Here is a 52,847-nt window from a genome sequence, read left to right as displayed (position 1 = left end):
GGACAGTTCCAGCAAAACCGCTCGCTCCTGCATCCGGCCCTACGCTACGCTCCGGGTCCCTTCGCTCCGGCACCTTCACTCAGCCTCCTGAAGTCGCAGTCCGTGTCGCCTGTACTTGCGTGCATGAAGATCAAGATCAAGATCAAGATCAAGTGCGAGTGCGAGGCCCCTCAGCGCGTTAGCCAGCTACGCTGGCCAGCGCAACTCGATCGAGCAAGAGCGAAGCGAATTGTGCTTTTGATCTTGATCCACCTGCCCCGTTAACCAGTAGGGCTGAGTGGAGGTGTCGTGGAGGGGCTAGCGCGTAGCGCCTTCGGCGTTAGCCGAAGTTGCGAAGCGTATAGTTGCTTGCAACTCGTAGCTCGCAATGCCCCGTAGCGGCGCCGGAGCGAAGGGACCCGGAGCGCAGCGTAGGGCCCCTGGTGGGGCGAGAATTTTTTGCTTACTTTTTTTTTCGACTGAAAAAAAGTAAGCCGCCGTAAGGGCGGAAAGGTGATTCAGCGCCACATTGGCAAATGGATATGCCCACAAATCTGAGGGCCTCATCGCAGGGCAAGCCCGCTCCCACCGGTGGTGGTTATTGCCCACCCCCGATGAACCAGCGGAAATAGGGATTGCGCCCGTCCGTCTGCATCAATTGCCGAACCTCCCGCGCCCAGGCCTGGCGGTTACCGTTATAGGCCAGCAAGGTCAACCCATAAAAGCCCCGCAACACCTGCCATTCATCCTCAACAGAGGCCTGTAACCCCGTGCCGGCATTGACCAACGGCGGCGCACTGCGCAGCGCCAACAATTCCGGCAATACCCGGGTGATTTCCCTGGAGCGTACCCAGGGTGCGTACTCGATCCGTGGATGATCGTCGGTCACTGCCTCGGCATCCCCGGCAAAACGCTCAAGACCCTGGCGGTCAGTGATCCAGGTAGCCAGCAAGGCGCTCACCGAGTCGACCCCGACTTCAGCCAGCGCAGCAGCCACTTCAGGTTGCGAAAAGCGCTGGCTGATCCGCGCCGCGTCGAGCTCCAGCGGCGCTGGCGAGCCGATCAGAAGCATTTCATGGAACTCCGTGGTCCACAGCGAGGCATGGGGAAACACGTTCAGAAAGCTGCGCACCAGCGAACGGCTGTCGTCAAGGTTCTGGGTCGGCAAGGGCAGCCATTGGGCGACAATGCCACCCTCCTCCAGGCGCGACGCCGCCAGCTCATAGAAGTCCTGCGAGTAGAGATTCACCACCCCGGCGGCAGAGGGCGGTGGCGGTTCGAGAGTGATCAGGTCGTAGCGCTCGGCACTGCGCAGCAACTCACGACGGCCATCGCGCAGGCGGATGTCCAGGCGCGGATCATTGACGGCATTGTAATTACCCTTGAACAACGGCGCGGCCGCCAGCACCTCGGGCAGCAGCTCGGCCACCACCGGGCGCTGCAGGCCCTGATAGCGCAGCATCGCCCCGGCGGTAATCCCGGTGCCGAAGCCGATCACCATAGCCGAGCGCGGTTCCTGGCGGTGAATCAACAGCGGCAACAGTGCCTGCAAGCGCATATAGCGCAACGACGGCATGGCATCGCCCGTGTTGGATACGCCCTGAATGTACAGGCGGTTGAAGCTGCGGTCCTGACGTTGCTGCGCAACCACGGCAACCGTGCCACCCCGACCCTCTTCATAAAAGGTGATGCGTCCGTTGCGTGCACCGGGCAGCAGCTCCGCCAGGCGTTGCGGCGGCGTCAACACCCCCACGACCACAGTCGCCAGCGTCACGCCGAGGATCGCTGCGCGCATCCCTCTGTGCAGTACTTTGCCGCGCCAGACCACCCAACAACCGACTGCGGCAGCGACCAGGGCCAGCACCACCAAGGTACGCACCAGGCCAATGCCGGGAACCAGCACGAAACCGGTGAGCATGACGCCAATGATGCCGCCCACGGTGTTCAAGGCGACTACCGCGCCGACATCCCGGCCGACCTGCATGCTGTCTACACTTAAGCGCAAGGCCAACGGGAAAGCGGCGCCGAGGACGGTAGTGGGCAGGAACACCACACATAGCGCCGCTGTAGCAAAGCGCGCACACATTCCGGCCAGTTCATTGCCGGTGAGGTGCAGCACCAGCGCTTCGACCTCGGTCTGGGCCATGATCAGCCAACGGCCCAGTCCGGCGATCTGCACCAGTGCCAGCAAACCGGCCAGCGCAATCAACAGGCCGAAAAGGCCCCAGGGGTCTCGAATCCGGTCAGCACGGCGGGCGTAAAGCGCGCTGCCCAGCACCAGCCCCGCCAGATAAGTGGCCAGCACCACGGAGAAAGCAAATGTGCGGGTGCTCATGAACTGTACGATCGACTGGGTCCACACCACCTCGTAACCCAGTGCTACCCCACCGGCCACGCAGTACAAGGTAATCGCCAGACGCGCCGCCGGTGAGCGCGGCGCCACGCTGATCTGCGTTTCGCAAGGGAGCTGTTCATCGCGCCGCCGTGCCAGCCAGGCACCCGCTGCAGCCAGCAGGTTCAGTGACGCGGCCACCAGCGCACTGCCGGTGACGCCGAATTGCGGCAGCAACACAAAGGCGGCCAGCAGCGTGCCGCCAATGGCACCTGCGGTGTTGGCCGCATAAAGTCGCCCGCCGGCTTCGGCCAGCTGGCCTTGGGCGGGGGTCAACGCCCGCACCAGAACCGGAAGCGTGCCGCCCATCAGGAACGCTGGCACGCCTACGAGAATGAAAGGGAGCAGCCAGGCCAGCAGGCCTATGTGACTTTCCAGACGGGCGAACAGACCGGCTGAACTGGCCAGTGCCAGGGTGCTCAACACACCCAGTACCGCCACGGCCAGCTCCAGGCCGGCATACAGCCTGACCGGACGGCGCAGGCGATCGGCCCAGCGGCCGAACACCAGGCCACCCAGTGCCAGCCCGGCAAAAAAAGCGCTGATGCCGGCCGTGATGGCATACACCTCCACTCCGACGACCAGCGACAGTTGCTTGACCCACAACACCTGATACACCAGCGCCGCTGCACCGGACACGCACAGCAGCAGCGCCGGAACCCGCATAGGCAGGGGCAAGCGTTGGCCTGCCTGATCAGGAACAGATGAGCGCACTTGAGGGGAACTGACAGCTGAGGGCATCGATTGACCTTATCGGCGCAAGCATCGCGGCCGAAAATCAAGTAATAAGAAAGCGCCCGTCGTTGACGGGCGCTGGCACTGCCTTACTTCTTCATCTTCTCTGCAATCTTCTTGTCCACTTCCTCGCGGACCTGGTCGATGCTGAAGCTGGCCGGGCGCTGGCTCGGCGGATAATCGACAAAGGTCTGCAGGAACGCTGCGGCTTTACGCGTACCCTGGAAGATCAGGTAGTCGTTCTTGGTCAACCAGTCGTAGTACTGATCCGAGACCACATCGGCCCGTTCATACGGGTCCATGCGCAGGTTGAACATTTTCGGCACCCGCAAGCAGGTAAACGGCTCGCTCCAGACCTGCAGGCCACCCGGTGCGCGCTGCTCACAGAACACCAGTTTCCAGTCGCCAAAGCGCATGGAGACCAGCTCGCCGTCGTCATTGAAGTAGTAGAACTCGTCACGCGCACTCTTGTTGGCCTTGCCGGTCAGGTAATCCAGCTGGTTGTAACCGTCCAGGTGCACTTTGAAGTTCTTGCCTCCAAGATCAGTACCCTTGAGCAAGCGGTCCTTGATATCGGTGTCACCCGCCGCAGCGAGCAAGGTCGGGAACCAGTCCAGGCCCGAGAACATCTGGGTAGAAATCGTGTCAGGCTTGACCTTGCCAGGCCAACGGACGATTGCCGGCACCCGGTAAGCGCCTTCCCAGTTGGAGTTCTTCTCGTTACGGAACGGCGTGGTGGCAGCATCCGGCCAGGACCACTGGTTCGGTCCGTTGTCCGTGGTGTAGACGACAATGGTGTTGTCGGTAACCTTCAGGTCATCGAGGGTCTTGAGCAACTTGCCGACATCGCCATCGTGTTCCAGCATGCCATCGGCGTAGTCGTTACCGACCATGCCGCTTTGCCCCTGCATCGACTCGCGAATGTGGGTGAAAGCATGCATACGCGTGGTGTTCATCCACACGAAGAACGGTTTGTCGGCCTTGACCTGCTTGTCGATGAAGTTGATCGCCGCCTGGGTGGTTTCGTCGTCGATGGTTTCCATGCGTTTTTTGGTCAGCGCGCCGGTGTCTTCGATCTTGCCGTCGGCACTGGACTTGATCACGCCACGCGGCGAAGCCGCTTTGACAAACTCTGCATCATCCTTGGGCCAGTAGGGCCGTTCCGGTTCTTCTTCGGCGTTCAAGTGGTAGAGGTTGCCGAAGAACTCGTCAAAACCGTGGTTGGTCGGCAGGTATTCATCACGGTCGCCAAGGTGGTTCTTGCCGAACTGGCCAGTGGCATAACCCTGGGCCTTGAGGGCCTGGGCAATGGTCACGTCACGTGCCTGCAGGCCGACCGGCACACCGGGCATGCCGACCTTGGACAGGCCGGTACGCAATGCCGATTGCCCGGTAATGAAGGTCGAGCGGCCGGCGGTGCAGCTGTTCTCCGCATAGTAATCGGTGAACATCATGCCTTCTTTGGCAATCCGGTCGATGTTGGGCGTCTGATAGCCCACCACGCCCTTGCCATAGGCACTGATGTTGGTCTGGCCGATGTCATCGCCGAAGATCACCAGAATGTTGGGTTTGTCTGCGGCATGCACGGCGTTCATCCCCATCGCCACGCCGGCGGCAAGGGTCATTGTCGTTATCCACCTTCTACTGAGCTTCATATGGCCTGTTCTCCGTCTCACGTTACTGGCGTTGGCCACGACTACGTGCACGAGAGATACCGTGTATCCACTGGTCCCTGTGCGCCTGCGGTGTTTCATTTACTGGCTATCAATACTGTCGAAGGGATAAACGCGCTGCCACTCGCGGGCCATATCGACCACGGTCCAGCCATTGCTGGTGGCGGATGTCAGCGCCTTGTCCAGACGCCCGACTTTACTGTCGCGGTCATAGGCCCATTCGCGCTTTGCGTCGGTGTGGTGCACCAGCCCGGCGAAACGCTTGCCGGGGCCGGCTTTGGTCCATTGCAGCATTTGCAGGTCGCCATCGGAATTGCCGAAGGCCAGGATCGGACGACGGCCGATGATCGAGTCGATACTCACCGGTTTGCCCGGCCCGTCATCGTTATGTGCCAACTTGGGCAGGCGCTGGATCGACAGGCTGCCGTTGCGGTCGTCAAAGCGGGTGTCCAGGGTGGTGCCGATGACCTGCTCCGGGGGAATGCCATAGACCTCTTCGGCGAAAGCGCGCATGAAAGCAACTTCGCCACCCGAAACTATGTATGTTTTGAAGCCATTGGCCCGCAGGTACTGCAGCAACTCCAGCATTGGCTGGTAGACCATCTCGGTGTAGGGCTTGCGGGTTTTTGGATGCACTGCGGTGGCGAGCCAGCGCCGGGTCTGGGCAATGAAGTCTTCGGTGCTGACTCCCGCATGGGTGGCCACAATGATTTTCATCATTCCGTCCGTACCGCTGGCGGCCAGGGCTTTCTGGTCGCCGTCGAGCACCGCCTTGAACGGTTGCTGGGTTTTCCACTCAGGGTGCTGCGGGGCCAGGCGCTTGACTTCATCCAGGGCAAACAACACCTCGAAGTACATCGGCTGCTCGCTCCACAAGGTGCCGTCATTGTCGAACACGGCGATGCGCTCGGTCGGCGCGACGTAGTCCTTGCTGCCCTCTGTGGTCACGGCAGCGACAAACTGCTCGATCGCCTGGCGCGAGGCGCCGTTGTACCAGGACGGCAGTGGGTCCGCTGCCTGGACCAGCAGCGGTAGCATGACCAGCAGACTGAACAACCAACGCATCGGGTGGACTTGAGGCATAGCGCATCCTTGAACAGTTACCTTGTACCTGACTCAGGCGAGTCAGGGATTCAATGGTTTCAATCCACAACGCGAACGTACAACCTTGCGCCTGGCCAACTGCCGCCGTGATGACTGCAGCGCTTGCAGCAGTTCCGCTGGTGCATCACCACCCTCAGCAGCAGGGGCATAGCGAATTTTCAGCAAGTCTAGTGAACGATTTGCAGCTGCGTCGGACAATTCTTCGGAAAGTGCCGACAGCGTCCGTTTTCCGGTGCTGCGCCGTACCCATAGATAGAGTCCGTCCAAGCGCAGCGGGCGGCTGCTTAACTGTTTACGCAGTAACTGCCAGGCGTAGTCCGCAGAAGCCAGCCAGGTATCACGGCGTTTGCTCTGCCAGCGCCGCAGCCGGGCCAGGCCGGTCTTGGCCCATGGGCGCCCGAAGTAGACCAGGCAAACACCGGCCAGCAACGCCGCCGACAGCAACAACCAATGCCCGGAAAGGCGAACATGGGCCTGCCGCCCGAGCGCGCGCAGGTCGTCATTGATGGAAAACGGCGCGCTGTAATTGCCTTTGCCTGCTTCGAAGCTCACGGCGTCGACCACCGTGCTACGAGCTTCACCGCTGCTGGCATCCCACCATTCGAAAGAAATGGCCGGCAGGCTGAGCGGCCCTTCCTGCTCGATCACATAGGTCACGCTGTCTTCACGCACACCACCGGAAACCCCGCCGCGGCCATCACTCAAAGCGCTGACGTTGGGCGTCTGCAGATACCGTTTCAAACCCTGTACCTGAGCAAAGGATGGTGGCGGAATCAGCATGGCCTGAGTGCCCTGCGCCTGAATCGTCAGATGCCGGGTGATGCTGTCGCCAACCCGTAAAGGGTCATGCGAGCGCTGCAGCGTTTGCGTGAGGGTGACCGACTTGGCGACCAGGCGATGTTGATCGCTTGCACCCGCCAGGGCTTTGGCGACAAAGGTCAATGGCTGGCTGTTGAGCGTAACGGCGCCACTGCCCTGCCCTGGCTGAACCTGGAAGGTCAGCGCCGGGATGGTGAATGGTTGCGCCACTTGCGGGGTGATCTGGTAGGTGTAGCGCAAGCCGAAGAAGGTCTTGCCGTCCTGCTTTTCGTTCAAGTGTTGTGCTTCGCCACCGGGTGGCGTCACCACCGCGCCGGGCAGTTCCAGCGCGGGCAGGACTGGCGCTGCGGTGTACCAGGTGTCCACCAGCAGGTCGACCTCCATGCTCAGTGTGCCGCCCACTACCACGCCGGTTTCCGGTATCAGGCGGCTCTGTATCCGCACTTCTGGCGCTGCGCTGGCAAGCAGTGGCGCACACGCCAGCAGAACCCACAGCAGGCGTTTCATTGCGTACCTCCGGCAGGCTGGCGGGCGGCGTTCTGGAGCATGAACTTGCGTTTGAGAAACTGCGCAGGCGAAGTCGTCAGGTTGTTCAACCACAGCTGGTCAGAAGCTGCTTGTGGTGTGCTCACCTGCTTCTGCTGCCCGCCCTGGCTGGGGGTCTGGTCCTCCACCACCTTGTCGGCTTTTTCATCCGGGGTGCCGGCCTCTTGCTGGTCCTCGTAATCCTTCAGCAAGGCTTGGGCCAAGGCCAGGTTGGCTTTGGCCTGGGGGAAATCCGCCTGCTTTTGCAGCGCTTGCTGGTAGGCGCTGATGGCCTGGGGGAACTTGAACAGGCGCACGTAGATATTGCCCAGGTAAAAGTGCGCCAAGGCACTGTCAAGGCGGGCGAAGCTGGCCAGTGCCGCCGGGTAGTCCGCAGCGTTGTAGGCTGCGACACCTTTCCAGAATGGATCGTGGAAGTGCTCTGCGGCCTGTGGAAAATGGCCATGCTCAAAGGCCCAGCGGCCTTGCTGGTCCGGGGTGAAAAAGGCATCGGCCAATGCACCTGCTCGTGCCGGCTGCGAAGGCGCACTGAGCATGACTATCAGCAGCAACCCCAGCCAGTTCACCCGCCACCCCCGACGCACGCAGAACAGTGCAATCAGTGCCAATGGCCAGCACAGCCAATAGCCGGCGTCCTTCCAGTGCACTTGCTGCTCATCGCCTTGAACCGCCTGAAAGTGCTGCTGAGCGTGCAGTGTGATCCAGTCCAGATCATCGTCGTTGAGCGTCAGGCTACCCAGAGGCGCGTCGGCTGCCTGCGCCAGTTGCTTGAGTGCCTGGCTATCGAATGTCGCTTGCAAGGGCTGGCCATCATCGGTAATCCGCGGGCGCCCTTTGGCATCGAGCAACACACCGCCGTCCTGGCTGCCAACGGCCAGCACCAGAACTTGCAGATCACTACCGGACAAGCGCTTGGGAATTTCCTCGAACTGTTCCGGCGCAGCGCCATCGGTGACCAGCAGCAAGGTTCCGGGCATTTTCTCGGCATCTAGCAGTTTGCGCGCCAGCTCGATCACACCGACAACATCCTTGCCAGCTTGCCCAATCAGGTCGGTCGACAGTGCCTGCAGGAAGGTGTCGAGCAGCTCCGGGTCTTCGGTGGCCGGCAATACCAGGTGCGCGCCGCCGGCATAGGCAATCAACGCCGTGCGCGCGCCGGCACGGCGCTGGATCAGGTCATGCAGTTTGTGCTTGGCCGCAGACAGGCGCGACGGCGGCACGTCATCAGCATCCATCGACGGCGACAGGTCGATGGCCAGTATCAACGGCGCGCGGTTGTCGACGAAATCGGGGGTATCCTGAGTCCAGGTCGGCCCGGCAGCAGCCACCGCACCCAGCCCCAGCAGCAAGGCCAGCAGATGCACCGGGCGCAGGCGTTGCTGATCGTCCGGGGTGATCAGCAGCGGTTCAATCAGGTGCGGGGCAATCAGACCCTTGAGCTGGCGTTTGAGGTCATGGCGGCGCAACCAGGCCCATGGCAACAGGAGCGCCGGCACGATCAGCAGCAACCACAGAGGGCGCAGGAAGTGGAAGGCACTGAAGTCGATATCCATATCAGCGTCCTGACTGCACGGAGGGTTGGCGCTGAGGTGAAAAACGACTGAACAGCGCTGCCAGGGTATGACTCAACACTAACAACAGCAGCGCCGCGCCCAAGGGTAACCAGAACAGGTCCCGCTTGGGCTGGTGGCTCAAGGTTTTCACCTTGTGTGGCGTGATCTGGTCCAGGGTCGCATAGACCGCTTGCAGGGCCTGGCGATCATCGGCCCGGAAGAAGCGCCCGCCGGTGGCCTTGGCGATGCCCTGCAGCGCCGCCAGATCAACCTTGGCCTCGCCACTGGCCTGCGGGTCGCCGATACCGATGGTATGCACCACGACACCCTGCTGCCGGGCCAGTTGCGCGGCATGGGCCGGGGTGATGGCGCTAGCGGTATCATTGCCGTCAGTGAGCAGGATCAGGACTTTTTCCTGCTCCTTGGCCTTTTCGAACAATTTGATACTCAGGCCAATGGCATCACCCAATGCCGTATTCGGGCCGGCCATACCGATGCCGACTTCATCCAGCAGCACCTCAAGACTGGCGTGATCCAGGGTAAAGGGCGCCTGAGGATAGGCGCCCGTGCCGAACACAATCAGGCCAATGCGATCATCCTTGCGCTGTGCGATGAAATCACGCACAACCCCCTTCACCGCGGTCAGACGATCACTCTGAGCGCCGTTGGCGTCGGTGTAATCTTGCGTTTGCATGGACTGTGAGATGTCGATGGCCAGCATCATGTCGCGGATCGGCTGCTCATGTTCTATGGCTTGCTCTACCCAGACCGGCCGCGCGCAGGCGGCCATGACCAGCGCCCAGACCAGCAGATTGAGCAGCAACTGCCAACGCCCGCCGCCGGCACCGGGGCTGCCAGGTTGCTGGCCGATGGCGCGACTCATGGCGGCAAAGAATGGCACCCGCAGCGCACTGTGTGCTTCCCGATAAGCGCCCAGGTAGCGATAAGCCAGCCAGGGCAACGGTAACAGCAATACCACCCAGGGATAGTCAAACTGCCACATGGTGAGCCTCGATCCAGTGCCTGCTGGCGGCAAAAAGCGCCTTGATCTCGGTGTCCGTCATGCCCTGCACGTCGGCGTCCGGCGCATAGGCCAGGGTAAACAGTCGGGCGGCGAAATCATCCGGCAGCGGCGCTCGACCGTGGTCCTGCAAGAAGCGTTGCCACTGCGCACCACTGAGCGCTGCCGCAGTGGCCGCATCACTGAGTGACAGTGCCACCCGTTTGAGCAGTACCGGTAATTCGCGCAATGCCTGCAAGCGCTGAGGCGGATCGCTCAACCCCTGCTCCAGTCGATCAAGCTGCTCCAGCGCTTCACGTCGGTAACGATCGCGCTGCCAGCGCCGCCAGCGCCAGATGGCCCACCAGCAGGCAAGGGCCACGACGACCAGCAACACCGCCAGCCAACCCCAGGTCTGCGGCAAATAGCTGAACGCAGGTGTCGGCAACGGCAGCTCCTGGAGCTGGTCGATGGACGGTGGCGAAGGCCTGCTCATCGCGCCCGGTCCGTCAGGCGCCCCAGCTCACGACGCACTTGCAGCAGCGGATCTTCGCCGGTGCTGAGCATCATCACCGGCACCTGGCTGCGGCGCAGCATCTGCGCGACATCCTGCAGGCGCCCGGAAAGAAACGCCGCCAATGGCCGGTTGACCTGGCGCTGACCGACTTCCAGCTCCACCTGCAATTGACCCTGGGTCACGGTCAAGCGCCCCTGCTGCGGGAGTTCCAGGGCGAGCGGGTCGTACACCTGCATGGCGATCACATCGTTGTGGGCACTGAGTTGCCGCAACAGTTGCAGGGTCTGCGCCGAAACCCCGGAAAAGTCGCTGATGATGCACACCAGGCTGTCGTGACCTGCAGTGGCGATGCAGCTGCGCAGCACGGTATCGAGCTGGTGCTCGCTCTCGCTATCGGGCCCGGTGGCCGATAGTTTCTGATTGCTGCGTATCACCGCGGCGCACAGCGCTTCAACCCGTGCCCGGCTGCGTAGCGGGCGAATGTGCTGTATCCCTTGGTCATCAAACACCAAGCCACCGACGCGGTCACCGGCGTGAAACGCGATCCACGCCGACAGGGCCGCAAGCTCAGCCGCGACGACCGATTTGAAGCTGCGTTGGGAGCCGAAGAACATGCTCATGCGCTGATCGACCAGAATCAGGGTTGGGCGGTCACGCTCTTCGGTGAAGGTGCGCACGAAGGGCTTGCCGTAGCGCAGCGAGGCGCGCCAGTCGAGGTGGCGCAAATCGTCACCGGGAATGTAGCGGCGCAGTTCATCGAAGCTCAAGCCACGGCCACGCAGGCGCGAAGCATGGTTGCCGGAGAGAATGCTCGACAGCGGCTGGCGCGCAAGAAAGCTCAGGCCGCGGACGCGGTGCTCCAGTGCCATCAGCTGGCTGAGCGAGGCATAGACGAAGCCATCCGGCTGCAGGTCAGGCATGAGATCAGGCCGGGATCGCGACGCGATCGAGCAGGCGGTCAAGCACTTGATCGGCGCTGACCCCATCGGCGACAGCATCGTAGGTAAGCTGCAGACGATGGCGCAGCACCGGGTGTACAACAGCGCGCACATCATCCGGCGAGACGAAATCATTGCCCGACAACCAGGCATGGGCCCGCGACACCCGGTCCAGGCTGATCCCTCCGCGCGGGCTGGCGCCAATCTTGATCCAGCGGGCCAGGTCCTCATCGTAGTCAGCCGGCTTGCGGGTGGCGTTGATCAAGTCGATCAGGTACCGGTCAATGGCCTCGGAAACATGGATGCCGGCCACTTCGCTACGCGCTGCGAAGACGATCTCTTGAGGCAGACGCGTCGGCGCCTGGCTGGCATTGTTCGCCTGCTGGTCTTCGCCACGTACCAGGCGCAGCACCAGGGTTTCGTCTTCGACCTTGGGGTAATCCAGGTGCAGCTTCATCAGAAAGCGGTCCATCTGCGCTTCCGGCAACGGGTAGGTGCCTTCCTGCTCGATGGGGTTCTGGGTCGCCAGCACCATGAACAATGCAGACATCGGATAGCTCTGCCCGGCCACCGTGATCTGCCGCTCCTCCATGGCTTCGAGCAGGGCCGCCTGGACCTTGGCCGGTGCGCGGTTGATCTCGTCGGCAAGAATCACGTTGCCGAACAACGGCCCCGGCTGGAATTTGATCTGGTTGCCTTCGGCAGTCTGCTGAAGAATCTCCCCGCCGGTGATATCGGAGGGCAGCAGATCAGGGGTGAACTGAATCCGCTGCATCTTTGCGTCCAGGTGGGTTGCCAGGGCTTTGACCGTGCGGGTCTTGGCCAGCCCCGGCAAGCTTTCGAGCAGTACATGACCATTGGCCAACAGCCCCAACAGCACATGCCGAATGGTTTCGGCCTGCCCCAGCACCTGCTGCGCAACACTCGCCTCCAGCGTGGCTATCTGCTCACGTATGCTCACTGTGTCGTTCCCTGATCTGGCTGTTATGGGTAAATCCTAGCAGTGAGTTATGTATGCGCCAGCGTCCGACCAACGTTGCAGGCAATGGCTGAGCGGCTAGGCTGGATTACGTCAACCCTTCAGGCGTTCACTGACCATAAAGAGTCTGTCATGACCATTACAGCCAGCCAGCGACTGCGTGCCCTGAAAATTTCTACTCTGTGTTCGGCCCTGTGGCTTGTACACGGAACCAGCTGGGCCGGTGGCATCACCATGTATGAAGCAGGCCAGGAAGGCTCCGGTCTGGCTAACGCCGGCGCGGCAGTGCTGGCCACCGACCCCAGCGTGTTGATGAACAACCCGGCGGGGCTGACTCAGCTGCCGGGCACTCAAGTCAATGCCAACGGCCTGTTGATGCTCGGCCATATCCGTTTTTCACGCGATAGCGGCAACCAGTTCGACGGCAACGAAGGTGGCAACGCGCTGGAGTATCTCCCCGGCACCAGTTTCTTCATCAGCCACCAGTTGGATGAGCGTTCGAGTATCGGTTTTGGCATGTATGGCAACTTTGGTCTGGCCCTGGACTATGACGATGACTGGGCCGGCCGCTATTTCACCCAGGAAGCCGCCATCATCGGCGTGTCGCTGCAGCCGACCTACGCCTACAAGCTGACCGACGACCTGTCGGTGGGCATCGGCCCGCGGTTGATGTACGCCTATTACCGCACCGAAGCGGCAATCAACAACAACTTGCTGGGGCTGGCAGACCGGCCTGACGGTCAGCTCGAATACCAGGACACCGATGTCGGCACCGGGGTCAACGTCGGCGTGCTTTATCGGCTCAATCCCAAGGTCATGCTCGGCCTTGCCTACACCAGCAAGATCGACCTGCACTTCAAGGATCGCCCACGCATCGATGATGTCAGCAATCCGTTGCTCAACGTGGCGTTGAACCGCTTGAACATCGATGACCTGAAACTTGACATGCAAGTGCCGCAGACGGTGCTGGCAAGTGCCTCTTATGACCTGGATGCGCAATGGAAGCTGCTCACGAGTCTTGGTTGGCAACAATGGAGCGAGTTCGGCGAGATCGGTGTGGAGGTCGACACCGATAACGCCGGCACCAGCGTCACAGCCGACCGCAAGTACAAGGACACCTGGCATGCGTCACTGGGCGCACAATACCAGGCGTCGCCGAAAGTACGCTGGAGCATGGGCGTGGGTTTTGACAGCTCCATGGTCGACGACCGCGACCGTACCGTGGACAACCCGGCCGGCGACACCTGGCGCTTCGCTACCGGGGTGAACTACCAGGTCGACGCAGGGCTCGACCTGCACCTGGCCTATACCCTGATCTGGGTCGGTGATCTGGATGAACAACAGACCAAGGCGCGTTCAGGCACGACGGTGTCAGGTACCTACAAGAATACTGCCCTGCACGTGATTGGCGGTGGTGCGGTGTGGCGGTTCTGACGGTGCTGGCCTGATCGACCGGCCCCACGCGTATTAGCGCAACTGGGGCCGGTGCTTGATTACTGCTGCTGCCAGTAAGGTTCGATCCCCTGCAAGCGTGGATCATCGGGGGCGGCCTTGCGCATGCGCTGCACATACTCGAAAGCCTCACTGCGTTCGCCCGCCAGGGCGTGCAGATAGATCAGCGAATACAGCAGGTCAGGATCGTTCGGTGCCTGCTCAAGACCGCTGCGCAGCGCATTGATGGCCTCATCGCGACGGTTCAGGCGCGACAGCAGCAAGCCCTGGTTGTAGCGAATCCGGGTGTTCTCCGGCAACGCCACGGCCGCGGTTTGCATCCACTCCAGCGCTTGCTCGGCCTTGCCCTGCTCGACCAGCAGCAAGGCGAGCATGTACGCCAGGTTGCCATGGTCAGCCGCCGGCATTTTTTCCAGCGCGAGCCCTTCGCGCAGCACCTGCTCGGCTTGATCCAGCTGCTGCGAGGCGCTGAGCAAGGTAACCAGGTTGACCCGGGCGGGAACGAAATACGGGTCCAGTTTCAAGGCCTGGCGATACTCGTCCAGCGCTTCGCCATCGCGCCCCTGGCGGCTCAACAGCACGGCCAGATTGAGGCGGCCACCGGGCAGGTCGGCGTTGCCGCGCAAGCGTTGCTCGTAGTCAGCCAGCAGGGTCTTGAACGACTCGCGCGACTCGGCCGGCAACTGCTCTGCCGGTACATCGGCCAACGCCCGGACGGCTTCATCGCGCACCGCCAGGGTCGGGTCCTTGAGTAGCGGCAACAACGGCTGCAGGCGTTGCGCCGGGGGAACGCTGGCAAAGCCCGATACGGCATAGGCACGTACCAGCGCACTGCTGTCTTGCAGCGCCCAGCCCAGGCTGATGACCGAGCGGGCACCGAGATCGGCCATCTGCTCAGCGGCCGAAGCCCGGACAATCGCCGGTTTGCCTTTGTCGGCCAGTACCGCGTTGAGTTCGCTGAAAGCGATCCCCTCGCCGCTGCGCACTGCGTGGAAGTTCTCGCCATAGTGCGGCGGACGCTGCGGCTGCCCGTACCAGCCTTCGATGGCCTTGGCCGCCCATTGCGGTGTTTGCTGCTGATGACAGGCCGTACAGGCGTCCGGGCTGCCATCCTTGCTAGCAAGGTCTGGCCGCGGGATACGCAGGCTGTGGTCACGCCGGGGATCGACCACCATGTAGGTTTTAGTCGGCATGTGGCAATTGACGCATTGGGCGCCGGGCGTGCCTGCCGGATGGTGATGGTGCGCCTCGCTGTCGTAGTCCTTGGCCTGCAGGCTGGGAAAACGGGCGACCGGCGGCTGGCTATTGTGGCACTGCAGGCAGAGGCCATTGCCTTCAACCTTCACTTTGCTGGTGTGCGGGTTATGGCAATCGGTGCAGCCTACCCCCGCTGCGTACATCTTGCTTTGGGTAAACGAGCCATATTCGTAGACTTCGCCATCAATCTGGCCATCGGCGTGGTAGAGATCCCTGCGCAAGGTCGCCGGCAGGCTCTGGTCCAGTTGCGGATGCCCCGGCATCTGACCGACGCCAAGGGTTTGCCGACGGCTGTGGCAAAAAGCACATTGCTCGACTAGCCCCTGGCTGCCGAGCGCTTTGTAATCCACCGCCAGCCCTGTTTCGGTTGCTGAGGCATAGGCCTTTTCAGCGGATTTTGCGGTTTTTGCCCAATCGACATGGGCCTGTCCAGGCCCATGGCAGCTTTGGCAACCGACATTCTTTTCCTGCCAGGTACTGGCAAAGCTGTCTTCGCGGTCGTTGTAGTTTTTCATCAGCCGCGTCGAATGGCAGTCGGCGCACATGCCATTCCAGTTCTGGTAACGACCGGTCCAGTGCAAGGGATCGTTGGGGGCAAAGCGCTGGCCGGGGTACAGGGAAAACCAGCGTTGCCCGCCCTCTTCCTGGCTGCGACTGTCCCAGGCAATGGTCAACGCCTGCAGCCGGCCACGGGGCAAAGCCACCAGGTACTGCTGCAGCGGGTAGTGCCCGAAGGTATAGAGGATCTCGAAATCCGCCGCCTTGCCCTCTTCACCCTCGGTGTTGACGAAAAAGCGCTTGCCCTTGGAAAAGAACCGGGCCTTGACCCCGGCCTCATCGAACTGCGCGTTCTTGAAGTTGCCCAGTACGTTGGCGGCCGTGGCGTCGCGCATGGCCCAGCCATGGTCGGAGTCTTGCCACTGTTTGGCTTGCTCGGCGTGACAGCCAAGGCAGGTGGCAGTGGCAACGTAACCTTGAGCCGAAGCGGCCTGTGCGGGCGATGCGGCGGGCGCCGTGTTGGCCCAGGCCGGGACCAGCGCCGACAACACCATCAGCATCACACCTGAACGCAATCCGTGCCGAAATCCGGACAGCCAACTGTCCCTAGCCTTGTCGTGCCCCATTCACTGCTCCACGGTCGATTCGATCTCGCCCTGTGCCGGGCGCTTTAGCGTCTGCGGGCTTTAGGCTAGTGCATCTTTGCGCCAGTAGCCGAGCGAAATTCCAAAAAGGCCTAAGATTTATTCCAAAAACAGCAGCTGATTGGCGCCGAGGCATCGCGTGCGAGTGGACGAGAAAAGTTCAATAAGTTATGTTCAACAACAACTTTCGGAAGATATACATCTCGATAGTTACGAGAATCTGGAGAGCTGTAAGAGCATTCTTACATTGAACTTTGAATCTCAAACATAAGTTATCAGTGCGTCAACAAGGATGTGTAACGCCTGAGGACGCGCCTGCTATCGAAGCTGGCGTCAAACTCATACCCCACAAGGACCTCGTGCCATGTCCAATCATGACTTTCAGCTAACCTATTCGATTCCCGAGACGATTGACGGAAGTTCTGCTATTGCCCGGGACAAACTGCGCAATCTCCAAGACTGGCAAACAGTCGAAGAAATCGATACGACGCTTATCGGCCAGCTTCCACTTCACGGCATCGTGATCGAAAAGCGCAAACAAGCAGAGCGCGAAGTAAAAAAAATCATTCAGGAACTGCTTAAACAGAGTCGCAGACATAGTCCTCTTACAGTCCATGCCAGCTTGATGGTGTGTGGCTTGGGTGAGCACATCCGCTTCGACATCAAGGCATAATCGATACGCTGCAGGACATCAGGCGTCCCCCCTGTCTCGCCTTATGTCCTGCAGCGAATCAGCTTGCCACATAGACGATGATCGGGCCGCAAACGGCCAGCAGCACGTTGGAAATGGCGTAGCAGACGGTAAAACCGATGACCGGCGTATTGCTCCCGGACTGTTCGATGATCTTGTTCATCGACGCTGCTTCGGTCTGCGCACCAGCCAATGCGCCGAACAGCACCATCGGGTGCAAGCGCAGGACATAACGCCCGAAGTACAGCGAGACCAGCGGCGGCAACAAGGTCACGACGACGCCCGAGACCAGTAAGGCCACTCCCTGGCTTTGCATTGCAGCAATGGCGGCGGGCCCCGCCAACAGCCCTACCACGGCACCGAAAGCGGTCAGCCCGAACTCTGAAAACGCCCACTGGGCCGCTGGCGGCAAGGCACCGAATTCCGGATGCCGGGAGTTGTACCAACCAATCAACAAGGCCACCAGCAACACTCCGCCACCCACACCCAGCTCAACCGGAATCATCCCCACGTGCGTCGACAGCATGCCCAGCAATGCGCCAACCACCATGCCCAGGCTGTGCACGGCAATATCGCTCTTGTAGCTGCGTTCGCGGATCCGCCCCAGTTGCTGCGCCAGCGCGACGACGCCCGATGTGCGCCCGGTCAGGGAGATGACATCCCCTTTGCGCAACACCGTATTGGGCAACAACGGCAGCTCCAGGCCTTGTCGTGTAATGGTATTGATGAAACAGCCCATGCGATCGGAGCCGATCAGCGCTGACTTGATGTCGTGAATCGTCTTGCCGGCCAAAGCGTCACTGGTCAGCACAATGTCGGCCGTACGTGTAGGAAACGACAACGACTCGGGGTGATCGATCTCCGGCCCCAGCCACTGAGTCAGCGAACCGACGTCTTCACGCAAGGCATAGACCCCGACAATATCGCCCTGGCGCAGCAACATGCCGGTGTCGCGCTCATGGATCTGGTCACCGCGTACTACGCGTTCGATACTGAGGTTGGCGTGGCTCTGCTCGAACTCCGCGACCGACACGCCGTGCGTCCGCTCCGTCACACGATGGGCGCGGGCCACGATACGGGTGTAGGGAACACTGATGATGTCTTCGTTGCTGGCAATACCCAGCTCCAGTTCCAGCTCCCGGGCAGCAGTGCGTAGATCTACACCGAGCAGCTTCGGGGCAACGGTGCCAACGAAGACAATCAAACCAATGGTGCCGAACAGATAGGTGATTGCGTAGGCAATCGCCATGTGGCTGTACAGCTGATTCTTCGCGACATCGTCCAGCGGCAGCTGGGCGATGGCACTGCTGGCAGTACCCATGATCGCGGTATCGGTCAGGGCTCCCGCCCCCAGGCCTGCGGTAAACCCTGCGTCGAAATGAAAAATCGCATTCATCATCAGGATCGCCCCCAGCGCGGTGGCACACAGCACCACGGAGAACAGCACCAACTTCAGGCTGTTGCTGTTCAGGCAGCCAAAGAACTCGGGACCACTCTTGAAGCCAACGGCATAGATGAACAGCACAAAAAACACCGATTTCAGCTCATGGGGCACATCCAGTCCGATCTGACCAATGACCAGCCCCATCAGCAGCGCCCCGGCAACCGACCCAAGATGGAAACTGCCGAGCTGGATCCGGCCAATCAGCACCCCCAGGCCGATGGCCAGGAATACCGCTATTTCAGGGTTGGAGCGCAGCGCATGGAGGACAAAATCGATCATTGCCGATCTCCTTTCTCACTGGGCTCCTGCGCGGGGGCGCTGAACCAGCGCTCCTTGGGCACGCGTTTCTCATGCTCCGGATCACCGAGGTAGTGCGGCGACATGATCTGCACCCCGTACTCATTGAAGACATCCTGGACATTGGCATGCAGCATGCTCAACAACTCGGCACGTGGCCGTGGCTCGCTGGGCACGGCCTGGGCGACCAGGCGATATTCTGGATAAAAGTCCGAAAGTGCCGTCTGAAATACCTGAGGGGCAGGACTTGGCACAATCCCCGGGGTACGCTGCGCAGCTTCCAGCAACATGGCTTCAACCTGGCGCCAGGGCGTGTCGTAGCCGATGGTGACAACGGTATCGACCACATACCCGGCGCCTTGCACCACCCGCGAGTAGTTCTTGGTCACCGCCCCGGTGATCATCGAATTGGGAATGGTCAGGACCTCACCCAAGCCGGTACGGATACTGGTGGTAAACATCCCAAGCTCGGTCACTGTGCCTTCATGCTCGCCAATGCGCACAAACTCGCCGGGACGCAGGGTCCGGGTGTAGGTCAGGATCAACCCTGCCGCCGCCTGCCCGACCACGCTCGAGGCGCCGAGGGAAATCATCAGGCCGACCAGCACCGACAAGCCCTTGAAGGCTTCGGTGCCAGCGCCCGGCAGGTAGGGATAGGCCATCGCCAGGGCAAACAGCCAGATGGCCAGCGACGTCAAGCGCGTAGTCGGCTGCAAGGTTTCATGATTGAGCCAGGTGATGGTCCCGGGCCGCGACAGTCGTTCCAGCACGCGCTTGCTGAAGGCGCTGATTCCGCGCGCGATAAAAAAGATCATCAGGGCGATGACCAGCCCCGGAATCGCGCTGACGATCGCGTCAAGCACGTACCGGAGCAGGTTCAGCAAGTAATGATCAAGGCTTTCACCCCAGGCTCGGGTGTAAGGAAAGCGCTGCAAAACAAAGGTCAGCCACTCGTAGGTGAGCAGCAGCACCACGGTCCAGTACACCAATGCCAGCAGGCGCCTGATCAGCGGAAACAGGTTGCTGGTATCCAGTAGCGGGGTTTCACCCACTTTGAGCACATCGTGATGACGGCGTATGCGTTTGGGTAACTGTGAGAGCAGTTTGCGATGAACGAAGCCGGCAAGACGCAGCAGCCCCATAAACAGCAAGGTTGCCACCGCACTCATGCCCCCGGCGGTCAACAGAAAGCGTACGCTGCGGGCCTGTTGCGACTCCTCCACCACTTTTTTCAGGCGTTGCGCGGCTTGTGCGGCGGCGTCGGCAACCGATGTTTCAGGGTCGGTATCCTTGGGCGTGACGATAAACGCACGGCGTTCCCCCAACAGCACCAGGTAGCTGTCCTGAATGGTATCGAGGCGCACGACAGGGTCTTCGGTGCCGTTGAGCACTTCGTTGATCACTGCCTGCGCACGCTGTGCCCGCGCCGCAGGCGCTTCTCCGAGCAGGCTTGCGTGAAAGGTAATAATGCTGCGGTTGGCAACTTTCAGCTCGGCCGCTGGCGCCAGGTTCTCGGCAGTATCTTGCGCGGCATTGACGGGGTAGTGAACAACCGTCCATAGCAGGAACAAAACACCCAAATAGCGCTTTACCCATTTCCACATGTCCCTCGCTCCTGCCTGAATCCCTCAGTCAGGGTAGACGTGGTTCTGCGCTTGTACCTGTTGTTCAGCAAGCCGCTGTAGGACGGCTCTTTCAGCTCCTCCCTACAGTGACAAAAAAAACAACTAGGCTATTTTTATTATCCAGCGATGTCAGCCCACCCAGGGACAGGTTCCAGGGGCTGGTATTTGCATGGCTAACACTATGACGGTCCGCCCTCGCCAAGGGCTCAGAGTGATGATGTGGACATGACGACCCAGACCCGTTCTGCTGTACCTACCGCATTCAAACCCCAGCGTCAGGCACTGGCGCTGGAACCGCGCATCCTGTTTGACGGCGCTGCCGCCGCTGCGGCAGATCAGCAGCATCAGGACAACGGCGACAGCGCCGATGCCAACACCGCGCACGCCACCCCCGCCGATGCCCGCAGCGAACCCGGCCAACAGCCCTCTGCCGCCCGGCACCTGCTGGTGCTCGACAGTCGCATCGAAGGCCGTGAGCAGCTCACCGCGAACCTGCCGGGCAACGTTCAGGTGCTGGTAGTTGAGGCCAGTCAGGATGGTCTGGCGGCGATTTCTGCTGCGTTGGCCCAACTTGGCCAGGTCGATTCGATCCAGATTCTGTCTCACGGTGCCTCCGGCGAGTTCACCCTCGGCAAGACCACCCTCAGCGCCGACAACATCGGCCAGTTTTCCCAACCGCTGAGCCAGTGGAGCCAATCCTTGAGCGAGGGCGCCGACATTCAGCTGTACGGCTGCAAGGTCGGCGCAGGCAGCGACGGTCGCACCCTGGTCGACGAACTGTCACGCTGGACCGGTGCCGATGTCGGCGCCTCCAGCGACGATACCGGCAGTGCCCGCGCCGGCGGCGACTGGACCCTGGAAGTGACCCGCGGCACGATCGACAAAGCCACGGCGTTGTCTGCCACTGCCATGGCCGGTTACGACCGGCTGCTGGCTGCCGGCCCAAGCACCGAGCTGTCCGGCGGTGCCGAGGTGTTGCTGGGCAACACCTTCACATTTACCGTGACCTTCACCAACAGCACCAGCTACACCGGCTATGCGCCTTTTGTCGACCTGTTCTTTCCGGCCACCGGCAAAGACGGAGCCGGGGCCGAGATAGATGACGGCATTACCTTTGTTTCCGCCACGTATCTGGGGCAGACGCTGACCGCCCATGTCTTGACGTTCGACGCCAATGGCCAGGCCAGCCACCCGCTGGCCGTCGGTAGCGATGGCAAGCCGTTGATCATCAATGCGGCCGACTTCGGTATGCGTGCCGGTGATCAGATGGTGGTGGTGGAACTGCCGTTTGCCAGTGTCAGCCAGGGCCAGCCGGCCATCCCGATTCAGGTAACGGCAACGCTGAGCAATCTGGCCGACACCGATTTTTCGTTTACCGGATCGACCCCGGACCTGACCATCCGCGCCCGCAGCGGCTTCCAGTATGGCAATGACTCGCTGAACAACCCGGCCACCGACCCAAGCATCCTGGAACCCTCGGCCAATGCCGACAGCTACGTGGTGCACCCGACAGTCATTATTGTCGATCAAGTGGTCACCACCCCGGAAGGTGAAACGGCAACCGGCCCGAACTTCAAGCGAAACCTGGACGTCACCATTACCCCGGCCGACTCACAGACCCTGACCAATGTGGTGATCGTCCAACCGGTCCCCAATAATGTCATCGTCACCGCCATCACCCCCGGTGGTGGTGGCACCCTGGCCTCGATCACCCTTTACGATGGCCGTGCGGTGAGCGATCCGGCCCTGATCCAGGCCATTCTCGCGCTCAACAACGACAGCGACCTGAGCAACGACCTGTATATCCGCGAGTTCAGCGTCCGTTACCCGACGCTCACCGCCCCGACCAGCACCAATGTGCAGTTCTTCGTGCCCGATGACGACTCCACCGGTACACCAATCCTCAACCCGGTAACCGGCGATGATGTCACCATCACCTTCGACGGTCCCACCGCGACGGGCAACTGGCAACCCCTGGACCCGCGCGATACTGCCAGCGGCCAGATCCAGTTCGATGGCCAGGGGCAGGATGTCAGCTTCGTGGCCAAATCCATCACCCTGCAAAAACAGGTCACCGTCACCGTTGACGGCGGTGCAGCCGGAATAACCCCCGGTGACACGCTCACCTACACCCTGAACATCGCCCTGTCGGACTACTTTGCCTATGGCAAGACATTCCTTGGCAACGGCAGTTTCGTCATCGCCGACAGCTTGACCGACGGTCAGACCCTGGTCGGCCGCACCGCGACCCTGACCATCACTGTTAACGGCTTCACTCAGACCATCCCTCTGACGATCAGCGTTGGGGCCACCGCTCCCGATGGCAGCACCCCGTTGGTCTTCGACATTGCCGAGGCAATGCGCCAAGAATTGTCCGGCCGTGGCTGGCTCAATGGCGACCTGGCCTTCGATGACCTGCTTCAAGGTGCCACCCTGGCGGTCATCAGTTACCAGGCCACGGTCGGCCAGAGCTATAGGCCGCCCGCTGGCGCACCGCACAGTGAAATCAACGAAGGCGACCCGCTGGGCAACAATGCCACCACCACTGCGACCGTGCTGCTCGACCCGCTTAACCTCAGCGGTTTCGACCAGAGCGACAGTTCCAGCACGCTCTCGCGCATTCCCACCAGCCAGGTACAGATCGACCTGGCCGACCTCAACGGCAATGGCGCCCCTGCCCCGGGCACCGAGTTGCGTCCGGGTGACAGCGTTACCTTCCGCCTGAGCTATGACCTGGTAACCGGCGACTACGAGAACTTCAAGCTCACCGCTTACCTGCCACTGCCGTTGTTCGACCTCAGCGGTATAGACCTCAACAGCATCTGGCGCCTGGCCACCGACAACACCAACCCCAACAGCCCGATTTCGGTCACCCTCGGCCCGGGCAACTCGCTGGTGTTCACCTTCGCCGACTACGTCAATCCGGGCGTTGATGGCAGTCGCATCGCCATTGACTTCACCCTGACCGTCAGCGATCAACCGTTCGCCGACCAGCGTGCCTTCAACGTCCTCGGTGAATCGAGCCAGACCCGCACGCTGGACAAAAGCGTGCTGCTGACCACCGATGACGTGACCCTGATCGCCTCGGTCGCCGAGCCGGTGCTGACCATCAGCCATGGCGTGGTTTCTTCCAGCAACGGTACGGTGACCGGCACCACCGGCAGCTGGAACGCGCCCGGTGGCACCGGCGTACCGTTCAACGGCAGCATCACTGACATCAATGCCGTCAACGGCAACGTCAGCGGAATCGATGCCAATGACCGCCTGCGCCTGGCGACCGCCATCGAGAACCACGGTGGCGGCAACGCTTATGACGTCAGCACGCGCATCACCCTGCCCGCTGGTCTGTCCTTTGTCGGCGGCAGCCTGTCTGCGGCCAATCTGCTGATCTACCGTGGCGATGGCACGCAGCTCATCGCCGGCACGCATTACACCGTCGACAATGCCACCAACACCATTACCTTCATCGATGCTCCAGGTGTCGGCGCCCTGCTCGCCGGCCGTCCGGGCACCGCTGCCGACAACAGCGGCGCCAATCTGGTGGTGATCACCTATGACGTCACCGTCGCCTCGGCCATTGCCGCCAGCGCAACCCTGCAGAGCAATGCCGAGCTGACCGCCTACGCCAGTGCCGAGGGCGGACAGAACTTCCTCGGCGCCACGCCATTGAGCGACCTGGCCAACCAGCAGGTCGCCGCCCCCGGCATCACCAAGACCTATGCTGGAGGCAGCCTCGACGACAGCGACTCCAGCGCCAGCCACACCACCGGGGCAAACCTGGTGGTGGGCGAAAGCATGCTCTATGACATCGTCGTCACCTTGCCCGAGGGCACCACGCAGAACCTGCGCATTGATGACCTGATCCCGCCGGGCATGCGCCTGGATACCACCTTCAACAACCAGGGCTACCTGTTGATTACCACCGCAGGCGGCGTACTGGCGCAAAATTTCGGCGGTACGATTACGGTCGGCAGCCTCAGCGCACCCTCCGGCACCCTCGGGGCCGATGGTGTCGATGCGCGGTTTGTTTTCAGCGTGGCCAACACCACCGGTGACAACAACACCGGCAACAACAGCTTCGTGATTCGCCTGCGCCTGGTGGCCAGCAACGTCGACAGCAACCAGACCAGCGCCGTGCGCCTCAATGACGCCACGCTAAGCTACAGCGACCCTGACGGTGACACCCCCAACGGCAGCACGCCGATCAACCGCGACGTAGCCGTGACCGGCAGCAAGCCCAGCGTGACCATCCAGGAACCGACCCTGCAGCTGGATCAGCAGCTAATCACCCCACCGGGACTGGGCTTCGACCTGGGTGACCCGGTCGACTACAGCATCACCATCAGTAACGGCTCGGCCGGCACCGACTACGATGCCTTCGACATTGCCTTCAACAGCGTGCTGCCGAGCGAACTGGACCAGTTGACCCTGGTCAGCGTGATCTACACGGTCAATGGCGTCAGCACCGATATCACCGGCAGCTTCAGCCTTGACCCCAACGGCCGCACCCTGGTCAACACCGGCAACCTCGACATTGCCAAAGGCGGCACCGTGGTCATACGGGTTTCCGGCGTGGTCAATGCCACCGGGGCTTCGGTGGCGCAGTTCGACAACCAGGCCGAAGTCCGCTGGACCAGCCTCAACGGCACCAGCAGCGGCGTCGCCGATCCGGCCGGTGAGCGCACCGGCGAGGACGGCCGGCTCAATAGCGGCGTGCTCAACGATTACCGCCGCGACAGCCTGCTGGTCATCCCGGTGGCGCAAGGCATCAAGTTTTCCCGCGTCGGCGGCTTGTCCGACACCAGCGCCCCCAACCCGACCAATGCCCTGCAAGAGACAGTCGCTATCGGTGAAATCATCCGCTATCGCGCCACAGTGCTGGTGCCCGAGGGCAACAACCCCAGTTACCAACTGGTGATCACCCTCGGCCAAGGCCTGACCCTGGCAGACCTGAGCACCCTGCGTATCGGTTTTATTTCCGATGGCGGTCTGCTGACCAGCCTGACCGACCTGATCACCAGCGGAACCCTGCAGATCATCGGCAATGAAAACAGCCCCGAAGCCCAGTTCATCAGCCCGGACCTTTCCGGTGCGGCCCCCACCGGGGTGCTCAACGAAAAATATGTGCAACTAGGCACCGATGGTAACGGCAACCAGACCGTCACCCTCATCCTGGGCGACATCACCAACGGCTCCCACGGCAGTGGTGACGATGGTAACGATGACGACCTGGAAGGCATTGTGCTGGAGTTCAGTGCCCGGGTCGGCAACATTGCCCAGAACCAGGCGGGCGTTGTTCTTGGCGCCAGCATCCAGGACCGCGTCAACGGCAACGTACGCGCCACCAGCGACATCCTCACCGAGCGCATCGTCGAAGCTGGCTTCAGCGGTCTGAACAAACAGGTCACCGACTTCACCCCCAACCCGGGCGGTGCACTGGGCAACGCCACGGTTACCGTCAGTTTTACCGCCAGCGGCGGCCTGCCGGCGTATGACGTACACCTGACTGATGGCTTCCCCACCGGCAGCAACTACAACCTGATCAGCATCACCATTGGCGGCACCACCTATGGCCCAGGCAACCTGCCAGCCGGTGTGAGCTTCAGTACCAGCGGCGGCCTGAGTGTGGATATCGCCCGCATCGATATCGGCACCCAGGTCAGCGTGGTGTATTCGGTCGATGTGCCCAATGGCACCAGCATCGCCAGCAGTGATGCCAGCCTGACCTGGAGCAGCCTGCCGGAAACCTTCACCAGTTGGGGCGGTAGCCTGGTCGGCGTGGACAGTGACGCCGACGGCGAGCGAACCGGTGCCGATGGCCCAGGTCCGGACGCCAGCACCCTGAACAACTATGTCCTGCGTGAAGGCGCGGGTCTGGGGATCATCAGCGGCACCCTGTGGAATGACACCGGCACGGCCGCAACGGCCCCCAATGACACCAACCCTGACCCGGATCCGCTGCCCGGCACACCGGACTACGAACTGGCGGTGCCGAACCAGACGATCAACCTGATCTGGGCCGGCAATGATGGCGTGCTCGGCAATGCCGACGACAAGACCTTCAGCACCACCACCGACAGCAATGGCCGCTTCACCTTCGGCGTGCTGCCCTCGGGCCTGTACCGCCTGGATGCGCCGACCACGGTCAACAGCATCAGCCAGTTCGGCGAGCTGCGCATGCGCATCGATACCGATGGCGGGACGCTTGGCCAGGTCAGCGTGACCCTGGGCGAAGGCGCCACTCAACAGGCAAACTCGGGCTATGTCGAGGTCAATGACGCGCCGGTCAACACGCTACCCGGCTTTCAGAGCGGCTTTGAGGACACGCCGCTGGCGATCCCCGGGATCAGCATCAGCGATGTCGATGCCGAACGTGACCCGAACGTCAATGACCGCACCATCAAGGTTACCCTCACGGTCACCCACGGCGCCCTGTCACTCACCGGCCCAACCACCGGGGTATCGGTGACTCAGGCAGCCCCCGGAACGCTGGAGCTAGAGGGGCGAATCGCCGACATCAACGCAGCGCTGGCCGGACTGAGCTACCTGGGTAATCAGGACTTCAACGGCAGCGATTTCCTCGAAGTCATCAGCAATGACCAGGGCAACTATGGCGATTTCGATGGCAACGGTGTGCCGGGAGAGCCTAGCGATGCGCGTACCGACCGGGACTTTCTGGTCATCAACCTCGCCCCGGTCAACGACGCTCCACAGGCGCAGCCTGACAGCGCCACCGCGGTCGAGGCCGGTGGTACCGACAACCGCTTGCAGGGTGTTGACCCACGAGGCAACCTGCTGGACAACGATACCGATGTCGACATCGCCAGCAATAACGACATCCTCAACGTCGTGTCGGTCACCTCTCCGCTGGGCGTGGTGATGGGGGTGCCAGCGCTGGGCTCGATCGAAGTGATCGGCAAGTACGGCAAACTGGTGATCCAGGCCAATGGTACCTACCAGTACATTGTCGATAACACCAATGCCGAGGTGCAGGCGCTGCGCCAGAACAGCGACCGGTTGCAAGAGATTTTCAACTACACCATCGCCGACATTGGCCTGGGTGGCGACCCGCTGCAGTCAAACGCCACCCTGACCGTGGTTATCCAGGGCGCCAACGACGCCCCGGACGCCGAGAACGACACCGCCACCGCGAGAGAGAAAGGCGGCGTCAACAACACTGGCAATGGTAACCCCGGCGACACCCCGCCCAACGGTTTCCCGGTACCTGGGGCTGACGCCAGCGGCAATGTGCTGGCCAACGACAATGATGTCGATGGCGGCCCGGGCGACCCGATCAACTATGGCGAGACCATGTCGGTAACCGGCATCCGGCCTTTGCGCGAACTGTCCAGCGGCGCCCTGACCCCTGTACCTGCGGGCGGCAGCGTCAACGTCATTGGTACCTACGGCACACTGACCATATCCTCCGATGGCTCCTACACCTACGTCATTGATGACAGCAATACAGCAGTGCAGCGCCTTGGCCCGAACGACACCCTGACCGAGTTTTTCAGTTATCAGGTCTCGGATGCGCTGGGGCTCAACGATCTGGCCGAGTTGCGCATCACCATTGTCGGCAACTACGACAACCCGGTGGCCAGCGACGACCAGGCTACTGCCCAGGCCGGGGCCAGCAATGCCGACCCTGAGAGCAATCCGGTCGGCAACGTGATTCTGTTTCCCAGCCGCCCGGGCAGTATCAATCAGCCAGGCGGCAACGGCGTCGACCTTGATGTCGACCGTGCCGACCGTCCCAGCAGCGTGCTGCTGGTCAACGGCGTGCGCAACGGCCCCGAAACTGCCGGTGGCGTACTGACCACGGTGAGCGGCGGCGCAGTTGTGCTGGATGCAACCTTTGCCCAGTTCAGCGATGGCACGCCAGTAGGCAGCCCGGTGAGCTACGGCACCCTGACCATCAACCCCGACGGCTCATTCAGCTTTGACGTCAACAGCGACAACCCCGCCATCGTTGCCCTGGCGCGCGGGGCGACGATGAATGTCATCTTCACTTACCAGGTCGTCGACTCGGCCGGGCTGACCGACACCGCCCAGCTGGTGATCATTGTCCGCGGCGCCAACAACCCGCCGCATGCCCAGGACACGGTCGCACTGGCGACCGAAAAAGGCGGCATCGATAACGGCACCCCGGGTGTGGACCCCGGCGTACCGCCGGCCCCGGGGCGGCAAGTGACTTTTGTCGATCCTGACGGCGACCCGGTCAGCGTAACGTCGATACGGACAGGCCCTGAAGGTGGAAGCGGCCAGGCCGGGACGGTCGGCACACCGTTGAATGGCCAATACGGTGCGCTGACCATCAACAGCGATGGCACCTACAGCTATGTAATCGACAACGACAACGCCGAGGTGCAAGCCCTGCGCGGGGTGGACGATTTGCTGGTCGAGGTCTTCACCTACCGGGTCACCGACAGCGATGGCGAGTTCGACGATGCGCAGATCGTGATCGTCATTCGTGGTCAGAATGACAACCCGGTGGCCACCGACAACAGCGCTGAAGCGTTCGAAGCCGGCGGCGTGAACAACAGCAGCGGCGGTGTCGACCCGACCGGCAATGTGCTGGACGATGACAGCGATGTCGATGGCGGTGCCGGCGATCCGGTCGACTACGGCGAAACCAAGGCGGTGGTCTCGGTACGCACCGGTGCCATCGAGAACGCCGGTACCGCAGGTGCCCTGGGCAGCGAATTGCGCGGCACCTATGGCTGGCTGACGCTCAATGCCGACGGCAGCTACAGCTATCGCCTGGACAACAGCATGGACCAGGTTCAGGCGCTACGGCCCGGGAATTCGCTGATTGAAACGTTCAACTACAGCATTATCGATACCGCCGGTGCCATCGACACCGCGCTACTGACCATCACCATCCGCGGCAGCAATGATGCGCCGGTGGCCAACAACGATAATGCCCTCGCGGTTGAGGCCGGAGGCCTGAACAACGGCTCCCCCGGCAGCGATCCGAGCGGCAATGTGCTGAACAACGACATCGATGTCGACCGCTTCGGCGAAACCCTGAGCGTTATCGGTGTGGCTCAGGGCTCGAGTAGCGGCACTGTGGGTAGCAGCTTTGCCGGGCAGTACGGCAGCCTGATCCTCAATGCCGATGGCAGCTACACCTACCTGGTCGATAACGATGACCCGCTGGTGCAAGCCTTGCGCACGGCCAACAACACCCTGCGCGAATCGTTCACCTACACCATTCGCGACCTGGCCGGAGCAACCAGCAGCGCGACACTGACCATCACCATCCAGGGCCGCAACGACAACCCGCTGGCCGTCGACGACAACGCCGTGGCAGTGGAAGCCGGTGGCACCAATAACGGCACTGCCGGCATAGATCCGACCGGTAACCTGCTGGGCAATGATCGCGACGTCGACGCCGGCGACAGCAAGACGCTTAACGGTATCCGCGCTGGTAGCGAAGCGGCTGGCGGCACCTTCACTGCGGTCAACGGCAGCCAGGTTATCCGTGGTACTTACGGCACCTTGACGGTGTTCGCCAATGGCGACTATCAGTACCAGGTCGACAATACCCTGGCCGTGGTCCAGGCCCTCAAGCCCGGTGATACGCTCCAGGAGACCTTCACCTACCGTATGCGCGACGCTGCTGGCGCCGAGGATGCCGCGCAGTTCAACTTGATCATCCAGGGCGCCTGGGACGCACCGGTGGCCCAGGACAACATCAATATCGCCGTGGCCGACAACGGCGACGGTCTGGTGCTCAATCCCAGCGGCAACGTGCTGCCCAACGACAGCGATGTCGACCAGGGCGATCAGCTCACGGTCACCGCTATCCGCACCGGTCCCGAAGTCGGCACAGGGGTTGCCGGTACGGTCGGCGATGTCCTTCAGGGCCTGTACGGCACGCTGGTGCTCAATGCCGATGGCAGTTACACCTACACCATCGACACCAGTAATCCGGCGATACTGGCCCTGGACGTGTTGCAGACCCTGGTCGAGCACTTCACCTATGAAGTCACCGACCTTGGCGGCCTGACCGACCTTGCCCAGTTGTCGATCATTATCATTGGCCGCAACGATGCACCCGATGGCATTGACGATGACGCCACGGCCATCGAGGCCGGCGGCCTGAACAACGCCACGGCGGGCCTGAACCCCAGCGGCAATGTGCTGAGCAACGATGGTGACCTTGAGAGCGACGTGCTGAGGGTGTCGGCCATCCGCACCGGTAGCGAAGCGGGTACCGGCACCACTGGCACCCTGGGCAGCACGTTGCGCGGGTTGTATGGCGACCTGGTAATGAACGCCGACGGCAGCTGGACCTACACCGTCGATAACAGCCTGGCAGCGGTCCAGGCCCTGCGCACCAGTGGCCAGGTGCTGGTGGACATCTTCACCTACACCGTCGTCGACCCCCACCAGGCCGATGACACCGCGCAACTGCGCATCACCATCGACGGGCGCAACGACACGCCGATTGCGGTCGACGATGACACCCTTGCCGTCGAAGCTGGCGGTGTGAATAACAACATCCCGGGCCAGAACTCCAGTGGCAATGTCCTCGACAACGACACCGACGTCGACAGCACAGCCCTGGGCGAAACCCGCCAGGTGCTGTCGGTAACCAGCGAAACCGGCAGCAACGCCTTGGCTGGCCAGGTGCTGATCGGTCGCTACGGCAGCCTGGTGCTGAATGCCGACGGCAGCTACAGCTACCTGCTGGATAACGCCAATCCAACGGTGCAGGCCCTGCGCACGGCTGGGCAAACCCTGCGCGAAGTCTTCACCTACCGTATGCGCGACACTGCCGGCGCTGAGTCCGAAGCGCGGCTGAACGTGCTGATCCAGGGTGCCGACGATGCCCCCGTCGCCCGCGACGACAGCACTGTCGCCAGCGACCAGACCCCTTCACCGCAAGCCGCCGGTAACGTCCTGCCCAATGACAGTGATGTCGATGCGGACGAACAACTGAGCGTGAGCGGCATTCGTACCGGCGCCGAAACGGGCAGCGGCACTGCGGGTACGGTTGGCCAGCCGTTGGCCGGACGTTACGGCACCCTGGTGATCAACGCCGATGGCAGCTACACCTACAGCATTGACCTGAACAACCCTGAAGTGCTGGCGGCTGCCGGGCTCGGTCGGGTCTTGCAGGATGTTTTCACCTACACCCTCAGCGACCGCGCCGGCGCCACTGACCTTGCGCAACTGACCATTACCCTGGACATCGCCGCGCCCTTCATCCCGGCCCCGGCCGGGCCTTTCTTCGGCCGTGACAGCGATGACCCGTTCCAGCGCCTGCCGCTGCCCGACGTCGATCCGGTGGTGTTCATCGGCCCGGTGGTCGAGCGCCAGGAGCGCATCCTCGAACTCTCCGGCTGGCAGGCCGACGGCAGTAACCTGAGCTACGGCCGTACTCCCGAAATCCTCAGCGAAACCTTGAACCAGCGCCTTGGCCTGATTCCCGGCCAGTTTGTCGCCAGGGCAGTGCAAGGCAGCCGCCAGGCCAGTGAAAGCGACATGGCCTGGATCCTCGGGCGTCAATCGCGCATCAACCTCAGTGCCGATGGCCTGCTACCCGACCCATCAGTGTTCGCCACCGATGCCGCGCACCTCACACAGGGAGATACACAGCTACCGCCACCTTCCGAAGCGCGCATCGCGTCCGGCTTCCGCGCTCAGTTGCGTGAAGCCGCCGAACGCCTGCGCGCGCTCGATAACCGTACCCGCGAATGAGCAAAGACCAAGGACTGACTATGCCAAGACTGCCGCAAACGTTGTTCAGTACGGCCATCGCCTCCACCTTCTTGTTGGCCGCATGTTCTGCGACCAAACCGCATGAGTACAGTGAGGATGAAACCCGACAGCGGATCATCCGCGACCAGGCGCAGATGTATGCCAATCAAGAGCCGGTCACCAAACCCATCACCTTCTACGAGGCGGCCGCGCGGGCCCTGAAATACAACCTGGACTACCGCCTCAAACTGATGGAAAGCGCGCTGGCCAGCGACCTGCGTGATGTCTCCAGCCACGAGATGCTGCCGCGGCTGGTGGCCTCAGCGGGTTACGCCGGGCGTAACAATGACTCCGGGGGTACCTCCATCGGTATCGAGGACCGCCAGGAAAGCTTGCGCGCATCCACCTCCGAAGAACGCTATCGCGAACTCTATGGGCTGGGTCTGAGCTGGAGCCTGCTGGATTTTGGCGTGGCTTATTACCGCACCCAGCAGAAAAGCGACCAGATCCTCATGGCCGAGGAGCGTCGGCGCAAAGTCGCGCAGAACGTTCTGCAGGACGTGCGTAACGCCTACTGGCGCGCCCTCAGCGCCCAGCGCCTGATGCCGCAGGTCGATCACCTGCTGGTGCGCACCCACCAGGCCTTGCTCTCGGCGCGTCAGGCTGAGAGCAAAGGGCTGTTGCCACGTCAGGAGATCCTGGCCTACCAGCGCGCCCTGCTCGACTCGATTTACCTGCTGACCGTGCGCCGCCAGGACCTGGAGTTTGCCCGCGCCGAACTGTCGGCGCTGATGTCGCTGCCGCCGGGTTCGCGTCTGGTGCTGGCCGACGAGGTCGAACCGACGCTGCCACAGGTGTCTCAGGACATCGACAAACTTGAGCTGATGTCGCTGAAAAACCGCCCGGAAATCATGGAAGAGTGGTATCGCAAACGGGTCAACGAGAATGACTTGAAGATCGCCAAGGCGCAGTTATGGCCTAACGTCAGCCTGGATTACGGCTACAAGTACGACTCCAACAAGTTCCTCTACAACAGCGGCTGGTCTGAAACCGGCCTGCAAGTGTCGATGAACCTGCTGCGCCTGCTGCAGTTGCCCTCGCTCAACAGCGCCGCCGAATCGCAGACCAAGACCGACGACATGCGCCGGGTGGCACTGTCCATGGCGATTCTTACCCAAGTGCGGGTCGGCACCTTGCGCTACCAGCTGGCACGCCAGGAAGTCGAGTTTGCCGACCAGAGCCTGCAGGTCGACCAGAGTCTGTTGAGCTACGCTCAAGCAGCGCGTACCACCTCCTACGGCTCGGAGCTTGAGGTGATCCGCGCCGAAGGCCGCTACCTGCTTTCGCGCTACCAGCGCGAGGCTGCCTACTCCAGCGCCCAGGCAGCCTGGGGCCGGCTGTACAACTCGGTAGGCCTGGACACGCTGCCACAACAGATCGAGCAACACGATATCCAGACCCTGGCCCGGGAGATCCAGCGGACCCTGGATGAACAGGAACACGCCAACCTACTCGTCAGCACGCAAGGAACGCAGAATGCCATACAGCCCTGAGCGCCGTTTGCTCGCAGTGATCCTGTCCCTGGTCCTTACCCCGGCCCTGGCCGAAGACACCGCGCCAGCCCATGACGCCGATGATCCCGGCACGATCCGTGTGCTGCTGGTCGCCGGGCTGGAAACCACCCTCTCCAGCCAGATGAGCGGCACCCTCGGCGAGTTCAAGGCCAGCCTTGGCCAGACAGTGGCCAAAGATGCCGTGCTGGCCCGCTTCGACTGTGCCGAGGCCCAGGCCCGTTCGCGGGTCGCCGCCGCCGAGCTGACCATGGCCCGACAGAACCTCGACGCCAAGCGTAATTTGCGCAAACTGGACGCCGTCGGTGATCTGGAGGTGGCCATGGCCAACACCGAACTGCAAAAAGCCGACGGCGCCCGCGCGCTGGCCCAGGCACAGAGCGGTTACTGTGTGGTGCAGGCGCCCTTTGCCGGGCGTGTGGCCAAGGTGCATGCCAAGCCGTTCCAGACCGTGGCGGCTGGCACGCCGCTGTTCGACCTGGTCAGTGATGGCGCCCTGAAGGTTCGCTTGAACGTACCTTCAAACCTGTTGCCCAGGCTCAAGGACAACCAGGCGCTGGAGGTCGACATCCTCGAAACCGGCAAGGCCTACCCGGCCCATGTCAGCGCCATCAACGCCCGGGTCGACGCCGTGGCCCAGACCGTGGAGCTGGAGGCCCGGCTGGACGCCGCCCATCCAGAGCTGATCGCCGGCATGAGCGGCACTGCCCGTTTCCCGCGCGCCCATGACTGAGCCGTTACCGCACCCGCAGCTGCTGTTGGCCATCGCAGCCCTGCGCGACCGCGCCCTGGCCGCCGACTCACTGAATGCGCTGGGTTTCTCCATCGCCAATGATCCTTACCCGCTGTTGCAGTACCACCAGGCCCTGGTGTTCCAGCAACAGGGGCAAAGCCTGGAGCTGTTATGCGTCTCGGGGCTGGCCCGCCCCAGCGAAGACTCGCCTTATCTGGTCTGGTTGCAGCGCGCCGTGCGCTGGATTGCAACGCAGCTCGATGACGATCAACCGCGTTGGCTGGGCCGCGATGCGCTCACCCCGCCGGCGGACATCGCCGAAGGCTGGGCCGAATGGTGGCCCAAGGGCTTGTGGTGCATCCCGCTGCATGACCGCGACGGTCAGCGCCTGGGCCTGGTGCTGTTTCTGCTCGACGCGGCACCGGCGCCGGCCCTGCAACCTTTGTTCGAAGGGCTGTGGCGCACCTGGGCGCACTGCTGGGCAAGCTTTGCCAGGCAACGTCGGCTGCTGCGCTGGCGGCCCGGCAAGCGCCAGTTGCTGCTGGCCCTGGCGGTGGCAGTGGCCTTGTTGCTGGTGCCGGTCCGGCAAACCGCTCTGGCGCCGGCCGAGATCGTCTCGCGCGAAGCGATGATCATCAGCTCGCCCATTGATGGGGTGATTCAAAGCATGCAGGTACGGCCCAATCAGCCGGTAGAAAAAGACACACCGCTGTTCAGCCTGGACGAGACCACCCTCAACAGCCGCGCCGAGGTGCTGGGCAAGGAAGTGGCGGTCGCCGACGCCGAACTGATGGCGGCCAGCCAGCGGGCCTTCGACAACCCCCAGAGCAAAAGCGAACTGACCCTGTTGCATGGCCGGGTGCAGCAACGCCGCGCGGAACTGGCAGCGGTCAAAGCGCAATTGCAGCGCACTCAGGTACGTGCGCCGCGGGCAGGTGTGGCGGTGTACAGCGACCCCAACGACTGGCTGGGCAAACCGGTGTCCACCGGCGAACGCATTCTGTTGATTGCCGAGCCGAAACAGCCGGCCATGCTCATCCAGTTGCCGGTGGCCGATGCCATCGCCCTGGAGCCGGGCGCCGAGGTCACCCTGTTCCTCACCGCCTACCCCTTGACCCCGCTCAAGGGCAAAGTGCTGGAAACCAGCTACCAGGCACAGGCCAATGAAGAAGGTGTGGTGGCCTACCGTTTGCTCGCCAGCATTGACGGCCAGCCCGAACACGCGCGGCTGGGCCTGCACGGTACTGCGCGCCTGTACGGTGAACGTGTGGTGTTGGGGTATTACCTGCTGCGCCGGCCCTTCGCCGCGCTGCGGGCATGGAGCGGCTTGTGATCGCCAACGCGGCCGAGCTGCCGCCACCACCGCTGCGCGAAGACCTGCGCCTGCTGGAGAGCGCGCCGGACAGCAACGGCGAACCGGCCTGGGTAATCCAGGACACCGTCGTCAACCGCTTCTACCGCATTGGCTGGCTGGAGTTCGAGTGCCTGCTGCGCTGGGAGCACAGCCCTGAAGACATCTGTCGGGCGATTCACGCAGAAACGCCGCTGCGCCCGGACGTCGAGCAAATCGTCGAATTTCGCCAGTTTCTGGAAAACCACCAACTGCTGCGTCCCGGCCGCGAGGCCCTTGCCCGTCTGGCGGCACGCAGCCAGGACAATGCCTGGTTGAGCTGGCGCTGGTGGTTGCACCACTACCTGTTTTTCCGTGTGCCGCTGCTGCGTCCGCAACAGCATCTACGGTGGCTGGCGCACAAGCTCGACTGGCTGTTCCAGCCCCTGACGGGTGTACTGGTGCTGCTGCTGGGAATCACCGGCGTACTGCTGGTGCTGCAACAGTGGGATACCTTCACCACCGCGGTAGTGGAGTCTTTCTCAGCCTCCGGCCTGGTCAGCTTTGCCATCGCCCTGGCGCTGGCAAAGACCCTGCATGAACTGGGGCATGCGTTGGTGGCGACACGCCTGGGGCTACGCGTAGGCCATATGGGCATCGCCTTCGTGGTGATGTGGCCGATGCTCTATACCGACACCGGCGAGAGCTGGAAGCTGCGCAGTGCCAGGCAGCGCCTGGCAATCGCCTCGGCGGGCATCATCACCGAACTGGCCCTGGCCGGCCTGGCCACACTGGGCTGGGCGCTGTCCGACCCCGGTCCGCTGCGCAACGCCCTGCTCTACCTGGCCACCACCAGCTGGGTACTGTCACTGGCACTCAATGCCAGCCCCTTCATGCGCTTCGACGGTTACTTCATCCTCTCCGACCTGCTCGACTTCCCCAATCTGCACGAACGCTCGTCGGCGCTGGCCCGGGTGACCCTGCGCCGGGTGCTGCTGGGCCTTGACGAGGACTGGCCGGAAGCCTTCAGCCCCGGCAAACGACGGGCACTGGTGGCCTTCGCCATGGTCACCTGGGTCTATCGCCTGGTGCTGTTTCTGGGCATTGCCGTGGCGGTGTACCTGCTGTTCTTCAAGCTGCTGGGGATCCTGCTGTTTGCCGTCGAGGTGGCCTGGTTCATTGTCATGCCAGTCTGGCGCGAGCTGAAGTACTGGTGGAGCCATCGTGAAGGCATCAACACCCGCCATCGACGCACCTGGTGGGCAGTCGCAGCACTGCTGTTGCTGTTACTGGCAGTGCCCTGGCGCACCCAGGTCCAGGCATTGGGCGTGGCCCGCGCCGAACACCAGTTGCGCGTCTTCGCCCCCTACCCGGCACGCTTGCAGGCCCTGCATCCGGCAGGCCCGGTGGCGGCCGGGGCTACCCTGGTCACGCTCGATGAGCCGGATATTGCCTCACGGCTGTCCAGCAGCGAAGCCAGCGCCAGGAGTTACCAGGCCCGGCTCGGTGGCTTGATTGCCGACCCGTCAGGGGCCGACCAGGCCATCGCCACACGCCAGCGCCTCGATGTGCAATTCGAAGAAGCCCGTGCGGCGCGTTCGGAGATCAAGCGCTTGACCTTGCAAGCACCTTTCGCCGGGCAATGGCTGGATCTGGACCGCAACCGCCAAGCCGGCCAGTGGATTCACAGCCGTGAACCGATCGGCATTCTGATTGATCCCAGCCGCTGGCAGGTGGATGCCTACGTTGACCAGGATGAAGTGCAACACCTGGTACAGGGCGGCGCCGTGCGTTTCTACCCCGAAGGGCAGCCTACCCCGATCAACGGCACCGTGCTGGCCATCGGCAGCACCCGCGTGAGCCAGTTGCACCACGCCATGCTCGCTTCACGCTATGGCGGGCCGTTGACGGTTGCCAGCCGTGGCAAGGAGTTACTGCCCACCCCGCCCTTGTTCCATGTGCTGATTCAGCTCGACGGCGCCCCGCCTGCCCTGCGCGAAACCCGCGGCAGGTTGCAGATTGCCGGCGAGCGCCGCAGCTGGCTGGGCGAGGGACTGGTGCATGTAGCGGCGGTGCTGCTGCGCGAGAGCGGATTCTGAAGGAACTGCCCGCAGCACTCAGGCTGGCAGTGCTGCGGGGCATTCAAGTTCGATCAGAAACGCCGTTTCGCCGTTCTCATGGACGTCGCGAAAGCTGCCATCCATCGACTGGGTCAGGTTTCGGCACAGTTGCAAGGCAATGCCTTGGCGGTGGGCAAGGGGCTGAAAGAGCGTTACCGCAAGGTTCAGGGTGACCACGCCAGTGACCTGCATCCGCGTGGCCAGGCTGATGCGCAGGGGGGCTTGCACGGCTTCCTCACTCAGGTGCCGGATCAAGCTGTCGAACAACATGCCAAGACGCTCGCCATCGATCCACAACTGCCTGGTCGTCACTCCTTCCAGGGCCAGCGTCGAGATTGCCCCACCGGCAGGCAGCTGCGCGTTGAAAGCCGTAAGTCGCGCTTCCAGCCACTGAACGATGTCCAGCTGGACCGGCACCAGCGGTGGGCGCAACTGATCCAGAGTGACCAACTGCTCCAGTTGGTGCAGACGCAGGCTCAAGCGCTGCAAGGCGACCTGGCCGGAAAGCGGCAATTGCGCGCCGCCAAGACCGGATTGCAGGCGCTGCAGCGGTTCGTTCAGATCCTCATGGACCACCCGGGCAAAACCGGTGACTTCCCGGTACCTGGCCCGGGCTTGTTCGTGAGCATCGCGTAATTGACCGAGCAGAATCTGCCGGTCCGTCAGGTCTTCAAAGCTGCCCACCATACCCACAACGTTGCCACTGGCATCACGCCAGGGTTCGGCCCAGTACTGCAGAAAATGCGGCTCGCCAAGGAACTCGAAGGTTCTCTGCGAACTGAACGGTTCACCTTTTTCGATGAACGCTTCATACCGGGCCTGGTGGGTACGGCCTTGTTCGGGCGTGAACCAGAAGGCGTCCGTCAGCCGCCCACCCAGCACCCGCTCCCGGGAAGTGTGGTGCTGCGCCAGAAACGGCTGATTGCACATCAACAAGTGACCCTCCCGGTCGCGCACGAACATCGGGTTGGGTGAGGCGTCAAGCATGGCCCGCAACAGCGTTTGTTGCGCCGGCTCATGCAGCATTTCGACTTGCAGCTCAGGTTCGGCCGGCGTCAGCACGCCCGACTGGCCGATACCATTGCGTTGCGCGATGGTCGCCAACGCCAGGCGCGAATCGACCTGGAGCTTTTCCTGCAATCGGGTTTTGTAGGTGCTGACCGTCTTGTAACTGATCGACAGCTGCTCGGCGATGGCCTGATTGGAGCGCCCTTCGCTGATCAGCTCCAGCACCGTCAGTTCCCGCGCCGATAACGTGTCCAGCTCTTTGCCACCCACCGGGGCCGGCGTATTCAGCGCATCCCGGGGGAAATAGCGGCGCCCGTGCACCACGGCGCTCAATGCCCGTTCCAGCTCGAGCGGTTCATCGTGCTTGCTGACAAACCCGTCCGCCCCGGCCTGCACACACAGGCGGGCGAAATGACTACTGCTCTGCCCGGTGTACACCAACAGTTGCAACGCCGGGTCGCGCAGTTTCAGGCGGCGGATCAGATCAAGGCCGCCGAGACCGCTGATCGCCAGTTCAAGCACGATTAGCTGGGGGGCATCAGTACGCGCGTGCAGCAGCGCATCCTGGCCGTTACCGACATCGGCCACCACCTGATGCCCCAGGCGCTGCAGCACCTGGCCGATGGCCAGACGCAACAACGGTAGTGGCTCGACGATCATCACCCGACTCATTGGGCGCCTCCTTGCAGGCCAACGCCGGCCTGATCAACAAGCCTAGACCAGCGTGGCCTTCAGTGAAGCTCCTACAAACGGCTAAGGCCACTCCTACAGAGCAAATAGCTGCCTAGGCAGAAACTTCCTCCATACATTTTTGGAGGTTGCCATGAAACACATCAGCGAAAGTGCACTGCCTCTGGACCACCTGGCACACAACCGTCTGGCCCTGGCCATCAGCCTGATCCTCGGCAGTCTGTGCTACCTGCCCATCGAGGATGCGCAAGCAGAAGACGCGGTGATAGCGACCGAACTTCGCGAAGAACCACAACCATCCAACGCCGGCTTGAGCATCGGCCGCGTCGCCCTGATGGGCTTGCTCGGTGTACCTGCACCTATCACTGTCACCGTGGCCAATGGCATCGGCATCAGCAGCGGTGCCGCAGACAGCTCCATCGTCATACTGAAGGCCGGTAACGCGATCGGGGTGAAAGCCGCTGCTGGCGTGCAGATCAGCTTCGAGCAAGGCAGTGTCGTCAACGGCGCCGTCACCGGTGCTACCGCCAATGGCCAGAAAGGCCTGCTGGCTGAAGACGGCGGCAAGATCAGCGGCAGCGGTGTAAGTATCGAGATGCTCCCACAGACCACCCTGGGGGTGCCCTTCACCGCCAGCAACATGACCGGTGTCACCGCGCAAAACGGCGGTGTGATCAGCCTCGCCAACAGCCAGGTCAGCATGGGTAGCGCCACTGGCAGCAACAACGTCGCCCTGCTGGCCAGCGGCACTGGCAGTGCCATCGATTTCAGCGGTGGCGCCATCAGCACCCTGGCCAAAGGCTCGGTAGGCGTGCTGGCCAAGGACGGCGCAAGCATCGCGCTGAGCAAAGGCACCACGGTCACCACCAGCGGCGCAGGTAGCGGCACCAACATCAGTCATGGTTTGAAAGCCGAAGCAGGCAGCCAGATCAGCGCCAGTGACGTCACCGTCAACACCAGTGGCGCGGCTTCCAGCGGTGCGCGCGCCGAGGGTGGTAGCGAAATCATTCTGAGCGACAGTACCTTCAACTCCACCAGCGCCGCGGGCAGCACCTCGACCACCGCCGTGCTGCACGCCCTGGGTGGCTCGAAGATCACCGGCAGCGGCCTGGAGGTGAACGCCAGCGGTGGCTACATGGGCGGTGCGCGCGCCGAAGCCAGCAGCATCTCGCTCAAGGACAGCCACGTCAGCGTCACTGGCAGCGGCGCTGTCGCCAACCCTAGCGCAGCCGCCAGGGCCATGGCCGGCGGCAGCCTGGTGATCGACAATAGCGTCCTGGCCGCCCAGGGCACCTATGGCCACGGCGTGTCGGTCGAAGGCGCCGGCAGCACGGCCCTGGTGTCCGACAGCGATATCTCGGTACTCGGCGCCCGCTCGATCGGCCTGAACATCACCGGCGGCGCTCAGGCTCAGGTGAGTCAAAGCAAGATTGCCGTCGATAGCCTCAACGCCATTGGCCCTTGGTCACCCGGCGTGCTGGTCGAAGGCGCAGGCTCGACCCTGGTGCTCAGTGACAGCCAGGTCCGCACCTCGCAGAGAACCAGTTATGGCATCAGCGCAGGCGCTGGTGCAGACATCAAGATCAGCAACGGCAGTGTCAGCACCGAAGGCAACTACTCGACCGGGATCAGTGCCGGGAACGCAACGATCACCGCCGACAACGTCAACGTCTATACCTCCGGCAACGACAATGCCATGGGCGTGGTCGCCAACCAGAACGCCACCGTGATCCTCAATGGTGGCACCGTGACCACCTCCGGCGACGGCTCTCCCGTGCAGTCCAACCTGACCTTCCCGCATGCCCTGGCCTCGCGCAATGAAGGCGCCCTGCTGATCGCCAACGGCACTCATCTTCTGACCAAGGGCCAGCAGGCCTACGGTGCCGCCGTGGATGATGGCGGCAGCATGCAACTCAACGGCGTTTCGGTGAAGACTGAAGGCGATCGTTCGATTGGCCTGTACGCCGGCATCGGCGGCCCAAAACCCGGCAACGTCTCGCTTGAAGCCAATAGCGTGACGATCGAAACCCTCGGTGCCAACGCCAGTGGTGCCCGGGTGAGCCGCAACTTCAAGGACGGCCTGAGCGCCACCCTGGAGCTCAAGGACTCCAGCATCCGCACCCACGGCGACAACTCGGCCGCCTTGCAGGCTGAGCGCGGCGGCCAGCTACAAGCCGACAACAGCGTTGCCAGCACCAGCGGCATGGGTGCCCATGGCGTACTGGTCAGCAGCGCCCCAAGCTCGGCAATCCTCAAACAGGCCAGCGTCATCACCCAGGGCGCCGACGCCCATGGCATGCTGGTCAAGGACGGCGGCCAGCTCAGCGCCGAGCAGTCGACGGTAAGCGCCGCTGGCAGCAATGCCGCCGCCCTGTACCTGCAAGGCAGCAGCGCTGGAGCAAGCCAGGCCGACCTGAGCAGCACGGTGCTGCATAACCAGAACGGCGCGACCGTCGCCGTGGACGGCATCGGTGACATCAACTTCGAGGACGTGATCGCAGGCGGCAGCGGCCAATGGCTGCACGTCGATGCCAATGCAAACCAGGCGGGCCTGGCCACCATCAACCTGGCAAGCTCCCAGGTCAACGGTGCCGCCACCACCGCATCGGGCAGCACCTCGAACCTGAGCATGAGTGACACCAGCCTGTGGAAACTCACCGGCGACTCGAACCTCAGCAGCCTGAGCAACGACAACAGCCTGATCGACTTCAGCGCGCCCTCCGGCGGCAGCTACAAGACCCTCACGGCCAATCAATACCAGGGCAACAACGGCACCATCGCCCTCAATACCTACCTGTATGACGATCAATCGCCCTCCGACAAACTGGTCATCGATGGCGGCCAGGCAAGCGGCAGCAGCAACCTGCAGATCAAGAACGCCGGAGGCCCCGGCGCGTTGACTCAAGGCAACGGTATCCAGGTCGTCGATGCGATCAACGGTGGCACCACCCAGGAGCAAGCGTTCAGACTGCTCAGCCGGGTCAAGGCTGGCCCGTACGAGTACACCCTGCACCGCGCCAGCCTGGACGACAGCAATGCCCAGGCCTGGTACCTGCGTTCGACCAAAGATGCCACCCCGGTCGATCCGACACCTGTTGACCCTACCCCGGTTGATCCGACTCCGGTTGACCCGACTCCGGTTGATCCGACTCCAGTTGACCCTGCCCCCGTCGATCCAGCACCGAAGCCCGTCGTCAATCCGACTCAACCTTCACCTCAGGTGCCCAACTACCGCCCGGAAACCTCGCTGTACAGCGCCATCCCCGGCATGACCCTGCGCTACAGCCGCATGCTGGTCGACACCCTGCACGAACGCATGGGCGAAGAAGTCCGTAATTCGGTCGACCCGCTCCCGGCCGAAGCGCAAAGCGACTATGGCCCATCGCTGGGCTGGGGCCGCCTGATCTATGGCCAGGGCGATCAGGACCTGAACAACGGCAGCCGCTATGACTACAGCCAGCAAGCGTTCCAGGTCGGTATCGACCTGTACCACGGTGAAGACACCGATGGCAGTACCGATCAGGCCGGGATCTCGCTGTCCGCCGGCAAGATCGCCGGTGACATCGACCACACCGATGGCAGTGCCGCTGGCGATGCCAAGGTGCGCGCCGTTGGCCTGGGTGGCTACTGGACGCACTTTGGCCCGGCAGGCTGGTACCTGGACGGTGTGCTGCAATTCAACCACTTCGATATCCAGGCCAACCCACAAGACCTGCCGCGCTTCAAAACCAAGGGCAAAGGCATCACCGCGTCGCTGGAAGCCGGTTATCCGTTCAAACTGAACAAGGACGAATCGCTGAAAATCGAGCCGCAAGCCCAGGTGATTGTCAGCAAGATCAAGATCAATGACAGCCACGACGCCGCCTCCGAGGTGCGCTTCGAAGACGTTGATTCGCTGACAGGCCGTCTGGGGGTACGCATCGACAAAGACATGTTCCGTGAGGACGACAAAGGCAAACTGCACCGCACCAACATCTGGGTACGCCCAAGCATCTGGCACGAGTTCAAAAGCTCACCGAAAACCGAGTTCTCGTCCAATGACGGCTTTATCCCCTTCACTACTGATCTGGGCGGCACTTGGACTGAGGTAAACCTTGGTGTGGACTACCAAGCCAGCGAGAAGACTACGATCCACGTCTCTGCCGGCTACGAGAAAGGGCTGGACAACGATAGCCACGGCTACGAAGGGATGATTGGAGTCAAGGTCAAGTTCTAGCCTCACAGGCTCCCGGTGGGAGCGGGCTTGCCCCGCGATTGCGAACTGTCAGATATATCGCATCGCGGGGCAAGCCTCGCTCCCACCGGGAGCCTGGCAGTACCGTTTAAAAAAAAGCTGACGACCCCTCCCGATTTTGTAGGGCATGGCTATCCTTTCGTTTGTCACGATGACAATTGGACATCATTGTGCTGGCCCGCACACGACACTGGACTGCATTCACTGTCGGGATGAACACATTTGGCCAAACAGGTGGCGCAGGCTTTCAGGTTTATGGGTAAACAAACGATTGGCTCGTCGACGCGAAACTCAGGTAAATCAGTGTTTATGGCATCTTTGCTGTCCTCGTTGACAGCCTGTTCATCACATGAAGTGGTTGATACCGTAGGGAAGATCACTTGCAGCAGTCAGCAGCTCCATGTGAGGGGAATATGATCAAAAAGCCCTACATCCTGTTCACCAGGATAGTGATAAAGAAAGACAGCCAAGGAAGAATATTTACCGACCCTCTGTGGGCTAAAGACCTGAAACTGCACTTGAACTACATACAAAACTTCGGCATCTGCTGCCCGGTTGTCAAAAGCAGAAGCCTTGAGGGCCTGCAAGACATTAGCGAACTGGACATAAAGTGGCTTTTCGAGCTGAAAAATGACCGTGGCATTCTATCGGTACTAAAAAATTTCCTGCCAAACTTTGTCACTGTCATCAAGGCCTGCAAGCAAGCAAAAATCGTTCACTCCGATGGTGCCGGCTGGGCGTTCCCCTTGTCTTTTTATTTGTTACTACTCAAGCCGTTCATGCCCTTTCAATGGATTATCGTCATTGAGTCGTCGTTCTGGATGCTGGGTCAGGGCGAGGCTAAAACCCCTCGAAAAACAATTGAACATTACGCCCACAAAACCCTGTTGAGATGTTGTTTGAGGGCGGCAAATTCGAGAATATTCACCCAGTCATTTTACCGGGATTACTTTCTCGGCAACGAGAAACGCCGGACACTTATCAACCCTGCAACCTGGGTGGATAAGAGCAATTTTTCGAATCCGGAAGCGGTCAAGCGCAGATTCAATGACAAAGCCGATGGCAAACTGAACATACTCTTCCCCTCCCGTCTCGTCGCCGACAAAGGGGTGCTTGTTGTGCTCGCCGCCATCGAACAATTGAAGCCCCACGACGTGAATATAAACATCACCATCATGGGTTCGGGCGATCTGGAAGAAAACTGCCGGCGCTTTGCAAGCGAACGCCATGGTGGCGTCACCGTGAAGTATCAAGACAACGTCAATTACGGAGAAGAATTCTTCACGGTCGTCTCACACCACGACTGGGTGCTGGTTCCCACGCTAAAGCAGGAGCAACCGAGGATCATTTTCGACGCGTTCAGCCAAGGCACCCCGGTTATCGCCTCAGACACTTACGGCATCCTGGATATTACCGACAAGGACACCGCGCTTATCTTCGAAACGGGGAATTCATCCAGCCTGGCAGAGGCTATTCTTCATGCCGCGCGGCATCCCGAGCTTGCGCTGAAAATGGGCCTCGCCGGCCTGGAGTATGCCGCTGGCAAGACCCACTTGCAGATGCATCAAGACCGAGAACAATTCCTGAAGAGCAGTCTGAAGTAATGCAGCGCGGGCCAGCCAATAAACAATAATTATTCTTAATAGCATTACTGGAGCGTTCGCCAAACTGTCGAAACCCTTGGCCTGCAACAGTAATGCCGCCGGTCTAATTCAGCTGCAATGATTTAGCCACTTCACCGCGGTGATCTACGCTCAACCCAAGTCTGCTTGGAGAGCATCCAATGCCATCGGCTGAAGAACAAAAACCTGTCCGGCGCAAGGAAGCCCTGCTGTTCATCTTCCTTGTCGCTTGCCTGTTCCCCCTGCTATCGGTGGCGATCGTCGGTGGCTACGGCTTCATCATCTGGTTTTTACAAATGCTCTACGGCCCGCCCGGGCCGCCCAACTGATAGACCGCCAACGCTATCTATTGGAGCCAGTGCATGGACGAAGCCCGACATATTGCCAGCCTTGTAGTACTTGCCCGCCCGGAACTGTTTGATGCAGTCAAAGCCAACTTGCGCCTGCTCGATGGCCTGGAGTTGCATCAGGAAAGTAACGCCGGAAAGTTGGTGGTGGTGCTTGAGGCGGTAGATGAAAACCAGATTTTGCAGCGCATCGACCAGATCAACAATTTGCCGGGCGTACTCAATGCGGCGTTGATCTATCACGAACTCCTCGACCCAGCAGGAGAGATCGAATGAGCATGACCCGCCGTGAATTCGCCAAAGCCCAGGCCGCCGCCATTGCTGCGGCAGCGGCCGGCCTGCCGATCTATACCACTGCCAGTAACCTGATTACCGAAGCGGACATGGTCACCCTGGACTGGAACAAGGCACCCTGCCGCTTCTGCGGCACCGGTTGCAGTGTGATGGTCGCCACCCGCGATAACCGCGTGGTAGCCACCCATGGCGACGTCAAGGCCGAGGTCAATCGCGGCTTGAACTGCGTCAAGGGCTACTTCCTGTCGAAGATCATGTATGGCAACGACCGCCTGACCCAACCACTGCTGCGCATGAAGAACGGCCAGTACGACAAGCAGGGCGAGTTCCAGCCGGTCAGCTGGGAGAAAGCCTTCGACATCATGGAAGCGAAGTTCAAGGAAGCCTTGAAGAACAAAGGTCCAGGCTCGGTCGGCATGTTTGGTTCAGGGCAATGGACGGTGTGGGAAGGTTACGCCGCCAACAAACTGATGAAGGCCGGCTTTCGCAGCAACAACATCGACCCGAACGCCCGCCATTGCATGGCCTCGGCGGTGATGGGCTTCATGCGCACCTTCGGCATGGATGAGCCGATGGGCTGCTATGACGATATCGAGGCCACCGATGCCTTCGTGCTCTGGGGCTCGAACATGGCCGAGATGCACCCGATTCTCTGGAGCCGGGTCACCGACCGGCGCCTGAGCCAGCCACAGGTCAAGGTCGCAGTGCTGTCTACCTTCGAGCACCGCAGCTTCGAACTGGCCGACATTCCCATGGTGTTCAAGCCACAGACCGATCTGTTGATCCTCAACTACATCGCCAATCACATCATTGAAAGCGGCGCGGTCAACAAGGACTTCATCAGCAAGCACACCCGCTTCGCCCAGGGCGCCGACGACATCGGCTACGGCCTGCGCCCGGACAATCCGCTGGAGACCAAGGCCAAGAACGCCGACAAGGCCAACACCTGGAGCGACATCAACTTCGAACAGTTCGCCGCCTTCGTCCGCCCCTATACCCTGGAGCGCACCGCCAAGGAGTCAGGCGTGCCAGCGGAACGCCTCAAGGCCCTGGCCGAACTCTATGCCGACCCGAAACGCAAGGTCGTATCGTTCTGGACCATGGGTTTCAACCAACATACCCGTGGCGTCTGGGCCAACAACCTGATCTACAACATTCACCTGCTTACCGGCAAGATCAGCGAACCGGGCAACAGCCCCTTCTCCCTCACCGGCCAGCCTTCCGCCTGCGGCACCGCCCGTGAAGTCGGGACCTTCTCGCACCGCTTGCCCGCCGACCTGGTGGTGACCAATCCCAAACACCGTGCCACTGCGGAAAAAATCTGGAAGCTGCCGGCCGGGACCATCGAGGAAAAGGTCGGTTTTCATGCCGTTCAACAAAGCCGCATGCTCAAGGATGGCGTACTCAACGTGTACTGGACCCAGGCCAGCAACAACATGCATGCCGGGCCCAACATCATGCAGGAGGTGCTGCCCGGCTGGCGTAAACCCGAGAACTTCGTGATCGTCTCGGATGTGTACCCCACCGTCTCGGCCCAGGCCGCCGACCTGATCCTGCCCAGCGCGATGTGGGTGGAAAAGGAAGGCGCCTTTGGCAACGCTGAACGTCGTACCCAGTTCTGGCACCAGTTGGTCACGGCGCCCGGTGATGCCAAGTCTGACTTGTGGCAACTGGTGGAGTTTTCCAAGCGTTTCACCACCGATGAAACCTGGCCTGCAGAGCTGTTGGCCAAGGCGCCTGAATACAAGGGCAAAACCTTGTTCGAGGTACTGTTCAAGAACGGTCAGGTCGATCAGTTTCCGGTCGAGCAACTGGAAGCCGGGTACAAGAACGATGAGGCCAAGGCGTTTGGCTTCTACCTGCAAAAAGGCCTGTTCGAGGAGTACGCCCAGTTTGGCCGTGGCCATGGCCACGACCTCGCCCCGTTTGATCGCTACCACAGTGAACGCGGACTGCGCTGGCCGGTGGTCGACGGCAAGGAGACTCGCTGGCGTTATCGCGAGGGCACTGACCCGTACGTCGAGGCCGGCAGTGGCGTGCAGTTCTATGGCTACCCGGACAAAAAGGCGATCATCTTTGCCCTGCCCTATGAGCCGCCGGCCGAAGCCCCGGATGCCGACTACCCGTTCTGGCTGAGCACCGGCCGGGTGCTTGAGCACTGGCACACCGGAACCATGACCCAACGGGTCGAAGAGCTGTACAAGGCGGTGCCCGATGCCTTGGTCTACATGCACCCCGACGACGCCAAAGCCCTGAATGCGCGGCGCGGCAGCGAAGTGAAGCTGATCAGCCGGCGTGGCGAAATCCGCGCACGCATCGAAACCCGCGGGCGCAACAAACCGCCGCAAGGCCTGGTGTTCGTGCCGTTTTTCGATGCCAACAAGCTGATCAACAAGGTCACGCTCGATGCCACCGACCCGATCTCCAAGCAGACCGACTACAAAAAATGCGCCATACGCATCGAGTTGATCAGCGTCGCCTGAGGAGCACCGTCATGACCTTTCGAATCCTGCCGTTGTGCCTGCTCGCTGCGATTGGCGTGGTGATCGCTGCCGAAATCGACTATCCGCTCGATGCCCCCGGCCCGGACGGTCGTCGCCCCGGCGGTACCCTGACCCAAAGCATGCCGGCACCACCGATTGCCAACGATGAAAACAAGGACCTCAAGCGCGAGCGCAACTACCCTGACCAGCCGCCGACCATTCCCCACAGCATTCGCGGCTATCAGATCGACAAGAACGGCAACAAGTGCCTGTCATGCCACAGCCGCGCCAACAGCGCCCGCAGCCAGGCGACGATGATCAGCATCACCCATTACATGGACCGCGACGGCCAGGCCCTGGCGGCGGTATCGCCGCGCCGCTACTTCTGCAACCAGTGCCATGTGCCGCAGAAAGAGGTGCAGCCGCTGGTGGGCAACAGCTTCGAAACCATCGACAAAATCCTGCAAGACGACGCCAACGCCGAGAAAAAACCCTGAGGAGGCGCCATGAAAGCACTGTTCGCCCTGCTTAAGGAGTACTGGGGCATCCTCTGTCGGCCGAGCGTCTATTTCAGCCTGGGCTTTTTGACTCTTGGCGGGTTTATTGCCGGGATCATTTTCTGGGGCGGCTTCAACACCGCACTGGAAATGACCAATACCGAAAAGTTCTGCGTGTCATGCCATGAAATGCGCGACAACGTCTTCGTCGAGCTCAAGGAAACCATCCACTACACCAACCGCTCCGGCGTGCGCGCCAGTTGCCCGGATTGTCACGTGCCGCACGAATGGACGCACAAGATCGCGCGCAAGATGCAGGCCTCCAAGGAGGTCTGGGGCAAGATCTTCGGCACCATCGACACCCGCGACAAGTTCGTGGCCCTGCGCCGGGAGCTGGCCGAACATGAATGGGCCAGGCTCAAGGCCAACGATTCACGCGAATGCCGTAACTGTCACAACTTCGAGTTCATGGACTTCACCCGCCAGAGCAAGCGCGCTGCGGCCATGCACTCCACCTCGCTGGCCAAAGGCGAGGCTACCTGTATCGACTGTCACAAAGGCATCGCTCACAGGTTGCCGGATATGCATGGCGTGAAGGGCTGGTAGTGCACCCCGCTCCCACCGGGGGGAATAAGCTGTGCTTTCAGGGTGAAACCTGATAGCCCCTGCCTTGCAAGCAACTGGTGTAAGCCGAGGCATTGGTCGACTCACTGGTCCGTCGCTGCTCGCGCCGCTCCTGGCGCTGGCGCGAGCCGCCGACCACGGCACCGGCGGCTGCGGTTTCCTTGGCGCGATTCTGCCGATACTCCTGCTTCACATCGTCGTCGACACGGTCATAGACTTCGTCGTGTTGATTACCACGCACCTGAGCCCCTACCGCACCGGCCGCGGCGCCGACCGCCGCGCCTCTGACCCGGCCACCCGTTACAGGCGGCGCGGTCGAGGCGCTATTGGCGACATTGTGACAGTCGTTGATATCCAGCTGGACCTGCTGCGAGCTTTGGCCCTTGAGCGGTACCACGGTTTCGGCCAGTACCGGCACGCTGAGCAATGACACGGCCAGGCAAAGGCCGAGTGGCGAAAATCTGCACATGATGAACTCCGCAACCTGAACCTGCCTCTGGAGATGAAGCAGACGATTTCAGTTTACATCCCGGGAGCCGGCCTTGTCCCTGATCAGGATCAGCGTGCACTGCCGGGGTCATCCTCAATCAGGATCGCCCGAGCGATGTCTTCGTCGCTGGCCTGCAAGTCGGGATTGTCCTGGCGAATACGCCGCATCATCGACTCCAGGTAAACACCACGAATAGCGCCGCCACTGGCAATGAACGAGGAGGCATCGTCGCGGGCCGGGATGATGCGTTTGTCGTCCTTGAAGGTGGAGTACAGCGAAGCGGAAACCCCCGCCGAAGTGGCCACATCACTGGCGTCCACATCAGCCAGCGCAGCGCCCATGGGCAAACAGAGAACAAGCGAAGAAGCGATCAGTAAACGACGCATGGTAGTGCCTCCGGAAATCGAGTACCTACGTGAACTAGGATGCTCGCGGCAACGCCCAAGTTCCCTGCAGCTGCAACCGCGCAATGGTCGTGCCATCCAGGTTAAACGCAAAAAAGCCATTGCACGGCCCTGCCAGCCCTCCGGTCGGCGCACAAATGACCTATACCCAATAAGCCATGGATCACAACATCGGGGGCGGGTATGGCGGGCTCAGGCAAGAAAATGACGCTCATCGGGCTGACCACCCTGGTGACGGTCAACATGATGGGGTCCGGCATCATCATGTTGCCGACCAGCATGGCGCAACTGGGGGCGGTATCGTTGCTGTCCTGGGTAGTGACCGCCATTGGCTCGATGGCAATCGCTTACAGCTTCACCCAGTGCGGGGTGTACTGTTCGCGCTCCGGAGGCCTGTCGGCCTATACCGAGGAGGCCCATGCCAAATCGGGGTTCTTTCTCTGCTCCTATCTGTATTTTCTCTCGCTGGCGATCGCCAATGTGGCCGTGGCCATTTCTGCCGTGGGCTACATGACCGCCTTCATGCCCTGGCTGGGCAGCAGCGCGATGGCGCTGTGCGTCGGTACCATCGGGCTGATCTGGTTGACCATCGTGGCCAACTTCGGCGGGCCGGCGATTACCGGCAGGATCGGTGCGATCACGGTCTGGGGGGTGATCATTCCGGTAGCCGGATTAAGCGTGATCGGCTGGTTCTGGTTTGATCCCGCGGTGTTCTCCCAGGCGTGGAATCCGAACGGGCTGCCGATCGGGGAAGCCATCGGCAAGACCATCCCCCTGACCCTCTGGGCCTTTCTGGGCATGGAGTCGGCGGCACAAGCCTTCGACGCAGTGGAAAACCCCAAGCGCAACGTGCCCCTTGCCTGCCTGTTCGGCACCCTCGGCGCGGCAGTGGTCTATGTGCTGTCGACCACAGTGATCCAGGGTATCGTGCCCAACCTGGAGCTGGCCAATGCCTCGGCGCCGTTCGCTTTGGTCTATGCGAAGATGTTCAACCCGCTGATCGGCACGATCATCATGGTGCTGGCGGTGATGGCGTGTGTCGGCTCGCTCCTGGGTTGGCAATTCACCCTGGCGCAAACGGCGAAAATGACTGCCGACCAAGGCCTGTTCCCGCAGCTGTTTTCCAAAGTCAGTGCGCTGAACGCGCCGATTCTCGGCATGCTGGTTTGCGGTGTGCTGCAAACGGCGATGGCGCTGTCGACCATCTCGCCCAATGCCAGTGCCCAGTTCAGCAAGCTGGTGAGCCTGGCTGCGGTGACCAACCTGATCCCCTACGTGACAGCCCTGACCGGGCTGCTGGCGATCATGCACAAGGCCAGGGTCGGCCCGGCGGTGTACAGCCGCAATACCCTGGTGCTGCTGGTGGCAGTGGGTTACTCGCTGTATGCCTTGTATGCATGCGGCATGGAGGCAGTACTCGGTGGCGCGCTGGTGCTGGCTTTCGGTTATCTGCTCTATGGTTTCCTGGCCAAGCGTTTCATCATCGAACAGGCCAGGAGTGAACGGGGGGCTGGCTATGAAGGCTAGCCTGCGGCGAGTTGCCAGCTTGCTGATCCTGCTTCCCGCCCTCGCTCAGGCCACAACGCTGGAGCAAGTGCGGGCCAGCAATACCTTGACCCTCGGTTACCTGGCGGACTTTGCGCCCTTCAGTGTGCAAGACGGCGAACAGGCCAGCGGTTACGCCATCGACCTCTGCCGCAAGGTTACCGAACAGGTGAAAGCGGATTTGGCGTTGCCCGACCTGCAGGTGCGGTTTCAGCCGGTGGCGCTGGCTGATGAGATTACGGCAGTCAGTTCAGGGCGGGTAAACCTGCTCTGCACGCCTACGGTGGCCACTCTGGAGCGGCGCAAGCAGGTGAGTTTTTCCGTGCCGGTGTATACCGCCGGGGTGACGGCGGTGGTGCGCAGGGACGCTCCGGGGGCGTTGCTCAATGTGCTCAATGGCAAGCAGGCTCATAATGGCCCGACCTGGCGGGCGACGGTCAATCGTGGGCTGGCCAACCAGACCTTTGCGGTGGTCGCCGGTGGGGTGACTGAGCAGTGGGTTCGGCGGCAACTACAGATGCTTGGGGTGATCGCGACGGTGGTGGCGGTTGAGAACAATGATGCGGGGTTCGCGGCGGTTGTCCACGGGCAGGCTGATGCGTTCTTTTCTGAACGCATGCTGTTGAAGAATCTGTTGGCGCGGCACGCTGAGGCTGGGGCTTTGATGCTGGTCGAGCGGATTTATGAGTATGCGCCAGTGTCGATGGTGCTGCCCCGGGGGGATGAGGATTTTCGCTTGCTGGTGGATTCGGTGATCAGCGGGATGTATCGGTCCGGGGAGATTGAGCAGGCCTATGGGGTTTATCTTGGCGGGGCGAGTGAGGGGGCCAGGCGGTTGTTCAAGTTGTATGCTGTGCCGTTGTAGGTTTTTTTTGGGGGGGGCTTTGCGGTTTGTGAGCTTATCCATTTGCCATGGTGGCTTTAAGTCACCTTTCCGCCCTTACGGCGGGTCCCTTTGGCAAACGCCCCAAAGGAACACAAAGGGCTTGCCCCACCAGGGGCC

The 52,847-nt window shown here is 61.8% G+C and carries 31 protein-coding genes; 16 read left to right on the top strand and 15 right to left on the bottom strand.

Annotation, left to right across the window (positions count from 1 at the left end; all coding sequences use genetic code 11):
- Positions 1–577: 577 nt before the first annotated feature.
- The 9 genes from AC07OF_RS24620 to AC07OF_RS24580 all read right to left on the bottom strand — a co-directional run bounded on the left by AC07OF_RS24620 (position 578) and on the right by AC07OF_RS24580 (position 12,217).
- Entirely contained in the window at positions 578–3,112 is a 2,535-nt protein-coding gene (locus AC07OF_RS24620) for a fused MFS/spermidine synthase (protein WP_157192612.1), read from the bottom strand.
- 83 nt (positions 3,113–3,195) lie between these two features.
- Positions 3,196–4,761 carry an arylsulfatase gene (locus AC07OF_RS24615; RefSeq protein ID WP_157192613.1) on the bottom strand — a complete coding sequence of 522 codons (1,566 nt, stop codon included), beginning with the start codon at positions 4,759–4,761 and terminating at the stop codon, positions 3,196–3,198.
- Positions 4,762–4,860: 99 nt separating this feature from the next.
- Positions 4,861–5,862, bottom strand: a complete 1,002-nt coding sequence (locus AC07OF_RS24610; protein ID WP_157192614.1) for an HAD family hydrolase — start codon at positions 5,860–5,862, stop codon at positions 4,861–4,863.
- Between the two features lie 42 nt (positions 5,863–5,904).
- Positions 5,905–7,209, bottom strand: a complete 1,305-nt coding sequence (locus AC07OF_RS24605; RefSeq protein ID WP_157192615.1) for a BatD family protein — start codon at positions 7,207–7,209, stop codon at positions 5,905–5,907.
- Entirely contained in the window at positions 7,206–8,801 is a 1,596-nt protein-coding gene (locus tag AC07OF_RS24600; RefSeq protein WP_157192616.1) for a VWA domain-containing protein, read from the bottom strand. The genes AC07OF_RS24605 and AC07OF_RS24600 overlap by 4 nt, the downstream gene beginning before the upstream one ends.
- 1 nt (position 8,802) lies before the next feature.
- Positions 8,803–9,804 (bottom strand): vWA domain-containing protein, encoded by a 1,002-nt coding sequence (locus AC07OF_RS24595; protein WP_157192617.1) that lies wholly within the window; start codon positions 9,802–9,804, stop codon positions 8,803–8,805.
- Entirely contained in the window at positions 9,791–10,297 is a 507-nt protein-coding gene (locus AC07OF_RS24590) for a DUF4381 domain-containing protein (RefSeq protein WP_157192618.1), read from the bottom strand. Before AC07OF_RS24590 ends, AC07OF_RS24595 begins: the two co-directional genes overlap by 14 nt.
- Complete coding sequence (locus AC07OF_RS24585) at positions 10,294–11,238, bottom strand: DUF58 domain-containing protein (RefSeq protein ID WP_157192619.1); 945 nt, start codon at positions 11,236–11,238, stop codon at positions 10,294–10,296. The genes AC07OF_RS24590 and AC07OF_RS24585 overlap by 4 nt, the downstream gene beginning before the upstream one ends.
- A 4-nt stretch (positions 11,239–11,242) precedes the next feature.
- The gene (locus AC07OF_RS24580; RefSeq protein ID WP_476447069.1) at positions 11,243–12,217 is read right to left on the bottom strand and encodes an AAA family ATPase; all 975 of its coding nucleotides are present in this window, start codon (positions 12,215–12,217) and stop codon (positions 11,243–11,245) included.
- Between the two features lie 150 nt (positions 12,218–12,367).
- Between AC07OF_RS24580 and AC07OF_RS24575 the strand changes: the two genes are divergently transcribed.
- The gene (locus AC07OF_RS24575) at positions 12,368–13,669 is read left to right on the top strand and encodes an OmpP1/FadL family transporter (RefSeq protein ID WP_157192621.1); all 1,302 of its coding nucleotides are present in this window, start codon (positions 12,368–12,370) and stop codon (positions 13,667–13,669) included.
- 59 nt (positions 13,670–13,728) lie between these two features.
- Here the strand turns inward: AC07OF_RS24575 and AC07OF_RS24570 are convergent, their stop codons facing one another.
- A complete protein-coding gene (locus AC07OF_RS24570) occupies positions 13,729–15,996 on the bottom strand; it encodes a tetratricopeptide repeat protein (RefSeq protein WP_232478168.1) in 2,268 nt (755 codons plus the stop codon).
- 454 nt (positions 15,997–16,450) lie between these two features.
- Here AC07OF_RS24570 and AC07OF_RS24565 point away from each other — a divergent pair, with 454 nt between their 5' ends.
- A complete protein-coding gene (locus AC07OF_RS24565; protein ID WP_157192622.1) occupies positions 16,451–16,759 on the top strand; it encodes a hypothetical protein in 309 nt (102 codons plus the stop codon).
- Between the two features lie 58 nt (positions 16,760–16,817).
- Here AC07OF_RS24565 and aspT read toward each other — a convergent pair whose 3' ends face one another.
- Together aspT and AC07OF_RS24555 are read right to left on the bottom strand one after the other, a co-directional pair.
- Positions 16,818–18,500: an aspartate-alanine antiporter gene (gene aspT / locus AC07OF_RS24560; RefSeq protein WP_157192623.1), complete on the bottom strand. Its 1,683-nt coding sequence runs from the start codon at positions 18,498–18,500 to the stop codon at positions 16,818–16,820.
- A complete protein-coding gene (locus AC07OF_RS24555) occupies positions 18,497–20,122 on the bottom strand; it encodes a mechanosensitive ion channel family protein (protein ID WP_495073601.1) in 1,626 nt (541 codons plus the stop codon). Before AC07OF_RS24555 ends, aspT begins: the two co-directional genes overlap by 4 nt.
- Positions 20,123–20,368: 246 nt before the next feature.
- On the opposite strand from AC07OF_RS24555, the gene AC07OF_RS24550 reads away from it, so the two are divergent.
- Genes AC07OF_RS24550 through AC07OF_RS24530 form a run of 5 tightly spaced genes read left to right on the top strand, consistent with a single transcriptional unit; the run spans position 20,369 to position 37,585 of the window.
- Positions 20,369–31,852 (top strand): cadherin-like domain-containing protein, encoded by an 11,484-nt coding sequence (locus AC07OF_RS24550; RefSeq protein ID WP_495073600.1) that lies wholly within the window; start codon positions 20,369–20,371, stop codon positions 31,850–31,852.
- A gap of 20 nt (positions 31,853–31,872) precedes the next feature.
- Positions 31,873–33,405 (top strand): TolC family protein, encoded by a 1,533-nt coding sequence (locus tag AC07OF_RS24545; RefSeq protein ID WP_157192626.1) that lies wholly within the window; start codon positions 31,873–31,875, stop codon positions 33,403–33,405.
- Entirely contained in the window at positions 33,389–34,156 is a 768-nt protein-coding gene (locus tag AC07OF_RS24540; protein WP_157192627.1) for an efflux RND transporter periplasmic adaptor subunit, read from the top strand. Before AC07OF_RS24545 ends, AC07OF_RS24540 begins: the two co-directional genes overlap by 17 nt.
- Positions 34,149–35,489 (top strand): efflux RND transporter periplasmic adaptor subunit, encoded by a 1,341-nt coding sequence (locus tag AC07OF_RS24535; RefSeq protein ID WP_157192628.1) that lies wholly within the window; start codon positions 34,149–34,151, stop codon positions 35,487–35,489. The genes AC07OF_RS24540 and AC07OF_RS24535 overlap by 8 nt, the downstream gene beginning before the upstream one ends.
- Positions 35,489–37,585, top strand: coding sequence for a site-2 protease family protein (locus tag AC07OF_RS24530; protein WP_495073602.1), 2,097 nt, complete (start codon positions 35,489–35,491; stop codon positions 37,583–37,585). The genes AC07OF_RS24535 and AC07OF_RS24530 overlap by 1 nt, the downstream gene beginning before the upstream one ends.
- 18 nt (positions 37,586–37,603) lie before the next feature.
- Here the strand turns inward: AC07OF_RS24530 and AC07OF_RS24525 are convergent, their stop codons facing one another.
- The gene (locus tag AC07OF_RS24525; protein WP_476447060.1) at positions 37,604–39,286 is read right to left on the bottom strand and encodes a LuxR C-terminal-related transcriptional regulator; all 1,683 of its coding nucleotides are present in this window, start codon (positions 39,284–39,286) and stop codon (positions 37,604–37,606) included.
- Between the two features lie 151 nt (positions 39,287–39,437).
- Here AC07OF_RS24525 and AC07OF_RS24520 point away from each other — a divergent pair, with 151 nt between their 5' ends.
- From AC07OF_RS24520 to AC07OF_RS24490, 7 genes are all read left to right on the top strand, one after another.
- Positions 39,438–43,520, top strand: coding sequence for an autotransporter outer membrane beta-barrel domain-containing protein (locus tag AC07OF_RS24520; protein WP_495073599.1), 4,083 nt, complete (start codon positions 39,438–39,440; stop codon positions 43,518–43,520).
- A 431-nt stretch (positions 43,521–43,951) separates the two neighbouring features.
- Complete coding sequence (locus tag AC07OF_RS24515) at positions 43,952–45,142, top strand: glycosyltransferase family 4 protein (RefSeq protein WP_495073598.1); 1,191 nt, start codon at positions 43,952–43,954, stop codon at positions 45,140–45,142.
- Between the two features lie 179 nt (positions 45,143–45,321).
- Positions 45,322–45,489: a periplasmic nitrate reductase, NapE protein gene (gene napE, locus AC07OF_RS24510; RefSeq protein WP_038610650.1), complete on the top strand. Its 168-nt coding sequence runs from the start codon at positions 45,322–45,324 to the stop codon at positions 45,487–45,489.
- Between the two features lie 33 nt (positions 45,490–45,522).
- On the top strand, positions 45,523–45,783 hold the full coding sequence (locus tag AC07OF_RS24505; protein WP_157192632.1) for a chaperone NapD: 261 nt from the start codon (positions 45,523–45,525) through the stop codon (positions 45,781–45,783).
- Entirely contained in the window at positions 45,780–48,284 is a 2,505-nt protein-coding gene (gene napA, locus AC07OF_RS24500; RefSeq protein ID WP_157192633.1) for a nitrate reductase catalytic subunit NapA, read from the top strand. Before AC07OF_RS24505 ends, napA begins: the two co-directional genes overlap by 4 nt.
- A gap of 11 nt (positions 48,285–48,295) precedes the next feature.
- Positions 48,296–48,781, top strand: coding sequence for a nitrate reductase cytochrome c-type subunit (locus AC07OF_RS24495; protein WP_157192634.1), 486 nt, complete (start codon positions 48,296–48,298; stop codon positions 48,779–48,781).
- A 9-nt stretch (positions 48,782–48,790) separates the two neighbouring features.
- Positions 48,791–49,387 (top strand): cytochrome c3 family protein, encoded by a 597-nt coding sequence (locus AC07OF_RS24490; RefSeq protein WP_157192635.1) that lies wholly within the window; start codon positions 48,791–48,793, stop codon positions 49,385–49,387.
- Positions 49,388–49,424: 37 nt separating this feature from the next.
- On the opposite strand, the gene AC07OF_RS24485 is transcribed toward AC07OF_RS24490, so the two are convergent.
- A complete protein-coding gene (locus AC07OF_RS24485; RefSeq protein ID WP_157192636.1) occupies positions 49,425–49,874 on the bottom strand; it encodes a YMGG-like glycine zipper-containing protein in 450 nt (149 codons plus the stop codon).
- A gap of 89 nt (positions 49,875–49,963) precedes the next feature.
- Entirely contained in the window at positions 49,964–50,281 is a 318-nt protein-coding gene (locus AC07OF_RS24480) for a DUF2388 domain-containing protein (protein WP_038610638.1), read from the bottom strand.
- 201 nt (positions 50,282–50,482) lie between these two features.
- Here AC07OF_RS24480 and potE point away from each other — a divergent pair, with 201 nt between their 5' ends.
- On the top strand, positions 50,483–51,826 hold the full coding sequence (gene potE / locus AC07OF_RS24475; RefSeq protein ID WP_157192637.1) for a putrescine-ornithine antiporter: 1,344 nt from the start codon (positions 50,483–50,485) through the stop codon (positions 51,824–51,826).
- Entirely contained in the window at positions 51,816–52,709 is an 894-nt protein-coding gene (locus AC07OF_RS24470; RefSeq protein ID WP_495073597.1) for an amino acid ABC transporter substrate-binding protein, read from the top strand. Before potE ends, AC07OF_RS24470 begins: the two co-directional genes overlap by 11 nt.
- Positions 52,710–52,847 lie beyond the last annotated feature (138 nt).

This window comes from Pseudomonas sp. GW821-FHT10B02 (assembly GCF_059415665.1).
Note: the sequence above shows the minus strand (reverse complement) of the source record. Positions and strands in the feature narration are given on the sequence as shown.

Excerpts from the sequence above, each read along its gene's own strand:
- AC07OF_RS24485 (WP_157192636.1), bottom strand. The coding sequence starts at position 49,874 with ATGTGCAGATTTTCGCCACTCGGCCTTTGCCTGGCCGTGTCATTGCTC.
- AC07OF_RS24555 (WP_495073601.1), bottom strand. The coding sequence starts at position 20,122 with ATGTGGAAATGGGTAAAGCGCTATTTGGGTGTTTTGTTCCTGCTATGG.
- AC07OF_RS24550 (WP_495073600.1), top strand. The coding sequence starts at position 20,369 with ATGACGACCCAGACCCGTTCTGCTGTACCTACCGCATTCAAACCCCAG.
- AC07OF_RS24520 (WP_495073599.1), top strand. The coding sequence starts at position 39,438 with ATGAAACACATCAGCGAAAGTGCACTGCCTCTGGACCACCTGGCACAC.
- aspT (WP_157192623.1), bottom strand. The coding sequence starts at position 18,500 with ATGATCGATTTTGTCCTCCATGCGCTGCGCTCCAACCCTGAAATAGCG.
- AC07OF_RS24470 (WP_495073597.1), top strand. The coding sequence starts at position 51,816 with ATGAAGGCTAGCCTGCGGCGAGTTGCCAGCTTGCTGATCCTGCTTCCC.
- AC07OF_RS24615 (WP_157192613.1), bottom strand. The coding sequence starts at position 4,761 with ATGAAGCTCAGTAGAAGGTGGATAACGACAATGACCCTTGCCGCCGGC.
- AC07OF_RS24585 (WP_157192619.1), bottom strand. The coding sequence starts at position 11,238 with ATGCCTGACCTGCAGCCGGATGGCTTCGTCTATGCCTCGCTCAGCCAG.
- AC07OF_RS24490 (WP_157192635.1), top strand. The coding sequence starts at position 48,791 with ATGAAAGCACTGTTCGCCCTGCTTAAGGAGTACTGGGGCATCCTCTGT.
- AC07OF_RS24610 (WP_157192614.1), bottom strand. The coding sequence starts at position 5,862 with ATGCCTCAAGTCCACCCGATGCGTTGGTTGTTCAGTCTGCTGGTCATG.
- AC07OF_RS24600 (WP_157192616.1), bottom strand. The coding sequence starts at position 8,801 with ATGGATATCGACTTCAGTGCCTTCCACTTCCTGCGCCCTCTGTGGTTG.
- AC07OF_RS24480 (WP_038610638.1), bottom strand. The coding sequence starts at position 50,281 with ATGCGTCGTTTACTGATCGCTTCTTCGCTTGTTCTCTGTTTGCCCATG.
- potE (WP_157192637.1), top strand. The coding sequence starts at position 50,483 with ATGGCGGGCTCAGGCAAGAAAATGACGCTCATCGGGCTGACCACCCTG.
- napE (WP_038610650.1), top strand. The coding sequence starts at position 45,322 with ATGCCATCGGCTGAAGAACAAAAACCTGTCCGGCGCAAGGAAGCCCTG.
- AC07OF_RS24595 (WP_157192617.1), bottom strand. The coding sequence starts at position 9,804 with ATGTGGCAGTTTGACTATCCCTGGGTGGTATTGCTGTTACCGTTGCCC.
- AC07OF_RS24590 (WP_157192618.1), bottom strand. The coding sequence starts at position 10,297 with ATGAGCAGGCCTTCGCCACCGTCCATCGACCAGCTCCAGGAGCTGCCG.
- AC07OF_RS24535 (WP_157192628.1), top strand. The coding sequence starts at position 34,149 with ATGACTGAGCCGTTACCGCACCCGCAGCTGCTGTTGGCCATCGCAGCC.
- AC07OF_RS24605 (WP_157192615.1), bottom strand. The coding sequence starts at position 7,209 with ATGAAACGCCTGCTGTGGGTTCTGCTGGCGTGTGCGCCACTGCTTGCC.
- AC07OF_RS24565 (WP_157192622.1), top strand. The coding sequence starts at position 16,451 with ATGTCCAATCATGACTTTCAGCTAACCTATTCGATTCCCGAGACGATT.
- AC07OF_RS24495 (WP_157192634.1), top strand. The coding sequence starts at position 48,296 with ATGACCTTTCGAATCCTGCCGTTGTGCCTGCTCGCTGCGATTGGCGTG.
- AC07OF_RS24540 (WP_157192627.1), top strand. The coding sequence starts at position 33,389 with ATGCCATACAGCCCTGAGCGCCGTTTGCTCGCAGTGATCCTGTCCCTG.
- AC07OF_RS24525 (WP_476447060.1), bottom strand. The coding sequence starts at position 39,286 with ATGAGTCGGGTGATGATCGTCGAGCCACTACCGTTGTTGCGTCTGGCC.
- napA (WP_157192633.1), top strand. The coding sequence starts at position 45,780 with ATGAGCATGACCCGCCGTGAATTCGCCAAAGCCCAGGCCGCCGCCATT.
- AC07OF_RS24570 (WP_232478168.1), bottom strand. The coding sequence starts at position 15,996 with ATGGTGTTGTCGGCGCTGGTCCCGGCCTGGGCCAACACGGCGCCCGCC.
- AC07OF_RS24515 (WP_495073598.1), top strand. The coding sequence starts at position 43,952 with ATGATCAAAAAGCCCTACATCCTGTTCACCAGGATAGTGATAAAGAAA.
- AC07OF_RS24545 (WP_157192626.1), top strand. The coding sequence starts at position 31,873 with ATGCCAAGACTGCCGCAAACGTTGTTCAGTACGGCCATCGCCTCCACC.
- AC07OF_RS24575 (WP_157192621.1), top strand. The coding sequence starts at position 12,368 with ATGACCATTACAGCCAGCCAGCGACTGCGTGCCCTGAAAATTTCTACT.
- AC07OF_RS24620 (WP_157192612.1), bottom strand. The coding sequence starts at position 3,112 with ATGCCCTCAGCTGTCAGTTCCCCTCAAGTGCGCTCATCTGTTCCTGAT.
- AC07OF_RS24505 (WP_157192632.1), top strand. The coding sequence starts at position 45,523 with ATGGACGAAGCCCGACATATTGCCAGCCTTGTAGTACTTGCCCGCCCG.